General features: G+C 43.3%; 59 protein-coding genes, 1 tRNA gene and 2 riboswitches (2 of these 62 only partly in view). Of the genes, 8 read left to right on the top strand and 52 right to left on the bottom strand.

The annotated features are described in order from the left end of the window. The 4 genes from CRO17_RS04640 to CRO17_RS04625 form a co-directional block, all read right to left on the bottom strand. Positions 1-824, bottom strand: the 5' portion of a protein-coding gene (locus CRO17_RS04640; RefSeq protein ID WP_097039720.1) for a phosphoglycerate kinase. It extends 358 nt beyond the left edge of the window; the window shows 824 of its 1,182 coding nt (coding positions 1-824); it begins with the start codon at positions 822-824; its stop codon lies beyond the left edge, outside the window. Positions 825-1,220: 396 nt separating this feature from the next. Then, complete coding sequence (gap, locus tag CRO17_RS04635; protein WP_097039719.1) at positions 1,221-2,228, bottom strand: type I glyceraldehyde-3-phosphate dehydrogenase; 1,008 nt, start codon at positions 2,226-2,228, stop codon at positions 1,221-1,223. A 35-nt stretch (positions 2,229-2,263) separates the two neighbouring features. Then, the gene (locus tag CRO17_RS04630; protein ID WP_097039717.1) at positions 2,264-3,286 is read right to left on the bottom strand and encodes a sugar-binding transcriptional regulator; all 1,023 of its coding nucleotides are present in this window, start codon (positions 3,284-3,286) and stop codon (positions 2,264-2,266) included. A 223-nt stretch (positions 3,287-3,509) separates the two neighbouring features. Further along, complete coding sequence (locus CRO17_RS04625) at positions 3,510-4,880, bottom strand: MATE family efflux transporter (protein ID WP_245864599.1); 1,371 nt, start codon at positions 4,878-4,880, stop codon at positions 3,510-3,512. 184 nt (positions 4,881-5,064) lie between these two features. Between CRO17_RS04625 and CRO17_RS04620 the strand changes: the two genes are divergently transcribed. Continuing rightward, positions 5,065-5,589, top strand: a complete 525-nt coding sequence (locus CRO17_RS04620; protein WP_097039715.1) for a hypothetical protein — start codon at positions 5,065-5,067, stop codon at positions 5,587-5,589. On the opposite strand, the gene CRO17_RS04615 is transcribed toward CRO17_RS04620, so the two are convergent. From CRO17_RS04615 to metX, 8 genes are all read right to left on the bottom strand, one after another. Continuing rightward, positions 5,583-6,248: a DUF421 domain-containing protein gene (locus tag CRO17_RS04615; RefSeq protein ID WP_097039713.1), complete on the bottom strand. Its 666-nt coding sequence runs from the start codon at positions 6,246-6,248 to the stop codon at positions 5,583-5,585. The two genes, CRO17_RS04620 and CRO17_RS04615, sit on opposite strands and share 7 nt — an antisense overlap. A gap of 6 nt (positions 6,249-6,254) precedes the next feature. Beyond that, complete coding sequence (locus CRO17_RS04610) at positions 6,255-7,124, bottom strand: manganese catalase (protein ID WP_097039711.1); 870 nt, start codon at positions 7,122-7,124, stop codon at positions 6,255-6,257. 273 nt (positions 7,125-7,397) lie between these two features. After that, positions 7,398-9,083, bottom strand: coding sequence for an acetate--CoA ligase (gene acsA / locus CRO17_RS04605; RefSeq protein WP_097039710.1), 1,686 nt, complete (start codon positions 9,081-9,083; stop codon positions 7,398-7,400). Beyond that, the gene (locus CRO17_RS04600; protein WP_097039708.1) at positions 9,043-9,795 is read right to left on the bottom strand and encodes an ABC transporter ATP-binding protein; all 753 of its coding nucleotides are present in this window, start codon (positions 9,793-9,795) and stop codon (positions 9,043-9,045) included. The genes acsA and CRO17_RS04600 overlap by 41 nt, the downstream gene beginning before the upstream one ends. Before the next feature lie 15 nt (positions 9,796-9,810). Beyond that, positions 9,811-10,590 (bottom strand): ABC transporter permease, encoded by a 780-nt coding sequence (locus CRO17_RS04595; RefSeq protein WP_097039705.1) that lies wholly within the window; start codon positions 10,588-10,590, stop codon positions 9,811-9,813. Positions 10,591-10,596: 6 nt separating this feature from the next. Further along, the gene (locus CRO17_RS04590) at positions 10,597-11,598 is read right to left on the bottom strand and encodes an aliphatic sulfonate ABC transporter substrate-binding protein (RefSeq protein WP_097039703.1); all 1,002 of its coding nucleotides are present in this window, start codon (positions 11,596-11,598) and stop codon (positions 10,597-10,599) included. Beyond that, entirely contained in the window at positions 11,591-13,387 is a 1,797-nt protein-coding gene (locus CRO17_RS04585; RefSeq protein ID WP_097039701.1) for a PLP-dependent aspartate aminotransferase family protein, read from the bottom strand. Before CRO17_RS04585 ends, CRO17_RS04590 begins: the two co-directional genes overlap by 8 nt. A gap of 74 nt (positions 13,388-13,461) precedes the next feature. Then, positions 13,462-13,569: riboswitch (SAM riboswitch) on the bottom strand. Position 13,570: 1 nt separating this feature from the next. Then, the gene (metX, locus tag CRO17_RS04580) at positions 13,571-14,638 is read right to left on the bottom strand and encodes a homoserine O-acetyltransferase MetX (RefSeq protein ID WP_097040084.1); all 1,068 of its coding nucleotides are present in this window, start codon (positions 14,636-14,638) and stop codon (positions 13,571-13,573) included. Positions 14,639-14,713: 75 nt separating this feature from the next. Continuing rightward, a riboswitch (SAM riboswitch) is annotated at positions 14,714-14,825 on the bottom strand. Positions 14,826-15,465: 640 nt separating this feature from the next. Between metX and CRO17_RS04575 the strand changes: the two genes are divergently transcribed. After that, positions 15,466-16,677, top strand: coding sequence for an ammonium transporter (locus tag CRO17_RS04575; protein ID WP_097039698.1), 1,212 nt, complete (start codon positions 15,466-15,468; stop codon positions 16,675-16,677). A 20-nt stretch (positions 16,678-16,697) separates the two neighbouring features. Then, the gene (locus CRO17_RS04570; RefSeq protein ID WP_097039696.1) at positions 16,698-17,048 is read left to right on the top strand and encodes a P-II family nitrogen regulator; all 351 of its coding nucleotides are present in this window, start codon (positions 16,698-16,700) and stop codon (positions 17,046-17,048) included. A gap of 186 nt (positions 17,049-17,234) precedes the next feature. On the opposite strand, the gene CRO17_RS04565 is transcribed toward CRO17_RS04570, so the two are convergent. The 14 genes from CRO17_RS04565 to CRO17_RS04500 all read right to left on the bottom strand — a co-directional run bounded on the left by CRO17_RS04565 (position 17,235) and on the right by CRO17_RS04500 (position 30,305). Beyond that, the gene (locus CRO17_RS04565; protein ID WP_097039694.1) at positions 17,235-17,513 is read right to left on the bottom strand and encodes a hypothetical protein; all 279 of its coding nucleotides are present in this window, start codon (positions 17,511-17,513) and stop codon (positions 17,235-17,237) included. 20 nt (positions 17,514-17,533) lie between these two features. Beyond that, on the bottom strand, positions 17,534-17,857 hold the full coding sequence (locus tag CRO17_RS04560; RefSeq protein ID WP_097039692.1) for a hypothetical protein: 324 nt from the start codon (positions 17,855-17,857) through the stop codon (positions 17,534-17,536). A gap of 171 nt (positions 17,858-18,028) precedes the next feature. Next, positions 18,029-18,418, bottom strand: a complete 390-nt coding sequence (locus tag CRO17_RS04555; protein ID WP_218839519.1) for a hypothetical protein — start codon at positions 18,416-18,418, stop codon at positions 18,029-18,031. 27 nt (positions 18,419-18,445) lie between these two features. Further along, complete coding sequence (locus CRO17_RS04550) at positions 18,446-19,282, bottom strand: manganese catalase (RefSeq protein ID WP_097039687.1); 837 nt, start codon at positions 19,280-19,282, stop codon at positions 18,446-18,448. 165 nt (positions 19,283-19,447) lie between these two features. Next, the gene (locus CRO17_RS04545; protein WP_097039685.1) at positions 19,448-20,641 is read right to left on the bottom strand and encodes a CaiB/BaiF CoA transferase family protein; all 1,194 of its coding nucleotides are present in this window, start codon (positions 20,639-20,641) and stop codon (positions 19,448-19,450) included. Positions 20,642-20,657: 16 nt separating this feature from the next. Then, on the bottom strand, positions 20,658-22,421 hold the full coding sequence (locus CRO17_RS04540) for a thiamine pyrophosphate-binding protein (RefSeq protein ID WP_097039682.1): 1,764 nt from the start codon (positions 22,419-22,421) through the stop codon (positions 20,658-20,660). Positions 22,422-22,454: 33 nt separating this feature from the next. Further along, positions 22,455-23,882 (bottom strand): aldehyde dehydrogenase family protein, encoded by a 1,428-nt coding sequence (locus tag CRO17_RS04535; RefSeq protein WP_097039680.1) that lies wholly within the window; start codon positions 23,880-23,882, stop codon positions 22,455-22,457. A 5-nt stretch (positions 23,883-23,887) separates the two neighbouring features. Beyond that, the gene (locus CRO17_RS04530; RefSeq protein WP_097039678.1) at positions 23,888-24,715 is read right to left on the bottom strand and encodes a citryl-CoA lyase; all 828 of its coding nucleotides are present in this window, start codon (positions 24,713-24,715) and stop codon (positions 23,888-23,890) included. Between the two features lie 33 nt (positions 24,716-24,748). After that, positions 24,749-25,579 (bottom strand): sugar phosphate isomerase/epimerase family protein, encoded by an 831-nt coding sequence (locus tag CRO17_RS04525; protein ID WP_097039676.1) that lies wholly within the window; start codon positions 25,577-25,579, stop codon positions 24,749-24,751. 40 nt (positions 25,580-25,619) lie between these two features. Beyond that, positions 25,620-26,897, bottom strand: a complete 1,278-nt coding sequence (locus tag CRO17_RS04520) for a TRAP transporter large permease (protein WP_097039674.1) — start codon at positions 26,895-26,897, stop codon at positions 25,620-25,622. A 37-nt stretch (positions 26,898-26,934) separates the two neighbouring features. After that, positions 26,935-27,444: a TRAP transporter small permease gene (locus CRO17_RS04515; RefSeq protein WP_097039672.1), complete on the bottom strand. Its 510-nt coding sequence runs from the start codon at positions 27,442-27,444 to the stop codon at positions 26,935-26,937. 16 nt (positions 27,445-27,460) lie between these two features. Then, positions 27,461-28,465 carry a TRAP transporter substrate-binding protein gene (locus CRO17_RS04510; RefSeq protein ID WP_097039670.1) on the bottom strand — a complete coding sequence of 335 codons (1,005 nt, stop codon included), beginning with the start codon at positions 28,463-28,465 and terminating at the stop codon, positions 27,461-27,463. A gap of 40 nt (positions 28,466-28,505) precedes the next feature. Continuing rightward, complete coding sequence (locus CRO17_RS04505; RefSeq protein ID WP_097039668.1) at positions 28,506-29,543, bottom strand: Gfo/Idh/MocA family protein; 1,038 nt, start codon at positions 29,541-29,543, stop codon at positions 28,506-28,508. Between the two features lie 57 nt (positions 29,544-29,600). Next, complete coding sequence (locus CRO17_RS04500) at positions 29,601-30,305, bottom strand: GntR family transcriptional regulator (RefSeq protein ID WP_179636832.1); 705 nt, start codon at positions 30,303-30,305, stop codon at positions 29,601-29,603. 623 nt (positions 30,306-30,928) lie between these two features. Here CRO17_RS04500 and CRO17_RS04495 point away from each other — a divergent pair. Beyond that, positions 30,929-31,693 (top strand): PAS domain S-box protein, encoded by a 765-nt coding sequence (locus tag CRO17_RS04495; RefSeq protein WP_097039664.1) that lies wholly within the window; start codon positions 30,929-30,931, stop codon positions 31,691-31,693. Between the two features lie 567 nt (positions 31,694-32,260). Here the strand turns inward: CRO17_RS04495 and trhA are convergent. Further along, positions 32,261-32,908: a PAQR family membrane homeostasis protein TrhA gene (gene trhA / locus CRO17_RS04490; protein WP_097039662.1), complete on the bottom strand. Its 648-nt coding sequence runs from the start codon at positions 32,906-32,908 to the stop codon at positions 32,261-32,263. A 908-nt stretch (positions 32,909-33,816) separates the two neighbouring features. On the opposite strand from trhA, the gene CRO17_RS18100 reads away from it, so the two are divergent. The 3 genes from CRO17_RS18100 to paiA all read left to right on the top strand — a co-directional run bounded on the left by CRO17_RS18100 (position 33,817) and on the right by paiA (position 35,479). Next, complete coding sequence (locus tag CRO17_RS18100) at positions 33,817-33,969, top strand: four-helix bundle copper-binding protein (RefSeq protein ID WP_483887658.1); 153 nt, start codon at positions 33,817-33,819, stop codon at positions 33,967-33,969. Between the two features lie 521 nt (positions 33,970-34,490). Then, complete coding sequence (locus CRO17_RS04485; RefSeq protein ID WP_097039660.1) at positions 34,491-34,943, top strand: MarR family winged helix-turn-helix transcriptional regulator; 453 nt, start codon at positions 34,491-34,493, stop codon at positions 34,941-34,943. A gap of 20 nt (positions 34,944-34,963) precedes the next feature. Beyond that, complete coding sequence (paiA, locus tag CRO17_RS04480) at positions 34,964-35,479, top strand: spermidine/spermine N(1)-acetyltransferase (RefSeq protein WP_097039658.1); 516 nt, start codon at positions 34,964-34,966, stop codon at positions 35,477-35,479. Positions 35,480-35,580: 101 nt separating this feature from the next. Here the strand turns inward: paiA and CRO17_RS04475 are convergent. Both CRO17_RS04475 and CRO17_RS04470 read right to left on the bottom strand, forming a co-directional pair. Next, positions 35,581-35,656: transfer RNA gene (locus CRO17_RS04475), tRNA-Arg, on the bottom strand. Between the two features lie 97 nt (positions 35,657-35,753). Then, positions 35,754-36,560 carry a manganese catalase gene (locus CRO17_RS04470; protein ID WP_097039656.1) on the bottom strand — a complete coding sequence of 269 codons (807 nt, stop codon included), beginning with the start codon at positions 36,558-36,560 and terminating at the stop codon, positions 35,754-35,756. Between the two features lie 296 nt (positions 36,561-36,856). On the opposite strand from CRO17_RS04470, the gene clpP reads away from it, so the two are divergent. After that, positions 36,857-37,444, top strand: coding sequence for an ATP-dependent Clp endopeptidase proteolytic subunit ClpP (gene clpP / locus CRO17_RS04465; protein ID WP_097039654.1), 588 nt, complete (start codon positions 36,857-36,859; stop codon positions 37,442-37,444). Between the two features lie 47 nt (positions 37,445-37,491). On the opposite strand, the gene CRO17_RS04460 is transcribed toward clpP, so the two are convergent. From CRO17_RS04460 to uvrA, 23 genes are all read right to left on the bottom strand, one after another. Next, positions 37,492-38,064 (bottom strand): RDD family protein, encoded by a 573-nt coding sequence (locus CRO17_RS04460; RefSeq protein WP_097039652.1) that lies wholly within the window; start codon positions 38,062-38,064, stop codon positions 37,492-37,494. A 12-nt stretch (positions 38,065-38,076) separates the two neighbouring features. Then, complete coding sequence (gene sppA, locus CRO17_RS04455; protein WP_097039649.1) at positions 38,077-39,087, bottom strand: signal peptide peptidase SppA; 1,011 nt, start codon at positions 39,085-39,087, stop codon at positions 38,077-38,079. 120 nt (positions 39,088-39,207) lie between these two features. Further along, positions 39,208-39,474 carry an HPr family phosphocarrier protein gene (locus CRO17_RS04450; RefSeq protein ID WP_097039647.1) on the bottom strand — a complete coding sequence of 89 codons (267 nt, stop codon included), beginning with the start codon at positions 39,472-39,474 and terminating at the stop codon, positions 39,208-39,210. A gap of 110 nt (positions 39,475-39,584) precedes the next feature. Beyond that, complete coding sequence (gene whiA / locus CRO17_RS04445) at positions 39,585-40,535, bottom strand: DNA-binding protein WhiA (RefSeq protein ID WP_097039645.1); 951 nt, start codon at positions 40,533-40,535, stop codon at positions 39,585-39,587. Between the two features lie 32 nt (positions 40,536-40,567). Continuing rightward, complete coding sequence (locus CRO17_RS04440; protein ID WP_097039643.1) at positions 40,568-41,509, bottom strand: gluconeogenesis factor YvcK family protein; 942 nt, start codon at positions 41,507-41,509, stop codon at positions 40,568-40,570. After that, positions 41,509-42,390 carry an RNase adapter RapZ gene (gene rapZ / locus CRO17_RS04435; RefSeq protein WP_097039641.1) on the bottom strand — a complete coding sequence of 294 codons (882 nt, stop codon included), beginning with the start codon at positions 42,388-42,390 and terminating at the stop codon, positions 41,509-41,511. Before rapZ ends, CRO17_RS04440 begins: the two co-directional genes overlap by 1 nt. A gap of 15 nt (positions 42,391-42,405) precedes the next feature. After that, positions 42,406-42,873 carry an NUDIX hydrolase gene (locus CRO17_RS04430; protein WP_097039639.1) on the bottom strand — a complete coding sequence of 156 codons (468 nt, stop codon included), beginning with the start codon at positions 42,871-42,873 and terminating at the stop codon, positions 42,406-42,408. Positions 42,874-43,165: 292 nt separating this feature from the next. Then, positions 43,166-44,116 carry a thioredoxin-disulfide reductase gene (gene trxB / locus CRO17_RS04425; protein WP_097039637.1) on the bottom strand — a complete coding sequence of 317 codons (951 nt, stop codon included), beginning with the start codon at positions 44,114-44,116 and terminating at the stop codon, positions 43,166-43,168. 91 nt (positions 44,117-44,207) lie between these two features. Next, positions 44,208-45,215 carry a tetratricopeptide repeat protein gene (locus tag CRO17_RS04420; protein WP_097039635.1) on the bottom strand — a complete coding sequence of 336 codons (1,008 nt, stop codon included), beginning with the start codon at positions 45,213-45,215 and terminating at the stop codon, positions 44,208-44,210. A 124-nt stretch (positions 45,216-45,339) separates the two neighbouring features. Beyond that, positions 45,340-47,022 carry a glycerol-3-phosphate dehydrogenase/oxidase gene (locus CRO17_RS04415; RefSeq protein WP_097039633.1) on the bottom strand — a complete coding sequence of 561 codons (1,683 nt, stop codon included), beginning with the start codon at positions 47,020-47,022 and terminating at the stop codon, positions 45,340-45,342. 199 nt (positions 47,023-47,221) lie between these two features. Beyond that, on the bottom strand, positions 47,222-48,712 hold the full coding sequence (gene glpK / locus CRO17_RS04410) for a glycerol kinase GlpK (RefSeq protein ID WP_245864597.1): 1,491 nt from the start codon (positions 48,710-48,712) through the stop codon (positions 47,222-47,224). Beyond that, on the bottom strand, positions 48,712-49,557 hold the full coding sequence (locus CRO17_RS04405; RefSeq protein ID WP_097039628.1) for an MIP/aquaporin family protein: 846 nt from the start codon (positions 49,555-49,557) through the stop codon (positions 48,712-48,714). Before CRO17_RS04405 ends, glpK begins: the two co-directional genes overlap by 1 nt. Before the next feature lie 271 nt (positions 49,558-49,828). Beyond that, positions 49,829-50,371: a glycerol-3-phosphate responsive antiterminator gene (locus CRO17_RS04400; protein ID WP_097039626.1), complete on the bottom strand. Its 543-nt coding sequence runs from the start codon at positions 50,369-50,371 to the stop codon at positions 49,829-49,831. Between the two features lie 31 nt (positions 50,372-50,402). Beyond that, complete coding sequence (locus tag CRO17_RS04395; RefSeq protein WP_097039624.1) at positions 50,403-50,912, bottom strand: acyltransferase; 510 nt, start codon at positions 50,910-50,912, stop codon at positions 50,403-50,405. Then, positions 50,884-51,555, bottom strand: a complete 672-nt coding sequence (ppaX, locus tag CRO17_RS04390; RefSeq protein ID WP_097039622.1) for a pyrophosphatase PpaX — start codon at positions 51,553-51,555, stop codon at positions 50,884-50,886. Before ppaX ends, CRO17_RS04395 begins: the two co-directional genes overlap by 29 nt. A gap of 15 nt (positions 51,556-51,570) precedes the next feature. Further along, positions 51,571-52,395: a prolipoprotein diacylglyceryl transferase gene (gene lgt / locus CRO17_RS04385; protein ID WP_097039620.1), complete on the bottom strand. Its 825-nt coding sequence runs from the start codon at positions 52,393-52,395 to the stop codon at positions 51,571-51,573. Further along, positions 52,382-53,338 carry an HPr(Ser) kinase/phosphatase gene (gene hprK / locus CRO17_RS04380; RefSeq protein WP_097039618.1) on the bottom strand — a complete coding sequence of 319 codons (957 nt, stop codon included), beginning with the start codon at positions 53,336-53,338 and terminating at the stop codon, positions 52,382-52,384. The genes lgt and hprK overlap by 14 nt, the downstream gene beginning before the upstream one ends. A gap of 104 nt (positions 53,339-53,442) precedes the next feature. Beyond that, a complete protein-coding gene (locus CRO17_RS04375) occupies positions 53,443-53,799 on the bottom strand; it encodes a phage holin family protein (RefSeq protein WP_097039616.1) in 357 nt (118 codons plus the stop codon). A gap of 13 nt (positions 53,800-53,812) precedes the next feature. Continuing rightward, positions 53,813-54,922 (bottom strand): DUF4097 family beta strand repeat-containing protein, encoded by a 1,110-nt coding sequence (locus CRO17_RS04370; RefSeq protein ID WP_097039614.1) that lies wholly within the window; start codon positions 54,920-54,922, stop codon positions 53,813-53,815. Between the two features lie 27 nt (positions 54,923-54,949). Beyond that, positions 54,950-55,624: a bacillithiol biosynthesis deacetylase BshB2 gene (bshB2, locus tag CRO17_RS04365; RefSeq protein WP_097039613.1), complete on the bottom strand. Its 675-nt coding sequence runs from the start codon at positions 55,622-55,624 to the stop codon at positions 54,950-54,952. A gap of 15 nt (positions 55,625-55,639) precedes the next feature. Next, positions 55,640-55,987: a YojF family protein gene (locus CRO17_RS04360; protein WP_097039611.1), complete on the bottom strand. Its 348-nt coding sequence runs from the start codon at positions 55,985-55,987 to the stop codon at positions 55,640-55,642. A 162-nt stretch (positions 55,988-56,149) separates the two neighbouring features. Beyond that, positions 56,150-56,641, bottom strand: coding sequence for a MepB family protein (locus tag CRO17_RS04355; RefSeq protein ID WP_097039609.1), 492 nt, complete (start codon positions 56,639-56,641; stop codon positions 56,150-56,152). Positions 56,642-56,717: 76 nt separating this feature from the next. Next, positions 56,718-57,671, bottom strand: partial view of an excinuclease ABC subunit UvrA gene (uvrA, locus tag CRO17_RS04350; RefSeq protein WP_097039607.1) — the 3' portion only. 1,926 nt of this gene lie beyond the right edge of the window; 954 of the gene's 2,880 nt are visible here — the last part of the coding sequence; its start codon lies off the right edge, out of view; it ends in the stop codon at positions 56,718-56,720.

Here is a 57,671-nt window from a genome sequence, read left to right as displayed (position 1 = left end):
TCTTCGGAAAAATCATCTGCTACAATGACATCCACAGGCATCACCATGTTGACACCTTTATCTTTCGCCTTTTGCATGAATTCCTTTGCCAAGTCAATTTTATCTTCTTCTAACAAGGATTTGCCAATTTCATAGCCTTGCGCTTTTACGAATGTATAAGCAAGACCGCCGCCGATAATTAAGTTATCAACTTTATCAAGCAAGTTGTCGATGACACCAATCTTATCTTTTACTTTCGCTCCGCCAATAATAGCTGTGAACGGACGTTCCGGATCAGATAGTGACTTACCAAGAACCTCCAGCTCACGCTCAAGCAGTAAACCTGCTACAGCTGGCAAATGCTTTGCTACGCCTTCAGTAGATGCATGGGCACGGTGTGCAGCACCGAATGCGTCATTCACATATACATCCGCCATGGATGCAAATGCTTTAGCAAGTTCTGGGTCATTCTTCTCTTCGCCAGGCTCAAAGCGGACGTTTTCAATAAGAAGAACTTCCCCATCAGCTAAATCAGCAATTGCTTCCTCTACTTCTTTGCCATGCACGTGGTCTGTTTTGCTAACTTCTTTGTCTAGAAGGTCGCTAAGACGCTGTGCTACTGGATCCAGACGCAATTCATCCTTCGCTTCGCCTTTCGGACGGCCAAGGTGGCTGGCAAGAATTACTTTCGCACCTTTTTCGACAAGATGCTTAATTGTCGGAAGGGCAGCCTTAATCCGTGTATCATCAGTTACTGCGCCATTTTCCATTGGTACATTGAAATCCACGCGGCAGAAAACCCTTTTGCCGGCTACGTCGATATCGCGGATAGATTTCTTGTTCATACTACGCCTCCTCGAATAACTAGTACCTATGTATCTGTTCTTTGTATGTATTCCCCATTGGCAGGCTTGTTCCTTGCATTGGCATACTAATGATCAGCATGATTCAGAAACCAGAAATGATATAATAAGCAATTGCCCCTCAAGGCTAACACAACCCTTTACGACCTCTTCCTTATCTCCATTTTTCAAATGGTTTCTTCTGCCTTTCATTAGGTCTAGCTCCGGAAATTGCAGATAAGCAATCGCCCGTCAAGGCTAACACTCCTTTACGGCCTCTCCCTTATCCTTCCGTTTCTAAACGGTTTCCTTCAGCCTCTCATTTGAAAAAAACACAAAAGAACAGGCATAGGCCAAAAGGGAGGGAGGTGCGCCTCCCTCCCTTTTACCATTCCTTAATTAGATGCCTTTGCTTTTCAAGAATACAGCCAAGTCTACACAACGAGTGGAGTAACCCATTTCGTTATCGTACCAAGATACAACTTTCACCATGTTGTCTTCTAATACCATTGTAGAAAGTGCGTCTACTGTAGAAGAGTTTCTGTTTCCGATGTAGTCGGAAGATACAAGCGGCTCTTCAGAGTAGCCAAGTACGTGGCTAAGTTCGCCTTCCGCAGCTTCTTTAAGTGCAGCATTTACTTGTTCTGCAGTTACGTTTTGGTCGAATTCAGCAACCAAATCGATAAGAGAAGCATCTTTAACTGGTACACGCATTGCCATACCATTCAATTTACCTTTAAGTTCAGGCAATACTAGAGAAACTGCTTTTGCAGCACCTGTAGTTGTCGGAATGATGTTTTCTGCTGCTGCACGCGCACGACGGTAGTCTTTGTGCGGCAAGTCAAGAATTTGCTGATCGTTTGTGAACGCGTGAACTGTTGTAACAAGACCGCGTTTAAGTCCGAATGCATCATGAAGTACTTTTGCAACCGGCGCCAAGCAGTTAGTTGTACAAGAAGCGTTAGAAAGTACTGTGTGTTCAGCTGGATCGTAGCTGTCTTCGTTAACACCCATTACGACAGTAAGGTCTTCACCTTTAGCTGGTGCAGAGATGATAACTTTTTTCGCTCCTGCTTCAACGTGTTTCTTCGCATCTACACCATTTGTGAAAATACCAGTAGATTCTACTACTACTTCTACACCAAGATCTCCCCAGCCAAGGTTAGCAGGATCGCGCTCAGAAAGAACTTTGATCTCTTTGCCGTTAACAACTAAGTTAGAGCCGTTAACAGATACTTCTGCATCAAGGATACCGTGTACAGAATCATACTTTAACAAATGGGCAAGCATATTCGCATCTGTAAGGTCGTTGATTGCAACTACCTCTGCTTCGTCGTTCGCTAGTGATTGACGGAATACGTTACGTCCGATACGTCCAAAACCGTTAATACCAATTTTTACTGTCATGAAAATTTCCTCCTTGTTATACCTAAATTAAAGGGTTATTCTCCCTTTATTAACTGGTTCGCTGCCGCCTCATCCGTTACTAGAATGTTATTTCGTCCTAGTTTGAAATAGGAAGCAATTGCACGAGCTTTCGAGGCACCGCCTGCAATAGCTATTACACTTTCTGCTTTATCTAAATCCTCCAGCTGCAATCCAACCGTGCGTACACGATGAACAACATTCCCCTCAGCATCAAAGTAATAACCAAATGCCTCACTCACTGCGACACCGCTCTTAAATTGCTCAACAAGCGGCTCAGGCGTTCGTCTCCGTTTCGCCATCGTCATGGCGTCACCGATACCGTGAATGACTATGTCTGAACGGTTGATGATGGACAGGACTTCCTTAACGGAAGGTTCCTCGATAATTGTCTGATAAGATTCTTCCCCGATTGGATCAGGAACATACAGCAGACGGTACTGACTTTTAGCACGTTTCGCCATTGCAGCACAAATCGTGTTCGCTTCGTTTTCCACCTGCTCGCCAATACCTCCGCGTGCAGGTACGAACATCACATTCTCCGCTGTATGAATAGGCGGCATGGCCGCTGCCAGTGCTGCCATCGTTGTGCCTCCTGTTACTGCAACCGTACAATTCGGATGCAGCATCTTTTCCAGAAGCTGCGCACAGCGTTTTCCCATCTCTTGTTTTACCCAATCCTGGGTATCACTATTACCGGGGACAACTATACAATTATCTATTCCTAGTGTTTCCCGGACACGCTGTTCCAAAACACTTATTTCAGAGGCTTCGAGCATAAAAGCTTTCAATTGCTCGTGAACGTCAAGTCCTTCCTCGGTAATCTGCACTCCTTTTGTGGTAGTGAAAATCAATCCTTGGCTTTGTAAGAACTCTATTTCACCTCTTACTACCCGTTCTGCAAGATTCATGTTTTCAGCAAGTGTACGACGTCCCAGCGGTCCCATTGTTTTGACAAACTGCAGGATAGCGTATCTTCGCTGCATAATCGTCAGAACATCTGGGAAAAGCTTTTTTTGTAGATCAATTATCGATCGCATAACATACCCCTTTTACCAAAAGTTAAATGGGTCAAAAATGTCCCGGTATGCCATATATTGTCCCACTTGCTATAAAAAAAATTCCTCTTGCAAATTCATCATAACAGTAAGGCCTCTTACAATCAACTTAAAACATCTAAAAAAATAATTAATTCATATATTTTTTTAACTTAACAATTTCAAAACAAAAAGGCATCGGCGCGCAGCCGATGCCTTTCTTCTATCATTGTGTAAGCGCCGTTTCCGGAACAGCTGCTTTTTCTTTTTTCTCCCATGGACGGGAGCGCCATCTTCGATATGCAAAGATTCCGCGGAACCATTCATCGATACCCATTGCAATCCAGACACCTAATAATCCAAGACCAAAGGATACGCCTAATCCATAGCTGAGAAGAACCGCAATCCCCCACATGCTAATCACACCGATAATAGCTGGGAACTTCGCATCTCCGGCTGATTTTAGCGAGCTCATTAACACGATATTCATCGCACGCCCAGGTTCTGTAAAAGCAACTGCCCAAAGAATAGGAATTCCTACAGCCAAAATAGCTGGGTCATCCGTAAACATCTGTAAAATAGGTGCACCTGTCAGTGCAAAGCCCATTGATACGATAAAAGAAGCGACCATTGCGATTTTTAATGTTCGCAATCCGCGTTTCAGCGCTCTGTCATATTGTTTTCCTCCAATATAACGGGATACAAGCAGCTGTGTACCTTCTGCGATAGATAATGTAAACAAGTAACAAAGCATGGAAATATTATTAATGTAGACACGCGCTGCCAAAGAAGCGTCACCAAAGTTTGCAACTATTGCAGTAATGACAATTTGCGAATATTGATAAGATAAATTCTCAGCTGCAGACGGAACACCGATGACAAGAATGTCCTTGATATCTTGGATGTTCAGCTTGATCAGATGCGTACCTGTAAAACGAATTGCCAAGTAGCGATACACAAAATAAAACAGTACAGCAACGGCAAAGATACGGGCAATTACAATTGTCCAAGATACACCGACAACACCTGTAATTGGCATGCCGAACAAACCGAATATGGCAACCAAATAACCAAGTACACTTAAAACATTCATTAGAACAGCAACAACCATGGATACCTTTGTCCGGCCATTCGCACGAAGAATCGCACTAAGCGTTAAAGACAGAGATTCCAAGAACAGCGACGCACCGCATATCTTCACAAAGGTAGTCGCATAAGCAAGCGTGTCACCTTTCAAATCAAAGAAACTTAGAAAAGCCGAACCAAAAAGGACGACGACAGCAGAAACAATCAAACCGAACCAGAAGTTCATGCCGAAAGCTGTCCGGGCAGTCTGCCGGGCTTTTGCCAAATCTTCTGCACCGAGCTTCTGGCCGATAATAATCATAGAAGCAATTGACGTGACGTTAAAAACCAAAATAAAAATGCTAATCAGCTGATTGGCTACGCCTACTCCGGCAGCAGCTAAATCTGAGTAATGACTCAGCATCAGTGTAGCAACGATACCCATTCCCATATGAAGTGCTAATTCAATAAACAGCGGCCAGGAGATACGAAACAATGTTTGCTCAGAAGCAGTAGAAGTTGGATGACCCAACAGACATTCTCCTTTTCAATTAAAATCAAACTCACTCTATAATAGTCCTTTTTTCTGGAATGTAAAGGGCTTTGCGCTAATTAATTGAAACAATTTTCTCTGTTTATAGCAACGCTTGTCACGGTAGCGTTTTCATTCGAATAAACATAATTTATTGAGAAATTAACAAGATAGGATGGATACCATGCGAATCCCTGCTGCCGATTTAGGCTTAATGACCGAGCATCTCCAATCACATATAGGCGAGATCAATAAACTGACACGTTATAGAGAGCTGATTGCCAATCCTGCCTTACAAGCAATCTTACAATCCCACCTGCAAATGCTGCAGACACACACAGCTGTCATGCTGGAGCTAATCAATCCGTCAAGATATTCTCACGTAGCGCTTCCTGTCCTTTCCTTAAACGAACAGGTGACTTACGGAAGTCTTACACCCCAGGAGCAAGAGCTGTTACTAGAGCTGCGCAGTACCGCCAAAATGATGGGAAACGTCAACTTCCAATCAGCACAAATGATGAAGGACAGCAATGTCAGACATGTGCATTTACAAATGGCTTATCAAAACAGCATGCTGCAAGATGCATACACGAGACTGCTGCAGCAAACCGAAGGAGAACTTATCCCGCTGGCTGACATGACTTCTCAACAGGCCGTTTATAATAAGTTCCATGTTAATATGCGTGCAAAAAAAGACAGCCCTTATTGAGGCTGTCTGTCTTGTCTGTAATCGATATATAAGTTGTCATTTTGGTCCAGTTGGGCGACGAAAACATCTTTCAGCTTCGTCTGGTGAGAAGCTAATAGATTATCCAGCCACTTTTTATCCTTATTCAATGCCTGTAAAGAATCCTCTAATACCCGCCCATCTATAATGAAGGTTTGCGGCAGCCCTCTTCCGCTGCTTTGCTCACTTTGCGTTTTTTTTTGATTAGGGGATATTGTCCCATCTGTTTCGAAAAAAGCAAAATCCACATCATCCAAATAAAAGATATTTTTCTTCCTTAGCTGATGCAGCAGACTATCAACAGAAAGTCTGGCATGCATCATGCCTTGCTCGTATATTTTGCCGTTTTTGATAATTAAAAGCGGCTCGCCACTCAGTACTTTTCGTGCCGAAAAAACTTTGATGGTTAACAACCCTAAAGCTAATGTCAGAAAACCAAAGATTAATAACGCATACACACCCGTTGTCAACCGAATTTGCTTGTTTAAAATAAGGTTAGCGGTAACGGAGCCAATTGTAATGCCGGTAACAAAATCAAAGAATGTCATTTGTGCAATCAGCTTTTTCCCTAAGACCCTTGCAACGATAAACAAGACTGCAAACCCGATTAGACTGCGCAGTGTAACTTCTGCAATCCCCATTGTTTCTTACCCTTGCCCTGGTGGTTCCATCTTGCCTGTGCCGCGCTGGATACGCAGCTCTTCCGGCGGGGTACCATGGATATAAGCAGGTCCCGGCTGCAAAATAGGAATCTGTCCCATTGGCTTTGGCGCTGCGTCATATTCGAAAGTAGCTTGTCCATCTAGGGTTGGTCCATTTGCCCAGCGTCCGCTCTTACTTTCTTCTCCCTCTGAGAAGTTCATGAACGAATAAGATACTTCTTGCTTTTCCGCCTCTTGGTTGAAAGTACTTGGAACAATTGCTCCTTGTGGAGCTTCCAACTCTTCAATGGCAGCCATCCATTGGTTTTGGTGCATCGTGTCTCTGGCAATCAGGAAAGAAAGCATATCCCGGACACCAGGATCTGTCGTCATTTCATAAAGTCGGCATACTTGCAGACGTCCTTGTGATTCGGCATTCAAATTCGCCCGGAAGTCTGCCAGCAAGTTACCGCTGGAAACAATGTAACGCGCTGTCCAAGGATACCCAGTACTATCATCTGGTTTGGCTCCTAAACCACCAACAATTGCATGCTGAGGGTTCATACCACCTAATACTGCTTCTACTACAGGATCTTTTGCTGCTTCATCCTGGGCGTGCGCTGGCGCACCATCAAGCAGTTGTGCAATCATCGTTGCAAGCATTTCCACATGTGCGATTTCTTCTGTCGCAATATCTAAAAGCATATCTTTGTATTTTCCTTCTGCACGACAGTTCCAGCCTTGAAACATATACTGCATCATGACAGAAATTTCACCGAACTGTCCGCCTAAGACTTCTTGTAACTTTTTCGCATATACCGGATCTGGACGAGTAGGTTTGGCGTTATATTGCAATTGTTTAACATGATAAAACATGAATTGACCCCCTAAATATGTTTCCTTTAGGTTGTCCGGTTGCCATGTAACTATTCTGCATCAAAAAAGCCGGCGCACAGCCGATTCCTTGTTACCCTATCTTTTCCATATGCTCCATTATTTCTTCTGAGACTAAGGACGGGTGTCAATCATGCAGAAATGCCCGCAATCCGGGAGTACTTTGAAGGTCGAATCAGGTACTGTCTGGTGTAGTTAACTCCAGGAAAAAATTACACTTCTTTCGTGCATTATTTCCATAAGAAACGCCTCCCATTACTTGGAAGGCGCTTTGAATGCTAGTTGCTTATCTAATTCACGCTGTTTCAATTCCCGGCGTAATATCTTTCCGCTAATCTGCGTTTTCGGCAGTTCTGTCATTACCTCAATTTCCCTTGGTGCCGCATGCGCAGCTAGATTTTTGCGAACAAATAAGCGTAGAGAGTCAAGCAGCTCCTGCGTTTCTTCAAAGCCATCTCGCAGTGTGATAAAGGCTTTCACAATTTCTCCGCGAACAGGATCTGGTTTACCGATGACTCCTGCTTCGGCAACAGCTGGATGCTCAATCAGCTTACTTTCTACTTCAAAGGGACCGATTCGCTCGCCGGAGGAATTGATCATGTCATCATTTCGTCCTTGAAAGAAAACATACCCATCCTCATCTTTTAAAGCAAGGTCGCCGGATATATACCAGCCGGAATAGACAAAATAACTAGCGTACTTGCCTCTGTCTCCCCAAATATCCTGCATTAATCCTGGCCACGGTGTTTTGACCGCCAGCTGACCAATCGTATTGGCGGGTAATTCATTTCCCTCTTCATCCAGGATTCCAACCTGAATCCCCGGAAATGCACGACCCATCGAACCAGGTTTAATCGGCTCAGCAGGCAGGTTTACAATAATGTGTCCGCCTGTCTCCGTCATCCACCATGTATCATGGATGCGCAGCTGCAGATTTTCCCAAGCCCATGTAATGACTTCTGGGTTAAGCGGTTCTCCTACACTTAAGATGTGCCGCAAGCTGGATAGATCATAATCTTTATACAGTTCTCCTTTTGCCTTCAGCAGACGAAAAGCGGTTGGCGCACTGTACAGCGTTGTCACTTTCAGTTCCTCGATAATTTTATACCAAGCTTCTGCTTGAAAACGGCCTCCTTGAATGACAATCGTTGCACGATTAAGCCACGGAGCAAACAGCCCATAAACACTTCCTGTTACCCAGCCAGGATGCGAGGTGCACCAGTAGACATCCTCATCGTTAATGTCTAATACCCATTTACCAGACACAGCATGATGAACAAGGGAACGATGGGCATGCAGAACACCTTTGGGTTTGCCTGTTGAGCCGCTCGTGTAATGAATCAGCAGTCCATCTTCTTTATCCACCCATTCTACTTCACCTGAATGAGTCGCATCCGGATTGGCTGCGTTAATTTCTTCTATTAAAAGAATTTCCTGCAAGGAAGGGATATCGTCTGCCGGCACCCGTTTGATCAAATCTTGATCTGTTATAAGCAATGTTCCTTTGCAATCATTTATTCGGTCGCGCACGGCGTCTTCCATAAATGCTTCAAATAATGGCCCCGCGATGGCACCAACCCGTATCGCTGCCAAGATAGCGACATAGCACTCCGGATTTTTCGGAAGAAAGATAAAGACACGATCACCTTTTTTAACGCCATGCGCACGAAGAACCTTTGCATAGTGTTCTACCTTTTGCTGCAGCTGTTCAAAAGACAGACTTTCCTGTAATACACCATCTCTTACATAATGCAGCGCTGTTTTGCTGCCATATCCTTCTTCCACGTGCCGGTCAACAGCTTCATAAGCTGCATTGCATTTTCCTTTTTTCCTGCTCAATAACTTCTCTTCCAGCGCATTCCAATCATGTGTATTTAATGCTTCTTGATAACTTGCTAGATTATGCTTTCTGCCCAACTTCGGCGACAAGGCTGTAGTCATATGCCGTATCCTTCCCTTCTAATAGATCTAGTAAATCTTGTTTCCACTTTCCTAAACTAGCACTTCCCCGGGAACGAGGTCTTGATAATGCAATTTTCAAATCTCTGGCTAATGTCGATGGCCTTCCTTGCAATAGCAGCACACGATCGCTCAAATACAAGGCTTCATCAATATCATGCGTCACGAGAACAATCGTCGTGCGTATTTCTTCCCAAATCTTCAGCAGCAGCTCTTGCAGCTGCATCTTCGTGAAGGCGTCAAGCGCACTGAATGGTTCATCCAGCAAAAGAATGTCCGGTTCGGTGACAAGCGCGCGAGCAATAGCTGCCCGCTGTGCCATTCCGCCGGATAATTCACGCGGATAGAGCTTCTCCGCTTCTCTTAACCCGACCAGCTCCAAATACCGGCGTGCTTTTTCCTCGTTTGCTTGTTTGTCGCCTTTCAGTCCGAAAGTTGTATTCGCTAACACCGTCTTCCAAGGCAGCAGTCTGGGTTCTTGAAAGATGAAACCAATACGCTGTCCCGGTTCAATCGTAATACTTCCTTCATAATCCTTATCCAGTCCAGCTAGCGCCCGCAGAACGGTACTCTTGCCGCACCCGCTTGTACCGAGCAGACTTACGATTTCTCCCTGTCCGACAGAAAAATCGACACCTTGCAATACTTGCTTTTCACCAAAACGCCTTCCAAACGATTGTACGCGCACTGTCATGCTGCTTCCTCTCCCTTATCTTTTTGCTAGCGCTGTATCCTGCCAATGAAGCGATCGTTTCTGAATAAGTTTGAGCACCCAGTCGGTCAGCTTACCTAGCAGCGCAAATAAGAAAATACTGGCGATAATGACATCAGGAGCATATGTATTTTGACCAAGAATGAGCAAATACCCAAGACCTTGGCTTGCTCCCATGATTTCTGCTGCGACGACAAACATCCAGCCCAGACCAAGACCGCTGCGCAGCCCGGTAAGGAAGGAAGGCAAAGATGCCGGCAAGATGATTCTTCTAACGAGTGCCACTCCATCCAACCCATACATTCTGCCAACCTCGATCAGTTTTCGATCAACTCCCCGGATACCATCCACAATGTTTAAGTAAACTGGGAAAAATACGCCGACTGCGATTAATGTCACTTTTGAAGTCTCACCAATTCCCATCCACAGAATAAAAAGCGGTACCCAAGCAAGAGATGGGATGGAACGAAATGCCTGCATCAACGGGTCGAAAATCTTTTCCGCCAGTTCGGAATAGCCGACAAGTGTTCCAAGTAAAATTGCTGCCACAGTACCAATCACAAAACCGACAAGCAGCCGATAAATAGTTAGCAAAATATGATTTTGCAATGATCCATCTTGCACGTAAGCCAGAACGGTAGAAAGAATAGCACTAGGAGCTGGCAGCTGATAGGCAGGAATGATTCCTGCACGGCTCATGATCTCCCAAGCTGCTACTAATAGAATAGGCAGCAGGGAACCGAGCAGTACAGGATGTGTTCGCAGTTTCTTCCACATAAAATATCATTCCTCCTCTAGTTCTTTTGCGAATTTTGGTTCTACATACGTGTCGACTGTTTCCGCTATCGCTTTGTTGCCCTTCCAAAGATTCGCTTTTTCAAGTACAGCACCTGACTGGCTCAGAATTTCTTGCTGCACTTCTCCCGGAACTGATTCAGAGAAATCATTCCGTTCCAGCTGTAGTACGGCAACTTCTTGGCTAATCCCCGCTTCTTTGGCAAGTATCTCAGCCGTCTCTTCCGGATTTTCATTAATCCATGCTCTTGCCTTATCATAAAGCTTTAATACTTCTTTTACTTCTTCCGGGTGATTCTCAGCGAATTCTTCTCGAACATTTAAGAAATTGTACGTATTGAATTCTGCATTACGATAAAACAGCTGTGCTTCATTTTCCAACTCAAGCTTTGCCATGTGCGGATCAAGCCCTGCCCAGGCATCTACGTCACCAGAAAGCAAAGCACTTGCTCCGTCTGCGTGCTGCAGATTGACAATTTGGACATCCTGTTCATCGAGACCGGCATCCTGCAATGTGCGCTGAAGGAAAATATATGGATCTGTTCCTACCGTAGCGGCAACTTTCTTTCCTTTCAGTTCAGCTGGATCCGTAATCTTACTATCTTTTGTCGTTACTAATGCTGTCCATTCTGGTTTAGATGCTAAGTAGATACCTTGAATTGGATTGCCATTTGCTTTAGCTAATAAAGCCGCACTGCCTGCAGTAGAGCCGAAATCCACACTATTGCTATTGAGGAATTCCAGTGCCTTATTACTGCCTTGACTGAGCGTCCATGTCACTTCAATGTCTTGATCCTTGAACGCTTCCTCCGCCCAGCCTTTGTTCTTAATGACAAGGCTAGCTGGTGAATAATAGGCATAATCTAAACGTATCTGCTTCAGGTCTCCCGAAGCGCTGCTGGCATTTCCGCATGCTGCCAGGAAAATGATTAAAAACAGACTGATTATCGCTAACAGACTTCTTTTATCAATAACTGGGATTTTACTCATCAACTCCAACTCCATTTTCATTTTCATTCGCTTCACCTGTATATGTGCTGATTGTTCCGCGAAGACGTTGTGCTTCTTTGTATGTGCAGCGGTTGTGAACGACTTCCAGTCCAGCTTCTCGAGCAATTGCTGCAGCTTCTTGTGAAACGACGCCTTCCTGCAGCCAAAAAATAGCTGGTCGAACTTCTGCCGCTTCTTTTGCCAGCTCTACTGCTGCCTCGGGGCTGCGGAAAATCTGTGCTATATCTATTTTCTCTGGTACGCTTGTAAGATCCGGATAAGCCGTTTCGCCTAACACCGTTGTTTCTGCAGGATTAACTGGAATAATTCTATAACCTAGTCGCTGCATTTTTCTTGCCAGGCGGTTACTCGGCCGCTGCTCTTTACTGCTCAGACCAACAACTGCAATCGTTTTTTGACGGCCATCAGCATCTTTATCACTGCCGAGTGCTTCACGTATAACCGCTTCGTCATTAATGACGATCTCACGTGATTCAGAGCGGATACCCGTCGCCTTCTCCAAGGCACGGTCCAAGTCATGAATAAGATCATCCACTGATTCAATCCCAACTGACAAACGAACTAATTCTTCTTTTACCCCTGTTGCTGCTAATCCTTCGGCATCCAGCTGCTGATGTGTAGTGGAGGCTGGATGAATAATTAAGGATTTTGCGTCTCCTACGTTGGCTACGTGTGACCAAAGCGCAACATTATTAATTAGCGCAGCACCCGCTTCTTTTCCGCCTTTGATACCAAAGTTGACGATGGACCCGGCACCTGTCGGAAGCACTCTTTTCGCTATTTCGTATGCAGGGTGGCTGCTAAGTCCTGGATAAGCAACCCAATCAACAGCCGGATGCTGCTCCAAGTAGTACGCCAGTTTTTCTGCGTTTTGCACATGACGCTCTATACGCAAATGCAACGTTTCCAGTCCTTGAATGAGCTGCCATGCATTAAACGGACTGAGGGCAGCACCTAGATCACGCAGCAATTGCACGCGTAACTTCGTGCTGAAAGCAAGAGTGCCAAAATCAAATGCATAACGTATGCCGTTATAGCTTGGATCCGGTTCAGTAAAAGTCGGAAATTTCGGTGAATTCCAGTCGAACCGGCCCCCGTCTACAATCAATCCTCCAATAGAAGTACCATGCCCGCCAATCCACTTTGTTGCACTATGGACAACAATATCTGCGCCAAGAGTAATCGGTTTGCTGAGAATCGGTGTAGCAAAGGTACTGTCCACAATAAGCGGAATACCTGCGGCGTGCGCCACTTCTGCAACTGCTTCTACATCAAGTACATGCAAACTCGGATTGCCGATGATTTCAGCAAAAACAGCTTTCGTTTTATCGGTAATCGCTGCGCGGAATGCCTCCGGATCGGTTGGATCGACAAATTTCACCTGAATTCCATAGCGAGGAAGCGTTGTCTGGAACAAGTTATATGTTCCGCCATATAAGTTCGCAGCAGCTACGATTTCATCGCCGGCACTTGCCACATTCAATATGCTGTAGCTGATTGCTGCCATTCCGGAAGCTACACCAACAGCAGCGACACCGTCTTCCAATAATGCAATTCGTTTTTCCAGTACATCTACGGTAGGATTTCCAATACGAGAGTAAATATTGCCGGGCTCATCCAAAGCGAATAGGCGCTCTGCGTGGTCTGTGTCATGAAACAAGTATGAAGTCGTTTGATAAAGCGGCACCGCTCTGGAACCTGTTGTCGGATCTGGCGCTTGCCCGCCATGCAGTGCTAGTGTCTCTGCTTTGTATACTGAATTCGTCATTTTGTCATTCCTCCAGTTTTATAGTAATGAAAAGAGCAGCTTCGGATAAGAAGCTGCTCTTTTACGCATTGAACTTCTTATCTTTCAAACTTTCGCTTGCTGGATGTAGCACCTTCTAAGCATTACTGCTTGCAGGTTGCCGGGCTTCATCGGACCAGTCCCTCCGCCTCTCTTGATAAGCTATTATGAAATTTTCATTGGCTGCTGAAGCACTTCGCGAATATGGTGTCCCCATTTCTCAAACTCGAGCAGAAAACCATCATGTCCGTAAATTGTTTCAACGCATACATGTCGTCCTTCGGGAACTTCTGATGTAAATGTTGCAATTTCCTCTGATGGGAATAAAAGGTCCCTTGAGAATCCGAAGGTCAATACAGCTGCCTTCACTTTGCTGGCAGCAGACTGCCATCCGCCTCTTCCTCTGCCAATATCATGACTGTTCATTGCTTGCAATAACGTTAGGTAGCAGTTAGCATCAAATCGGCTGACAAGCTTTTCTCCTTGATGATTGAGATACGATTCAACTTCAAATTCGCTATTAGGTCCAGAGGATGCAGCACGGCGGAAGCGTTCATTGTATTGGTGATCAGAACGGTACGTAATCATACCAACCATCCGTGCAATTGCCAAACCGGCTGCCGGCTTCCTGTCTGCTGTATATCTGCCATTATTCCAATCAGGATCAGAGATAATGGCAGACTTGGCAATGTGATTATAAGCCATCGCATAGTCACTCACATAAGGTGTTGCTGCTAGAGGGATGAGCACATCCATGAAATCAGGATACATAATTCCCCATTCCATCACCTGCATGCCGCCTAGGGATCCGCCAATTACTGCTCGTAAATGCGTGATCTCCAGTTTGTCTAAGGATAGCCGCTGAACCTTCACCATATCCCGAATCGTAATCTGCGGAAAATCTGCCGCATACACTTGATCCGTTGCGGTGTTTCTTGATAAAGCACTTGTCGTGCCATTACATCCGCCTAATACATTGCATGCAATCACTTGATATTTATTCGTGTCAACATATCCGCCGGATTGAAGCAATCCACTCCACCAGCCAGGCTCAGATGCTGTACCTTTTGCATACTGGTCTCCAGTAAGTGCATGACAGATTAACACTGTTTCTGCGTCTGACGGGCCGCTTCTTTCATAGGCCACTTCTACATCCGAGAGGCGTACACCTGATTCGAGCTTCACATCTCCAATGTTGATTTTGCCTGCATAATATGACTGTGCAGTCTTCATTTCAGTACGTTTGCCTCCCATCAAATAAAAAAACCACCCTGAGAGGACAGGGTGGCAATATGTACCGTCATGTCTCTCTCATCTCTAAAGTGTGTGTACACTTTCAGGAATTAGCACCTTAAAAGCATTGCTGCTTATAGGTTGCCGGGCATCGTCGGGCCAGTCCCTCCGCCTCTCTTGATAAGAGTTCTATTTATTTGTTAACAGGATTGTAGCATGAGTTTTTTCTATCGTCAACTATGTATTCTGAATTTTTCATCAAGAAAAAATTCTCTAGAATTTGGACGCCCCGCATCGGCAGCTGCCAATGCGGGGCTAAAATGTAACTTTTCTATTGTTAGTGGAGAATGCTTCCTGCAAACTCCTGCCGCGGTACTTTTTTCTACATGGTAGTTTTACTTATACGATGCAATCCCTACCTCTATTGCATCCTCACGGCTCCAAGGCCGCTCCAGTCAGAATAAGCACTTCTAATTAAACTATAGCAGAACGCCAGAGATCTTCGCGTAAGTTACTTAAAAACGAAGACATAAACTATACTATCATGCTTTACAATAAATGTAAAGCCTATCATCCAGCATCTCTCCGCAGCTACTATGCTATTCCCTTTCCTTCCGACATCAAACCAATTTCGTTTCGTTTTTTTTAAAAATGCAGACCTTTTTCGTAACTTTATATAACAAAAACACTGAAAACACTTACATAACTTGGTCAGAAATATTCACGTAAGATAACCTAACAAGTTTGTTACATTTTTTTACCTGTCACTTATAATGAGAAAAGATTTAAATTTTCAAACTATAAAGAAAACACAGGGGGTAGAGAAAATGGATATGGCTAACACGGTATTCATGTTTGTCGCAACGGTACTCGTATGGTTGATGACACCAGCACTTGCACTCTTTTATGGCGGTTTAGTAAGAAGTAAAAATGTACTGAGCACAGCGATGCACAGTTTCACGACACTGGCAATCGTCTCCATCATTTGGATAGTCATCGGTTTTTCCCTGGCATTCTCATCAGGTAACGGAATTATTGGCGGATTAGACTATTTCGGATTAAACAATGTTGGCTTTGATCCTGCTGAAGGTCATACAATTCCCTTTAACTTATTTATGATGTTCCAGATGACGTTCGCCATTTTAACAACGGCTATCGTGTCCGGCGCCTATGCAGAACGTATTCGTTTTCCAGCATTCATTCTATTCACAGTACTTTGGGTCCTCATTGTTTATTCACCGCTTGCACACTGGGTTTGGGGCGGCGGCTGGATTGCAGAAATGGGCGCACTTGATTTTGCAGGCGGTAACGTTGTCCACATTTCATCTGGTCTTGCCGGCTTAGTTGTCGCGCTCGTTATCGGGAAACGAAAAAATGCCGGTGCTACTGCACCACATAACCTAATTTTCACGTTAATTGGCGGCGTCTTGCTTTGGTTCGGCTGGTTTGGATTTAATGTCGGCAGTGAACTTGCTTTTGATGATGTCGCAATGTATGCCTTCATTAATACAAATACAGCAGCTGCAGCGGGTGTACTCGGCTGGATGATTATCGAATGGGCAGTTAACAAAAAGCCGACTCTGCTTGGTGCTGTTTCCGGAGCGATTGCCGGTCTAGTTGCTATCACTCCAGCAGCTGGGTTTGTATCACCGATTGCCAGCATTCCAATCGGCTTTATTGGCGGCATTGTCTGCTTCTGGGGAGTTGGCTGGCTGAAAAAGAAACTAGGCTATGACGACGCTTTGGACGCTTTCGGATTGCACGCAGTCGGCGGCACGTGGGGCGGCATTGCAACTGGTTTGTTCGCGAGTGACTCCATCAACGCAATCGTTACAAATAATGGTCTTTTCTACGGCGGCGGCATTGATTTATTATGGAGACAGGTAGTTGCTATCGTTGCAACCTACATCTTTGTTGGTGTGGTAACATTCATCTTAATCTCCATCGTTAATCTTATTTTCAAAGCACGCGCTACAGATGAAGAAGAAGCAAAAGGTTTGGATCTAACCATGCATGGTGAACGCGCTTATCAGGATTAACCTAAAAGGAGGAACTGTATATGAGTGATATGTTTAAGGTGGAGATTATTACAAGAAATTCGACGGATCTCGAGGCTTTTAAGATGAAAATGGCTGAAATCGGTGTCTCTGGCATGACTTTTTCTCACGTACAAGGCTGCGGGCTTGAAGAAGGCTACACAGAATTGTACCGAGGCGTAAAGAAAGTACAAAACGTATTTGATCGTCTCAAAATAGAAATTGTCGTCAGCTCCGTCCCTGTAGACGATATAATTAAAGCTGCCTCCAGCGTACTCCATACTGGAAAAGCTGGTGATGGGAAAATATTCGTCTATCCTGTTCAGCAAACAATTGATATTAATACCGGAAAACAAGGTCCGGCCGCCTTGTAAGATAAACGCTCCTCTTGGGGCGTTTTTTCTATATAAAAAGCCAGCCTTTTTCAAGGCTGGCTAAGGAGAAGATCATGCGCAGGCTAGTAACATTAGGGCTATTGTTCGCATAAGATACAGCAGAAAGGCTGTAGAAGCATTCCCGCTTTCGGCCGGCTACGCCTGGCGGGAAAGCTCTACGTTATATTACTGTTCTAAATGATAAATCTTAGCTGTTTTTGGATCATTGCGATCATAGTGGCGATCTTCATCGACTAGACTTTTTAGTTTCTTTACGGCCTTATCAAATTCGTCTTTGGATAACTGGTTCGTCGCAAGCAGAGAGCATAGCATGGCGTATGCAATAGGCATTGTATTTACTTCTACAATTACATCTACATCAGAGTTACCGCTATGCGCAACTTGGGATTTATTATCGTTTCTTCCTGCTGTGAACGGATTTTCGTATTTTCTTAAATTGCTCATTTCTCTTCTCCTTTTTCCATTTAGTTGCGGCCGTGGCCGTGGTTACCTTTACACTTATCATGCTTTTTGCATTTATCTTTCTTTTTTTTATGACCGTTTTCGCCTTCGCCGTTTTCCTCGCCGTTCTCAAATTCGATATCTTCTTCAACGTCAGCATGTGCTCTTACTCGAACATCAACATAAGAATTACCGCTGTCTTCTACTCGTGCATAGTTGAAGTTTTTAGATTTGCTTTCTGAATCGCTCTCTGCTTCCACACGGTACGTCTCTTCATTCTCACGGTTGTAGCTCATTGTCTGGTTTCCTCCTTCATATTTATCCTTTCTTTCCCAATCTTTACCCATCGGTCATTCCTCCTTGGTTTTTTGTTTTCGTCTTACAGTTATAAGGTATGCAGCCACTTCTAAGCGTGTATGGTGTAAGTGACCGAGGGCATACATGGAATTTGATGTACAGCAGAGTAAAAAGAGGGACAGTACAGCATTCTGGAATGGATAATTCCTTCTATATTTATTTCAAACAATAAAAAAGACGGTATTCTGCTGAAACCCGCCTATCTGTTTATCTGTTTGCTCTTCGTATTCATTTGTCAGGTTAGCCACTTCTGCTGGCATTCCTGCATGCCGTGTATAATCGCCGCCATCCATTTCTTCGTATACAATCTGCTGTTCTTCTCCATTGGCATGATTATAAAGCAACTCTACATCACTGCCGCCAGCATACACGTAAAAATCCGATTCATCTCTTGTCAGATCCAGGTCTTGCCCTTCGTCCGAGCGATTTTCATTCTCTAATGCTATTACATCTTCAATTTCCGTATTATACGTTGAGCCGCAAGTGTACAGCATATTGCGCGGACAAGAAGTAACGTGCTGTTGGTTGTAACCCAAATAAAAAAGACGCACAAGCCCCTGTGCCTGTGCATCTTCAAATTACATCATTGATTTTGGCGGCATTGTATCATGATAGAGAAAAGGAGCTGGCTTCAGTTTTGGCGCTGGACCAAACGGCTCTGGCTCTGCTACATAATTAAACTGTCCTCTGCCATCCATACTCGGACCGTGTGCCCAGCGGCCTTTGGAACTAGCATCACCGCGAGAGAAGTTAAACAATGTATACGCCACTTCATTTTTCTCCAAGCTTCTTGGGAATGTAGTTGGCACAACGATATCCCCTTCTCGCTCTTCTAGTTCTTTAATAGCGGCAACCCACTGGTTTTGATGCATTGTATCACGAGCAATCAGAAAAGACAGCATATCACGCACGCCAGGATCATCCGTCATGCCATAAAGGCGTGTAACTTGCAAACGGCCTTGCGATTCCGCGTTCAAGTTGGCACGGAAGTCAGCGAGAAGGTTTCCGCTGGAGATAATATACTTCGCATTCCAAGGGTAACCAGCTGCATCCGCCGCCATCGCTCCAAGACCAGCAACGATACCATGCTGCGGATTCGTTCCGCCTAGGATAGCATTTAATGCAGGATCTGTTTCATAGGCATTCTTTTGATCCTCAAACGGCGCATCATCAAGCAAACGTGCAATCATTGTTGCCAGCATTTCTACATGCGCCATTTCTTCTGTTCCTGTATCAAATAGCAGATCTCTATATTTATCCTCACAACGCGTGTTCATCCCTTGCATCAAATACTGCATCATAACAGAGATTTCACCGTACTGTCCGCCCAATACTTCTTGCAGCTGTCTTGCGAAAACCGGATCCGGCTTGGATGGCTTAGCTTGATATTGCAGCTCTTTGATGTGATAAAACATGCTTTGCCCACCTCTTTCGTATTTTTCCCAACGCAGAATTTTATGCGCCCAAATCAGTGATTATGCACCACGAAGCAGCAGTACAAGCAGTTTTTGTAATTAGTGAACCCTTGACCGATAAAACTGCAAAAGAAGCCGGCATCCTGCTCAGCTTCTTTTGTTTGCTTATATAACGCCGTTTTGCTTGAATGCTTTAATCTGGTCAGAAGAATAACCTAAACTTTGTAAAATAGTTTCATTATTCTCCCCTAAATCCGGAGCAATGGAGCGAATGCTGCCCGGTGTCTTTTCGAACTTCGGAACAATCCCCGGGACTTTAATGCTGCCTAGTCGTGGATGCTTTACTTCTACTATATTCTCACGCGCTTGGTACTGCTCATTTTGAAAGATGTCGGCAACGCTTAATACCGGGCTGATCGGTACACCTGCTGCATCCAGCTTTTCCAATAGTTCCTCTCGTTCATGCTCGCTGATCCAATCAGCAACAATTTGATTCATTGCTTCATTGTTTTCCAAACGACTGGCATTTGTATAGTAGCGCGTATCTGTCAGCAAATCATTCCGATTCATGACTGCTGCCAGTCGATTAAAGGTCGTATCGGTGCTCGTCACAAGAACAACCCAGTGATCATCTTTTGTTTTGAATGTCCCAGATGGAGAGGAATGCCCCGCTAGCCCAGGGGAGCGTTCACGTATTTTGCCCAGCTGATCATATTCCGCCACGAGAAACTCCATCATACGGAACACCGATTCATAAAGAGCTACATCAATCATCTGGCCTGTTCCCGATTCTGCTGTTTCTCGATGGTATAACGCGGTAACAGCCGCAAAAGCAACATAGATGCCGCAAATATAATCTGTCAGCGAAAACGGCGGGCTTACCGGATGCCGATCGGTGAAACCTTGCAAATACGTATAACCGCTGAACGCTGTAGCTGGCGTTCCGAAGCCAGCTTTTTCCCGGTAAGGCCCGGTCTGACCATAACCTGACACACGAATCATAATCAGATCAGGATTAATTTCTTTTAAGACATCATAGCCTACGCCCCATTTTTCCAATGTTCCTGGACGAAAATTCTCTACCAAAATATCATGTGTGGCGGCCAGCTTCTTCATGATTTCAACACCCGCTGCTTTATGCAGATCAAGTGTGAGAGACTTTTTATTACGGGATAACCCTGGCCAGCGCAAAGGCTCATCCCCTTTAAATGGACCGACACTTCTCGACGTATCTCCTCTGCCAGGAATTTCGACTTTCGTCACATCCGCTCCAAAATCACCTAACAATGCTGTGCCGAATGGTGCAGCTATCATAGTGGAGACATCCAGCACTTTGACACCTTCTAAAGGTGTGGGCATATTGCTGCCTCCTTTTTTATGGAATGCTAACATGAGACTTATCATCATCGGGCGAATAAATGTCATTGATATTCCATTTTCCATCAGTCGGAACCGGCTCATTTTTCATAGCTACATCAATAACAATTGGTTCGTTAGCGGCGATTGCTTCTTTTAACGCAACTTGGAATTGCTCTGCACTGTCAATTTTGATTCCTTTTATACCGTATCCTTGTGCAATTGCTGCGAAGTCAGGCGAATAGCTTTTACCATCACTTTGGAATCTCGTACCAAATGTCGTATCATAATGCGCCATTTCCAAGCCTGCGATCGTTCCGAAAGCACTATTATTCATCACAACCCAAACGACTGGAATATTTTCTTCCTTTGCTGTTGCAAGTACCGATGGATTTTGGCCGAATCCTCCATCACCTATCAGTGAAACGACAACCTTTTCCGAATCGGCTAGCTTCGCTCCGAGTGCGGCGGAACTGCCGAATCCCATTGTTGCAAAACCGCCTGGCGTTAAGATAGAACCTGGTGTATAGATAGGAAATTGCTGGCCCACACCATTCTTATTCCAGCCAACGTCCGTCGTAATGTAAGCGTCACGCGGCAGCACTCTCCGTACGTCTGCCAAAATACGTTCTGGCTTCATTGGAAAATCTGCGCTGTTCACATTTTCTGAAATACGCTCGCGCAGCGTTTGGCGATAGTGGATAATCTCCTTTTTCAACTGCTCGTTGCGCTGGATCCTGTTTGGATACAAACGCTTAGCTACGCGGTTTAAAGCGGTAAAGGCTTTCTTCAGATCAGCAACTGCTCCGATTTCAACTGGATAGTTGCGGCCAATCTCACTTGCATCTATATCAATATGAATCAGCTTGGTTTTTGGAAAATCAAAAGTAACATCGTTGTACCAAGAGCTGGAATCAGCTTCTGAAAAGCGTGTTCCTGCGCCAAATAGATAATCAGCATGTTTTGTTTGTTCATTAATGAAGCTCGTTCCCCAGAAACCTGTCATCCCTAATGTTAATTCATGATCGTCCGGCAGCACGCCTTTTCCCATTAAGCTATGTGCAACTGGAATATTCATATGTTCCACAAACTGACGCAGCTCCTCAGCAGCATCAGCGAGAATGATGCCTCCACCGGCATACAACACAGGACGTTGGGCTTTTGCTAATTTTTCCACGATGCGCGCAGCAGTTTCTTCATCTAATGCTGGTTTTTCTACAACTTGCGTATGATGCTGCAGCAGACGGAAATTTTCTTCTTCTATCTTGGTCGAAAAAATATCCATCGGTACAGATACCAAGACCGGACCTGGGCGGCCGCTTTCTGCCAGCTGAAAGGCCTTTTGCAGAATTTCCGGGAACAGTTCTGCTTGATCTACGCGCCAAGCACGTTTGACAAATGGACGATAAATTTCATATTGTGCACCGTCGGCGTGCAAATTCACTTCTTGATGCGGGTGTTTTCCGTAATAATAGCTCGGCACATCTCCGGCGATGACTACCATTGGTATCGAGTCCAATGCAGCATTCGCAACACCAGTCGCCGCGTTCGTTAAACCAGGTCCTAAATGACTCAGGACGACAGCTGCTTTTTTCGTCACCCTGGCATATCCGTCAGCAGCATGCGAGGCAATTTGCTCATGGCGCACATTAATAAACTTGATGTTGCTTTTTTCCAATTCCGCTAAAACCGCGATATTCGTATGTCCGCACAACCCGAAAATATGCTTTATACCACGAGATTCCAAGTAAGTGACTAACTGTTCTGAGATTAGCTTTTTCACAATACGTATCTCCTCTCGTTCTTCCTCTTTCGCTTATAACAAATCTTGCAGCACGACCATCTTCATTTCTGTCATCTCTTCAGCAGCAAATCTTGGACCTTCTCTGCCAATTCCGCTATTCTTAATACCGCCATAAGGCCAGTGATCTAGTCGGAAATTCGATGATCCATTCACGACAACACCGCCAACCTCCAGTTCAATCGCTGCCTTTCTAATTACCTCAAGCGAGTTTGAAAAGATACCGGCTTGCAAGCCAAATTCTGAATCATTCACTTCTTGGATCGCTTCGTCTATGTCGCGATAAGGCAGCACACTGACAACTGGCCCAAACACTTCCTGACAAACGACCTTGCTTTGTTTTTTCGGTTTAAACAAAATCGCAGGCTGAACGGAAGCACCGGTTACCTTTCCCCCATACAGAAGTTCAGCTCCTTCCGCTACCGCTTCATCCAGCCAGTCACGCACACGCTCCGCAGTTTGTCTGTTAACGACGCACCCGACATCCGTCTGTTCATCTTCGGGGTTGCCTACAATAAGTGCTGCTGTATGCTGTTTCAGCAATGCTGTAAATTCATCCAATACCTTTTCATGCACATAAATCCGCTGGACGGATATACAGCTTTGCCCAGCATTGCTGAATCCGGTTTTCGCACAAATAGCGGCTGCCCGCTCGATATTGGCATCTTTATGCACAATCGTTCCGGCATTTCCGCCAAGTTCTAATAACACCTTTTTCATACCGGCAGTCTTGCTGATCTGCCTGCCGCCAGGAACACCTCCGGTAAAAGAAACAAGATTCACACGATCATCTTGAACGAGTTGTTCGCCGATTTCCTTTCCGCCTAACACCATATGAATCGCTTGTGCTGGCATGCCGGCTTCTAGCAGTAATTCTATTAATGCCGTCGCAATTAAAGGAGTTTGCGGAGCCGGCTTGACAATAGTGACATTGCCAGCAGCAAAACTTGGTCCGATTTTGTGGCAAATCAAGTTAAGCGGGGCATTAAACGGCGTAATCGCAGCCACCACGCCAACAGGTATACGAAATGTTAATGCCATCGATGAGAAGCCTCGCTCGGAAGCGCCTCCTGGCAAAGTTTCTCCGAATAGTCGTTTCGCTTCTTCAGCAGAAAGCTGCAATGTTTCGATGGACCGAGCCACTTCATCTCGCGTATTTTTCAGCGCCTTTCCAACTTCTTTGGCAATTAACGTTGCAAACTCCTCTTTGCGTGCTTCCAGCAGTTCGGCAGCCCGGTACAGCACCTTCGCTCGGAATGCCGGAGACAGAGCAGCCATTTGTTTTTTATACGTATGTGCTGCTTGTAATGCTCCCTCCACTTCTGCCTCATTTGCCGCCAATTGGACTCCGACGCATGCATTCTGATAAGGACCAAGTACAGGTGTGGCTTTTCGATCATCATCAATCCATACGCCATTCACATAAGGTCTTGCCTTTCGCATCTTTATCACTCCTTTGGCTCGTTTTCCGGAACTTCTCCTGTATAACGCACAAGATGCGCATCATTCGGACATGGCCCCTTAATCAACGACCCTTGCTTTAATTCTTCATATGCATGTGCCACAATTCCCATCCCCCGTGAAAGGGCGAAGACGCCTTTCGCTGCTTCTGCCGGTATTCCCAGCTCACATTGAATAGCTGCCGAAATGCCATCCACATTGATGGTAAAGGTGCGTTTCTTTTGTTCGGAAATAGCTTGGCGGTATTTCTCCAATATAGTAAGATAACTGCCGCTGATTTCTCCGTTGTGTATTACTTGCTGCGATACTTCGTACAATCGGTTCACTCGCGGATCATGATCATGCAGCTGGTGACCGAATCCGGGTAGCTTCTCACCTGCTGCAAGGAATAGCTGCAAGTTATCCGCCACTGCATTTGGATTGGTCGCAATCTCTGCTTTCGTCTTATACAATAATGCCATCGCGCCTTCTACAGCTCCTCCATGGATATCACCGAGCATATTGATGCCTGTGGCAACAGCTGAATTAAACGACACACCGCATGTTGCCGCCATTCTTGCTGCTGCTATCGAAGGAGCACGCGGGCCATGATCAGCTCCAGCGACAAGCACACTTTCAAACAAAGCAGCTTGTGCTTCGGTCAAATCTTTTCCTACTAACAGGAAATACAGCATTTGACTGTACGACACATTGCCAATTAGATCTTCCACTCGCTTTCCGCGCAGTACAATCTCATTTTTCTTAATATCGCTAATCTCTGTTTCCCACCAAGCGCCTCCGTTTTTGTAATGCTCTAACGCACTTCGACCGTTCATCCTTTCACTCCTTCAATCTAAAATACTTGTATACTAGGATATGTTTACATCGTCCTGAAACAGACTGATATATTTTTTAGCTGACACTAAACACCTTCTGGCATACTCCTCAAACCCTAATTCCTTCACTCGCTGCAGATGCGGGATTTCAAGCGAATAGGGGATTTTGGGGATTTGCTGCAAGATCTCTTTTATTGGGATGCCGCCTTCGCCAATGTAGAGACGTTCTTCCCTCATAATCTTTAGCATCTGCTCTTTCGCAGATGGAATCTCTTTCACAGCGTCGCATAAGTGAAACATATGAAACCAAGATGCTGGTATCCTTTTGATATCGCCTACATTTTCCTTTGAACGATGAAAGTGATGGGCATCAATCATCAGACCTGCATTATCTTGTGCAGCTGCTTGCAGCATGCGGACCGCTTGCTTTAACGTCGCCACGGAAGCCACCGGTACAAATTCCAATTCAATCGTCAATTGGTAGTGTTTAGCCAGTTCACATAGCTCAATAAAACGCTCGTTCGCAAATACTTCATCATCCGTCCACACACTGCACAGCACATGCCGTGCGCCCAGCTCTGCTCCGACTTCAAAAGCAGGTTCATATTGTTTCGGTTCCATGCCGTCCTCTATTTTAGCCAGTTCAATATCTAGCACTTGTAAACCAGTTTGACGGAGCGCAGTCTTGGTATCGCGCAGCATCGACTTATTTTTTGCGAGATTGTAATCTGGTTCATTCTTTAACTTCATCGCAATAGGTCTGATACTCACAAAATCATAGCCTGCCCGAGCGGCAATATAAGTCAGCCTAGGAGGAGGACAAGCCAAAGCTGTCAGATGTGCTAAAGAAAATTGATTTCTCACTAACAACCAACCTTTCTATATTTACGGTCATTCGTACTGCTTATTTGCCGCCTAGAAACAGCAATGTGAGGTCTGGAATCAAGATGACGAGAAGCAGTGCTACGAGCATGACTACAATATAAGGAACGATCGCTTTTGAGATTTTCATAATAGATAAACCAGATATTTCACTAGCAACAAATAAGTTCACGCCAATCGGAGGCGTAATAAAGCCAATTACTAGTGCTAAAATAATCATCATCCCAAACTGGACAGGATCAAAACCAAGCTCCATGCCAACTGGAACTAACAGCGGAGTGAAGATGATAATTGCTGCTGTTGTGTCCATCACCATTCCAATCAAAAGCAGCATGATAACCACGAGGGAAATGAGTATCACTGGATTATCCGAAACAGACAGCATGGCATTCGCAATGCGCGCTGGCATTTGCTCCAAAATCATTACTTTCCCGAATGCAGTTGCAGCACCAATAATCAGCATAATCGTTGCAGTCGTCAAAGCAGCATTTCGAAACACTTCATATAAATCATTCAACTTCAGCTCTCTATATAGCAATACACCCGCAACTAAACCATACGCAACTGCCACAACTGCAGCTTCTGTTGGCGTAAAGTACCCGCCATAAATACCGCCCAAGATTACCACCGGCACTAGCAGCGCCCATTTGGCATCCCAAACTGCACGCAGCACACGCTTGATTTGGAACCGCTCTCCTGTTCCGCTGTAGCCTTTTTTCTTTGCGTAGAAATAAACGTAAATCATGAGCAAGATAGCAATCAAAATACTTGGAAAGATGCCGGAGATAAATAAATCCCCAACAGATGTGCCGCTCGTTACGCCATATACAATCATGGGAATACTTGGAGGCAGAATAACGCCTAATGTACCTGCTGCAGCAACGATACCAGCCGCAAATCGTCTGCTGTAACCCATCTCTGCCATCATCGGAATCATTATCCCTCCGACAGCTGCAACTGTCGCCGGACCAGAACCGGATATTGCTGCAAAGAACAAGCAGGTGATAATTGCCGTCATTGCCACACCCCCAGTAACATTGCCAACAATCGACTCTGCAACATTGATTAGTCGCTTGGAAAGGCCTCCCTTGCCCATTATTTCGCCGGCTAGGATAAAAAACGGCACAGCCATAATGGGGAATGAATCTACCGACGTGATGAGACTTTGTGCCAAAAATGCGAAGGATATGTCCTGAGCTGCTACAATTGTCGCAATACAAGCCAAGACTAATGCGATCCCAATTGGGACACTTAACAGCAATAAGAGACCAAAGCTTACAAACATAACGATTGCCGTCATTTTTCACTCTCCTTGTCAGCTTGTTTTCAGCACTCGTTTACACTTGTTTCTGATTCTTTTGTTGCAGTGCTGCAGTTCGAAGTGACTTGCATTGCAGAAGCAGCTGCTGCGTTAAACGTAAAGAAGTTAAAAGCATCGCAACAGGTGCTGCCATATAAACCAGCCCCATATTTACTTGCAGTGCTGGAGAACGCTGGCCCCACATTAAAATTTGTGTGCTGATCTTCCCGCCGTAAATAAGCAGAAAGATGGCGAACAGAAGAAACAAAACATTCACTACCATTTCAAGTTTTAGCTGCTGTTTGGCATGTAATAATCGTAAGAATGCATCTATCCTTATATGCCGCTGCATTTTCACGCCATAGCTGATTCCGATAAAGACAAGCCAGATAAAACAATACCTTGCCAATTCTTCTGACCAGCCAATCGATGAACCAAGAATAAACCGCATCCCAACTTGTGCCGTAATAATAACTACCATGACACTCAGCAAAAACACCATCATGCTTTCTTCTGCATATCGGTTCAACCATCGTATAGGCTTCATAGTTACCTCCTTCACCTTATTTGGTGGCTTCCGCTTCTATCTGTTTCAGCCATTCATCTCCATACTCCGCTTTGTAGCTTTCGCGTACTTGTTGTGTTTCTTCTCTGAAACGATCCATTTCTTCCTCACTTAACTCGGTTATCTTCATTCCTTTGTCTTTCAAAAACGCGAAGCTTTCCTCTTGCTCTTGCTGATTCATTTGGCGCTGCTCCTGCTGTACTTCATCCGCTATTTCTTTAACAGCACTTTTCTCCTTTTCGGTAAGCGACTCCCAGAATGGCTTACTCACCATAAATGGGCTTGCATTGTAGATATGATTTGTCACCGTAAGGTAATCCTGTACTTCATAAAAATGACTGTTCACTACATTTCCTGCAGGATTTTCTTGGGCATCAACTGTCCCTTGTTCCAATCCTATATACAATTCGCCGTAGTTCATTGGCGTTGGATTTGCACCAAGCTCACTCCAAAGGTTCATATGCCACTCATTTTCCAATGTACGGATATCGATGCCTTTTACATCTTCTACCGTTTGCACTTCTCGTACATTATTGCTAAGCAGCCGAAATCCATTTTCCCAATAATTCAGACCAACCACGTTTTGCTCATCTAATTCATCCAAAAGACGTTCTCCTACTTCTCCATCTAACACGCGGTAGGCCTCTTCTTCATTGGCGAACAAGAAAGGAAGATCCATCACATTGAAATCATCTGCAAACTGTGCAATCGGCCCTGTTGACATGGAAGCACCTTGAATCGTGTTCAGCTGCAACCCCTCAAAAATCTCTCTGTCTCCGCCAATCACACTATTCGTAAATACTTCTACATCAATCGAACCATTTGTCTTTTCTTCCAGCCTTTCTTCAAATAAATACATCGCTTTACTGAGCGAGCGATCATCTGGCGTTGCGTTTGCCAGTCGCATTACCTTGACTTCTTTGTCTGCAGCAGAATCCCCGTTGCAAGCGCTTACAAATAGTACAATACTTAACAATGACAAAAACACCATCAATCGTTTCATGCAACCCCCACTTTCTTCTGCATAAATTGGATTTGGTTATTCACTCATGAAGGCTGACCTTTCGCTTCTCTTGAACAGAGAGGTTGACTGCCTCTAGTATTTCTAACGTTTTTAGACCTTCTTCACCTGTTACGCGCGGCGCAATACCACCTTTTAATACTGCTTCAAAGTGCTCCAATTCAGCAGTAATCGGATCAGCTGCGGCTTCCAGGGGAAAACGTTCTTCTGTTAGCGCATGCTTCCACCCATATTGATCTTCTTCACTGTATCGGAAGCAGCGAAAGCTAGGAAATGCCAAGCTTCCTTTTGTGCCGAAAAAATGATAGCAGTCTTCTTCATAAAAATGATAAATCGGGTTTTCCATCACATTAAATTCATAAGACCACGGCGAAGGAACACCATCCGTGAGGAAGTAGTTAATAACTGTTCCATCTGACGCTTCTAGAATTGCTGTTACAGCATCTTCTACTTCAAACCCACGTATTTTATTGCGCGCAACTGCGTAAGCGCTTTCAATTTCAAGGTTTGTTACATGAAGTAAATTATCCAAATCATGAATCCCATTAATTAATAATGGGCCGCCACTTGCTTTAATACGCCAAGCTTCTTTATAGTAGTTCCGATCCTTAGCAAGCGCCCACACCATATTCACCCCGACTAACTCACCAATTATGCCGCTAGCCAGCAACTGCTTCAGGTGATTGATTTTGTCAGAAAACCGTCGATGATGCCCAACCATAAGCTTTACTTGCTTTTGCTTGCAATAATCAATCATCTCACGCGCAGCATCCGTTGTGTCAGCAATCGGTTTTTCTACTAAACAATGCAAACCATGATCAGCACAGTACTTAACGGCTTCCTTGTGTAAATGATTCGGCAAGGTAATAATAACACCATCCAGCTGACATTGATCGATTAGCTTTTTGTAATCTTGGTACAAAGGGACTTCCAGTTCATTTGCCCGCTCAATCGCAGCAGCATTATTGCCAGCTACAGCCGCTAATGTCATACCCTTCATTTCTTTTATTTGCTTTGCAAACGTGTAGCCATGATTCAAACCTAACACCGCAATCTGCATCGTACTAGTCTCCTTTTAGCATACTAGTATACAAGTCTTACATCGCGTATCATTGCTTTATTCAGCTTGTGCTACAAAGTAATCCTTATACTTTTCCATAATCTCGTCATAGTGATGAAAAGCTTTCCCAAGATGCTGCTTCAGTCGCTTAACAACTCCGTTTGCATCATTTTGCTCAATCAAGGCAATTAATTCTTCATGATCGTGTATGATCCGCTTCATATCCCGGCTTTCAAAGAATTCCAAGTACCGAATTCGGTTTACATGCCCTCTCACCTGCCGCACAATCGCACTTAACGTCTCATTACCGCACATCTCTAAAATCTTATCGTGGAACATTTCATCATGCTGATAAAAACTATCTACATCCTTCTTTTCCGACGCAGCTCTTTGTTGATCTAATATATATGCTACATCTGTCTGAAGCCGTTTTGTCTGTAAAAGCGATGCATCCCACCGGCGAGCAGCTTCCTGAAACGCAATCACCTCCAAACTCTCCCGAACCTGAAACGCTTCTTGCACTTTTCTTTTCGAAATAAAACTAACACGGATACCTTTCTGCGGAATAACTTGCACAAAACCCTCGGCAGCTAATAAATGAATCGCTTCTCTGACAGGCGTTCTGCTTAAACCGAGCTCATCTGCAATCGCCGTCTCATAAATCATGTCACCCGGCTTGTGTTTCAACGTAATAATCATCGTATAAAGATGCTTATACACATCATGCGCCAACGTCTTCCGCTGAACAGGAAACTTATTCAATTTTATCAACTCTTTATCTGCCAATTTGTTTAGACAAAATAATACTAGTATACAAGCGGGAACATTTCTGTAGATGTTCTGCTCCATGCTTCACTGTATGCAACTGCCTATGAGATATTCCTGGATGGCAAGCCTATTTATACAAATCTTGAATTAAACAGGGGCTCCATTTAAAAGTGTGTTAATTAGCAAGATGACCCTTTCTCTATATGAGTTAAATTTTTCCTTTTAGAAAAAGAGCGCCCTAAATATATCCGATTGAGGTTGATTATTAATCAATAAAATGTTTTTCTTTTTCTGCAAATGTCATGTCTTCACTAGCGATTATTTGTTGAACATTTTCAGAAAGTAATTCAGAATGATTTGTTAAAGGGATAGCAATTTTTATTTTAGATATAGCATTTACCGACAATAGACTTGCAATAGGCGTCAATATTGAGGAGCTACGAACTATGGTGAACATTCATGGAATCTATATGCATTAACAGATTCCATATAGATATTCCTTGTCTTTATAAAAAGTGTACTTTTACACCTGCATCTACTTATTGCAATAAGTGTTATAATTTAGTGCTTGATTGGGAAAATCAATTGTATTAACTTATATTTTGGGAGTGAGAATGATGAATGAGAATATTGAGGATATTAATTACAAAGAAGTAATTGAATATTCCCTAGAACCGCTAATAGTACATTCACAACTGAAAATAATTTATATAAACAAAGCAGCTGAAGTCTTTTTCAGAGCATCTAGGGAAGAAGTAATTGGACAGAGTCCTTTAGTTATATTTAAAGATACATCTAAACCTGCAATTACAAAAAGAATATCCGGAGCTTACAATAAACCAGCAGAAATTATTGAAGAGACAGTATATAGAATGGATGGCACATCTGTTGACGTTGAGTTATATTGTCATCCAATTAAAATAGGTAATATAAAAGCTATCCAAACTTATGTGAGAGATCTTACAGAGAAAAAACAGCTAGAAAAAATACAAGGAGAAATTAATAATAAGATAAATGAACTCACTGCTACAATTGTGCCTCTACTAGGCGGTATAGCAGTTCTTCCCTTGTCAGGAGCGATAGATCAAGACAGGGCAACCAAACTCTTACAGCTTGTACCTGAGAATGTGAAAAAGCATAAAGTCAGCAAATTAATTATTGACTGCTCCGGTATTCACAAGATTGATGCCTTAGTTACTGATTACCTTTTTAGAATTAACAATGTACTAAATTTACTTGGAGTGCAGACCATTATAACAGGCTTAAGACCTCAATTAGCTATTAATGTTGTAGAACTTGGAATAAATTTAGAAGGCATAATTACTTTTTCAAGTGTTATGGATGCATTACGCTTTTCAGGTGTAGAATATACAATTAAATGACTAGCAGGTAGAATTCTTTTTGAGTGAGTTCATCGAGCTATCACAACGTTAAGAAGGAACAAAATGTTATTGTAAAGGGAGAAAAATTGAAACACAATTCACCGAGTTTCCTATCATTCAAGGGGAAATCAAAAATTTGGGAAAGTTAATAAGTTAGAGGGGAATGCTAAGTGCACAAAGCTGAAAAGAAACTAATATATAGGGAACTAGTCCGGTTAAGGTATGACTTAGAACGATGCCAGATGAATACCATCTGAATATTAAACAAGATATCCTATTATTAATAAGAGCAATTCGATATAAAGGTAAAAAATAACTCTCCATTTTTAAAAGAGAGTTATTTCAACGCAAAATATAATGATTCATGGCAATTTGTGATGAATGAGTAGTTTTAACATGAAAGTTAATACCAAATAGGCTTGCAGTCTGAGCTACTTCTCGTCTTCATTTTTATTACACAATCTTGCTATCTTTGCGAAATAGACTATTGTAAACGTAATAAAAGTAAATTTAACCTTAGTTTATACAAAAAAGCAATCCTCACGAAATAGCCTTCTTAAAAGATGGCTATTTAATTGGTAGTACGTAAAAAAGAACACAGAAAAAGTGTAGGATTGTACCCACAAGCACAAACAAGTGCCACACGGCGTGATGGTGCTTAAACATCTTCCACAAGTAAAATATACAACCTATTGTATAGGCTAATCCTCCTAATGCGAGGAGGGTAATTCCTTCATTGCTCATAGAAGCGTTTAAAGGTTTCCAAGCAAAAACGATCATCCACCCCATCACTAAATATAAAATGGTCGAGGTAAACAAATATCTCTTAACAAAATATGCTTTGAAAACAGTGCCAAATATAGCAATTCCCCATACTATTCCGAACAAAGTCCACCCTAGTCGTCCATTCACTGCAACTAACATAAATGGTGTATATGTACCAGCAATGAAATGATAGATAGAAGAGTGGTCCAGTATCTCAAATATATCCTTAGCCTTTCCATCAGGGAAGCTATGCACGAGGGTAGACGATGTATAAAGCAATAGCATCGTTGCGCCGAAGATAGAAAAACTAACTATATGCCAAACAGTACCGTACATAGAAGCGCAAACTATAAGAATAACTAGAGCTGCTACGCTTAAAAGAGCTCCGATACCGTGTGTAATAGAATTAGATATCTCTTCCCCTTTGGAAAACTTGTGTGTACTAGCCAAATAAATTACTCCCTTCCTTACTGAGGATGATCTCCTGCAGCAACTGATAACTCACTAATATATTAGGAGGAGTCTCAGCTAACACTTAAAAAAAGTATTCAACTCTATCTTATCACTAAACAAGCAGTTTTACACTTAATTATTTACCTGGGGACCCTTGATCTCTTGCTGCCCGCACCATTTTTTCCGGGAAATATTTCTTGAAGAATCCTTGTTCTAGTGGGCAGATCATTAGTACCAATTCTCTAAATTACTTCCATTAAATTAGTCCTGGTGTCCCTAAGTTTTGGAACGCTGTCCAAGGTCCGTCTCCAATGCATTCTAATCAATGGATTTGTAAGTGCCCGAGTTAAAAATATTGCTGTAACCATCAACAAAATAAATTTTATAACTGCAGCTATGATGAAGTGTTGATTCAATCTGCTAATCAAATCTTTTACTTGGGCAGTACTTCTGAACATATATACGTATACTGAATCATTATCTTTTGTTATAAAAGGTGTTACTGTTGATAAATATTTTTCACTTCTGTCTGAAGCAACGTATTTTACGCACTCTCCAGATGGCTGCGAAAGATTTCCGAAATATCCTCCTTTTTCACTAGAGCTTTGATCATATCTGAAGTAAAATGGCACATTTGGATTGATTGTGTTGACTTCTACTAGAAAAGGTCTTCCTTTTTCTATTTGTTTAGAAATGTATTAACACAAAATATTTTACGCACTCAATCATAACTTACATAAAAGGTATGAAGAAAGTTGCGTAAGTATTTCTTTTTTTGTTCTCCCCCCGCATTATGCTCTATTGAATTAAATTTGGAGAATCTGTGCAGTTGTAAAGGAGTTTTATTATTTCTCCTTACCTCGGAATGCTAACAATGAATATTTCAGTCCCGATGAGGAAGAAAAATGCCTGTAAGTTATGAAGAGTGTTTAGCTGCTTGTATAGATTGCATGGAAGCATGTAATACTTGTTATGGTGCATGCTTACAGGAAGAACAAATCAAAATGACGGTAACGTGCATTAGAATGAATAGAGAGTGCACAGATCTTTGTGCTTAAAAATGAAACCTACAGGGAGCCGCAAGTACCTTCCATATGGTCTGCATGAACGATAACCTCATCTACGGGCACATAATTCCGATTTTCATATCCTTCTATTACCTCTTTTATAATCCATTTATGACTTAAATTCTTCCCCGTTATCTATCCTTGTATATGATATGCTGAGGTCTCATATGCACCTACAATAGATGCATCCGCACCAGCAGCCATTCCTTACATGGTTTGTTAATATAGCCGCTTTGGTATGTCGCCGGAAGTGGAATGATTCATATCATGATCCACGTGTGTATGATTATGGTCCGTATTTTTTTCATAACTGTTTTCAATTTCATTTAATTCATCATTGCCACAACCAGTCATTAGAAAAACGACGGTAGTAAATCAACCATTATTACTTTTTTATTTAACTATCTAATAATTTTGTTCATCATGATCATACTCCATTATACTTTGTTGCAAATACAACATAATTTCTTTACTATTGTATTTAGCAATTACTTTAGTAAGGGGGATTTAATATGAAAGAGGTTCTAAGAGAAATTGGTATGATTGCCAGGGCCTTAGATTCTATTAGTAATATAGAATTTAAAGAATATGAACTTTCTAAAGGGCAATACATTTACCTTGTTCGGATATGTGAAACGCCAGGAATAATCCAAGAGAAGTTAGCAGAAATGATAAAAGTAGACAGAACTACTGCAGCTCGTGCGATAAAGAAGCTTGCACTGAATGGCTTTATTGAAAGAAGAGACGATGAGAACAATAAAAAAATCAAAAGACTCTTCCCGACAGATAAGGGTTACAATGCTTACCAATTTATTAGAAGAGAAAATGACTTTTCCAATAAAGTTGCATTAAGTGGACTTACGGAATCAGAGGTAGATATTCTATTTAAACTTCTACAAAGAGTTCGAAAAAATACCGAAAAAGACTGGGAGTATGTAAAGAAAGGTAATAAAAGAATTTATTAATACAAAAGGAGATATAGTCCATGTCTATAAATATGATAAGATGCAACCATAAAGATTTAGATTTGCTACAGGTAATCAGTATTGAAACATTCAATGATACTTTTAAAGAGCAAAATTCTACTGAAAATATGAAAGCTTACTTAGAGAAAGCTTTTAATACGAAGCAATTGGAAAACGAGCTATCTAATGTCTCCTCAGCGTTTTATTTCATTTATTCAGATGATAAACTTGCTGGATATCTTAAGATAAATATAAATGAAGCTCAATCTGAGAAAATGACCGACGAGTCCCTAGAGATAGAAAGGATTTATATAAGGAATGATTTCCAAAAACAAGGATTAGGAAAATATCTTATAAACGAGGCCATAAAGATTGCATCATTACAAAATAAAAAAATAATCTGGCTAGGTGTTTGGGAAAAAAATCTGAAAGCAATAGAATTCTATAAAAAAAGCGGGTTCGTTCAAACTGGTTTTCATTCTTTTCATATGGGTGATGAAGAACAGATAGACTTGATTTTTAAGAGAACAATATAGTTTCAGTGCTAATGCTCATGTTTGCAAATTGCTTTCTTTTTAGACAAAAAAATAGCAAGGGCGGCAACTGCCAGAACCCTTGCTATCTCTGTATTTATTAGCGCGCTCGGAGGGATTCGAACCCCCGGCAGACGTGGTACCGGAAACCACCGCTCTATCCGACTGAGCTACGAGCGCATACGTATTTAATGTGACAACGATTATTATATCGTTAATCGCTTTTTCACGCAAGTCTTTTCATAGAAAAAGACCCGCCTGAGCGGGTCCTGTTTTATTACTTCGGATACACATACTGCGGTGCTGGCTGCAGTTCCTGCGGGCCGCCGTGTGCTTTTGGTTTAGATTCGTATTTGAATTCGCCGCCATCAGGAGCTTGTCCTGCTGCCCAGCTTCCCTCTTTGGAATCTTCGCCTTCTGAGAAGTTCAGCAGGCTGTGAGAGAAACCATCTGCTTCGAGCTCTTTCGGGAAGGAACCCGGTACGATAATGCCGTTTTTCTCTTCCAATTCACGTGCAGCAGCAATCCATTGGTTTTGGTGCATTGTGTCGCGTGCTAGCAAAAAGGATAGCATATCGCGGACACCTTTATCTTCTGTCATTTCGTATAGGCGCGCTACTTGCAGGCGTCCTTGCGATTCCGCATTAATATTGGAACGCATATCTGCGAGCAAGTTGCCGCTTGCTGTAATGTAACCTGCATTCCACAGTACACCGTTACTGTCTGCTGGACGAGGTCCCAAACCGGAAACGATGGCATGCTGCGGGTTCATACCGCCTAAAATTGCATTGATTACAGGATCCTTTGCTGCTTCTTCTTGTTCATTCACTGGTGCTCCATCCAGAAGACGGGCAATCATCGTTGCAATCATTTCGACGTGGCCGATTTCTTCAGCCGCTGTATCCATAATTAAATCTTTATATTTTTCTTCGCCGCGCGTACTCCAGCCTTGGAATAAGTATTGCATGGCTACCGTTATCTCACCATACTGTCCGCCAAGGATTTCTTGAATTTTTTTTGCAAATAGTGCATCTGGTTTATCTGGTTTTGCTGGATATTGCAGTACTTTCTGATGGCTAAACATATTATTCCTCCTATTGTAATGGTTGGTATGGTACTTGCTTTCCACTTAGCAAAATATTCTAAACCAACATTTTTACATGTAACCATAATGAAATATATACACTCGGCAGGAGAATTCCGGTTAAAAGTCAAACTTACAAAAGACAGTGCACCAACCGTTTACACGCTCTGAAACTGGGGAAGGATGGAATAGTCGAAAGAAAGTAGCTTTATCGTTTGACCTTTATTGACCTTTTAGGTAAGATAAGGTTAGTCATTACTTAGAATAATGAGCTCATATCCAAAGGAGGATCTATCATGAATCTAATCCCTACAGTTATTGAACAAACAAACCGAGGCGAGCGTGCTTACGACATCTACTCTCGTTTACTGAAAGACCGAATCATCATGCTAGGCAGCGCGATTGACGATAATGTTGCCAACAGCATCGTTTCCCAGCTGTTATTCTTAGCAGCAGAAGATCCGGAAAAAGATATTTCCCTATACATCAACTCACCAGGCGGATCCATCACTGCTGGTATGGCTATCTATGATACAATGCAGTTCATCCAGCCAAAAGTATCCACTATCTGCATTGGCATGGCTGCATCTATGGGTGCATTCCTATTAACTGCTGGTGAAAAAGGCATGCGTTATGCACTTCCTAACAGTGAAGTAATGATTCACCAGCCATTAGGTGGTACACAAGGTCAAGCTAGTGATATCGAAATCCATGCTCGCCGTATCATCGAAATGAGAAAGAAATTGAACGAAATCATGGCAGAGCGCAGCGGCCAGCCGCTTGAAGTAATTGAGCGCGATACAGACCGCGACAACTTCCTTACTGCTGAACAAGCTGTAAACTATGGCTTGATTGATAAAGTAATGGAAAAGAAACCTTCATAAAAACATAAAAATAGCCCTCCAGCTGTATAAGCTGGAGGGCTATTTATTTATCTCTCATGAATCACGAGTGTATCCGCGAATAAATCGTGTACGCCTTGTTTCTTTGGTGTAAAAGCTACTACGATATAAACGATAAACATCCAGAAAATGAAACGATGTATGAAGCGCCCGACACCTTCCCGGATAAATGTATCCAGCCAAGACAGCGGTTTACCGTCTTTACGGATGACACGCAGACCTAAGATCATCTTGCCCAATGTCTGTCCTCGCCATTTTGTCATCAATATGAAATAGGCGTAAAATACAATCCCGCTTAGAAATGCACTCAAACTCCAGAACCAAAGCGTTGCTTCCTGGAAGGATTCAATCATCGTGAAAGGCTTAACGAGAAAGCCTGTCAAACCAAATACGACAAGAAGATCTGCCAAGTATGCCCAGAAACGCATCCAGAAGCCTGCATAGCGTCGATGTTCTGCTGGTGCATCTTGCACTGTCGCACCGTGAACGCGATGCTCCTCTTCTTCTCTGTCCTCATATGTCCATTCCTGTTCCTCGATTTGGCTGACGGTTGAATCAAGAGGCGTTTGTTCATCTGGATGCACGTTTTTATCTTTATCCATACATAACGCCTCCTATTCTGCGTAAAGATACATAGCTTCAGGTGAATTCGATTTGCCCATCAGTTCCTTGATGCCGAGCAAATCTGTATCAGATACAAACAGCCCTTCAGCAGCTGTAGCCCAGAAAGATCCCATACCGAAGCCATCCCCTGTATATTCGAATACTTCCGCATCCTTAAGTCCTTGTTCTTCTTTCATCATCGCAATCGTGTCTTCTAAATCTCCTAAATCATCTACTAAGCCATTATCCAAAGCCTGCTTACCAGAATAAATTCGTCCATCGCCCAATTCGCGTACTTTGTCTTTCGCTATTCCGCGTCCATCGACAATGACCTGTACGAAATCAGCATACATATCATCGATGATTGATTGAAGTATAGCTCTTTCCTCATCAGTCATATCTCTTGTTGCAGACATAATATCTTTATGCTCTGCACTTTTGATTACTTCTTGTTTAATACCAATTTTATCTGCAAGCTCTGCATAGTTTACCGTCGACATAATAACCCCAATAGAACCAGTTATGGTTGCCGGGTGCGCTACAATCTTATTAGCGCTTGCCGATAAATAATAGCCGCCAGACGCAGCTGTGTTGGCCATGCTGATATATACTGGCTTGCCGTATTCTTCTTGAATTTCAACGACTTTGTCATGAATCTCAGCACTTTCAACGACGCCGCCGCCTGGGCTGTTCACTTCAATGATGACACCGCCAACTGTATCATCCTGCCCTGCCGCTTCCAATCTTTCCAGAAACGTATTGTGATTGTATGTAGCACTGCCTAATATAGATGACGATTCTTCTCCTGTATCTTGGATGGTACCTTCGACATGCAGTACCGCAATCCGGTTCATCGGATTTCCATCTTCCATTATTTCTTCACTCATTAAGGAGGTTCCGGCTGCAGAATTAAATGCTTCTGTAAAATTGCTATTGATTATTGAGAACAAAGTTTGGAATCCTATAGAAACAATAACCAGCAGTCCTGCAATCAGAATTGCCCACCAACGTTTTGCGTTCAAATTATAATCTCCCTTCTATCCTGTTAAAAATGTTACACTACAAGCCTACACTAGGATAGCACCTATTACCACAATTTAGCAAAAAAAGCCCTGAATTATTCAGGACTTTTTCTGCTAAAATCAGCTGGCTGCTGAAGGAGCTGTGATGAAGGCGGTAAGTTCTTTCATAGCTTGCGCTTCATCTGCTCCGTCGATTTTCAAGGTAATCAATTCATCCTGGGCAATTGCCAGGCTCATTAATCCCATGATGCTCTTCGCATTGACCGACTTGTTCTCTTTTTCTAAATAAACTGAAGCGTGAAAACGATTGGCTTGCTGCACAAAGCTCGCTGCAGGTCTGGCCTGCAAGCCAGTATCCAGGGTGACGCGTAACGTTTTTTGAATCACATGTGGATCCTCCCATCTTTCAAGTAAGCGCTACCAAATACAATGAAAAAGAAAACACCCATTAGAGTGTCTTCTAAGTATACCACAAGCTATATATGCTTCATACCTGCTTATGCTTTTTTAACAGATGTCCCATTTCGCAGTCTGTCAGCGAACTCATCAATCTTACGCAAGCGGTGGTTGATACCTGATTTACTAATCTTTCCTGTCGAAACAAGCTCTCCAAGCTCTTTTAACGATACATCTTGATGCTGTACCCGAAGTTCAGCTATTTCCTGCAGTTTGTCAGGCAGCGCTTCAATCCCTACCGTATTTTTGATTAAGTTTATATTCTCCACCTGACGGAAAGCAGCGCCAATCGTCTTATTTAAGTTGGCTGTTTCACAGTTTACAAGCCGATTAACCGAGTTGCGCATGTCACGGACAATTCGCACGTCCTCAAACTTAAACAATGCGCTATGGGCACCAACAATATTAAGAAATTCCGTAATCTTCTCTGCTTCCTTTAAGTACGTAATATAACCTTTACGGCGCTCGGTACAGCGTGCATGCAGGTCGAAACTGTTCATCAGCTCACAGAGTGCATCACTATGATCGCTATGTGTATGGAATATCTCTAAATGATACGAAGATGTTTCCGGATTATTAACCGAGCCACCAGCTAGGAAGGCTCCGCGTAAATAGGCTCTGCGCTTCTCCGCTGTTTCGGTAAACGTGGAACTGATGGTGCGGATAAAGGTAAAATGATTTTCCAGAATCTCCAAGCTGCGCAGCAAACTCTCTACTTCTTTCGTCAATCTGACAATATACACATTGTTTTTCTTCAGTTTCATTTTCTTCCGCACGAGCAGCTCAATCGGATGCTGATAAATTGATTTTAACAGCGTATAAATACGCCTGGCAATTGCCGCATTCTCAGTCTGGATATCCAGTGTGTATTCCTGTCTCGAAAAGGATACAGATCCATTCATCCGAATCAGAGCAGCGAGCTCACTTCGCACATCCGTCATCTCGATCGGTATGTTCGTCAATTCTTTTTTTATTTCTGATGCAAAGCTCATGATGTTCCCCCCTTCTCAGCGCCTAATCGCTATTACAGTATGTCGTAAAGCAGTTTTGCTATTTTATGTGTATCATGGCGCAGTTTGCGCTGATGGTGATCAATGATGTCGGCTTCGATTACTTCAAGGCCTAAAGCTTTCAACCGCTCAATATCATAAACCACAGGAGCTGCGTGCTCCTCTGCGTAATTCTTTCGGATGTCTTGTTCGATTCGGCTATTATTCACAACAATTGCCGAAACGATGTCCGCGCCAATGTGATTATGAATTGCTTCGATATGATCTCCTGCTGTATAATTTGTCGTCTCGCCGAATTGTGTCATCACATTGCATACATAGACAACTTTGCCACGTGCTTCTCGCAGCGCATGCTCAATCTCCGGTACAATCAAATTGGGCATCACACTCGTATAGAGACTTCCTGGACTAATGACGATTAAATCAGCCTGTCTGATTGCTTCAATTGCACCTGGTAAAGGTGTCACAGGCAGCGGACTGACAAACACACGTTTAATTTGTTTATTTGCAAGCGGAATATTCGACTCACCTGTCACAATCTCCCCATCTTCCATTTCTGCATGGAGCACAACATTCTGATTGGCGATAGGATAGATATTTCCTTTCACTTTCAGCACCCGTGAAATCTCTTTAATACCGTTATAAAAGTCGCCAGAAATGGATGTCATCGCAGCAAGCAGTAAATTTCCCATGGAGTGCCCCGATAAGCCAGTTTGGCCAGTGAAGCGATGCTGAAATAAATCAATCAGCATTGGCTCCGCTTCCGCCAATGCTGCAATCACATTTCGGATATCTCCTGGTGCCGGCATGGCCAGTTCGTTTCGCAGTTTTCCGGAACTGCCGCCATCATCCGCTACTGTTACAATCGCTGAAAGTTCCACTGGCAGCTCTTTTAACCCTCGCAGCAAAACAGGCATTCCTGTTCCGCCGCCGATTGCGACCATTTTTTTCACCATCAGTGGCTCTTCCTTTCTACATCGCGATGTGTCACATGTGTCGCGTACGAATTACTGTATCGTTTTGCCAGATATTCTGCAATCGCGACGGAACGATGCTGACCGCCCGTGCATCCAATCGCAATGATAAGCTGGCTTTTTCCTTCCTTGCGGTATTGCGGCAGCATGAAGGTTAGCATATCCTCCAGCTTCTGCAGGAATGTATGGGTATCTGACCATTTGAATACGTAAGAAGAAACCGGCTCATCCAAGCCTGTTTGCGGTCTTAGATTCTCAACATAGAAAGGGTTTGGGAGAAAACGAACATCAAACACAAGGTCTGCATCAATTGGTATGCCGTATTTGAAACCAAAGCTCAGCATTTGAACAGTGAAGTCTTCATAATCAGCATCTTTGAAACGCTTCATGATTTTTTCCCGAAGCTTTTTAGGTTTCAATTCAGATGTGTCTACAATGTACTGCGCACGGCCTCGCATTTGATCAAGCAGCGCACGTTCCTGCTGAATCCCTTCAAGCGGAAGCCCTTCTGGTGCAAGCGGATGGGTTCTGCGTGTTTCTTTATATCTAGTCACGAGTACTTCATCTTTTGCATCTAAGAACAATACTTGCGGTTCCAGCCAATGCTCTTGCGATAGCTTGTCCAGTGCCTCGAACAACGAATCAAAAAATTCTCTGCCTCGCAAGTCCATTACGAGGGCCACTTTTTTAATATCATTTGAAGCGTCCCGCATCAGATCAAGAAAAGTCGGCAGCAGTGCCGGCGGGAGATTATCAACACAATAATAGCCCAAGTCCTCGAAGCTTTGGACTGCAACAGTCTTTCCTGCTCCGGACATACCAGTGATGATAACGAGCTTGGTTTCGTTCACTTGTTTCTCCATACGTATCCCCCTACTTTATTCTGAAGTCTTCGGATCCAGCTTTGCTTGCAGCAGCTCGCGATCCTCTGTGTAGACAAATGTACCGTACAAGGGCTCATCTGTTTTGAACACATGCGCAAAGATGTCCCGATCTCCCTCGGCCATTGGCAGGTCTTTTATCTTATCTATATCAATCCATTCCAGCTTGCCTTCCTGGCTCTCTTCAAGGAGTTCACCAGTATATTGATCAGCGAAGAAAGTGAACATCATCCACTCATGGACAACCTTCTCGCCATCTTTTATTAGAAAAGTAAATGTACCCCGAAGTTCCGGTTCATGGACAGATAATCCTGTTTCTTCGCGGAACTCACGAACTGCGGTTTCCTTAACAGATTCTCCTAATTCCATCTTTCCGCCTGGAGCTGAGTACCAGCCCTTACTTGGCTTTTTCAATAAGAGAACTTTGTCATCAACTGCTAAAATACAGTTTGCAACACGTTGCATGCTTCCACCTCTTTCTCTGTGTAAGTGGAGATGTCGATTCATTTTACACATCACTATATAGTATACTATTTCTGTTTGGGTTCAAACAGTATAATGTTTCCTCAAACTCTGCCAAAATTAGCCGATTATCTCCAATAAGCAAAAAAAAATGCATAGGTGCAAGGCACCTATGCCAATAACTAATTTATCTATTAAAAGGGGGTCAATTAGTTAAAGCCATTATAGCAAATGAATGTGTCGCCCGTGTTACAGCAGCATTAAGAATCATTTACAACATAGCCTGGCCTGCCTCTTAACCGATAGCGTTTAATTCTTCTTTCAGACTTTCCACATATGCTTGTGCAGCTTGAGCAGCAATACTGCCATCTCCTGTTGCTGTCACGATTTGTCGAAGTTCTTTGTCTCGGATATCACCTGCAGCGAAAATACCTGGTACATTTGTTTCCATGCGGTCATTTGTGTGAATATAACCAAGGTCATTCGTAATACCAAGCGATGCGAATGGCTCACTCAATGGCACCATACCGATATAAATGAACACACCATCAGCAGATTTTTCGTATTTCTCTCCTGTTACGTGGTTCAGCAATGTCACACTGCCTACTTTGTTGTTTTCACCATTGATTTCCTCAACCGTTGTATCCCAAATAAAATCAACTTTTTCGTTTGCAATTGCACGCTGCTGCAAAATAGGCTGTGCACGCAATTTATCGCGACGGTGTACAATTGTCACTTTGTCAGCAAAGCGAGTTAAATAAACCCCTTCTTCAACAGCGGAATCGCCGCCTCCGACAACAATCAGTTCGCGGTTTTTAAAGAAAGCACCATCACAAACAGCGCAATAAGAAACGCCGCGTCCGCTCAATTCATCTTCGCCAGGCACGCCGAGTTTCTTCCATTTCGCCCCTGTTGTAATAATAATTGCGCGTGTTTTGTACTCTTTGTTTCCAGCAATAATTGTTTTATATTCTTTGCCGTCTTTTACTTCCTTGATGTCGCCATAAGCATATTCCGCACCGAATTTTTTTGCATGCTCGAACATTTTATTGGAAAGATCAGGACCAAGAATAGAGTCATAGCCAGGATAGTTCTCTACATCTTCTGTATTTGCCATCTGACCTCCTGGAATTCCTCTTTCTATCATCAACGTATCAAGATTCGCACGAGATGCGTAAACAGCTGCTGTCATACCAGCTGGACCTGCTCCTGCAATGATTACGTCATAAATTCTTTCTTCAGTCATGAAAATGAACCCCTTTCGTCGTACTCAATCGTAGTATCTACGCATAAGCATATAAGATTCTATACGCTGCGTCCATCTATCTGCTTATACCTTAAGAAAGCCAATAAAAATCATCTTTTGACAGGTGTTTGAACCGGCGGCTTCCTTCTTTCCACAGCTTTTCCGCATAAGATCCGTTACCTGCTTTTTGGGCAGCCAAACTGAACCACTTATAATAGGAAGCATGTCCCTTCACGCGTCTTTTATCCAAATGAAGAAAGCGTTCAACTGCTTCTTCATAAAAGCCAGTTATAGAAAACGCACACGCAATGCGCAAGTGCTGTTCTTCATGAATCGGAAAAATATTTCGAAGCAAACGGAGATGTTCATCCCGTTGGTCCAAGTTACCTATTTCATGATAGAAAACAGCCAGATTCACATGTGTGTATACAGAAACATGCTCTGTCAGCAGAAGTTCTTCTTCCATTCGCACAGCTTGCTTTTTGTCGCCAGAAAAAAATAGCGCTTTGGCATATTCGTGTTTTGCCAGCATATGTTCTGGAAACAAGCTCATCATTTCCTCCAGAATCGGCAGGGCGAGCTGCCACTCTTCCCGCTCCAGATGATAAAATGCCGACTCTTGGAACATGATTAGCTCATCTTCTTCTTCTGTCGTCCACAGCTCGTCATCTTCCTCTTCTTCTTCTACATAGGAAAGCAGCTCTTGGGCCTGCTCATGAAAGTCTCCTTTTGGTTCCATCTTTAAATAAAGATTAGCGAACTTCTCAGCATCGTTCATATAACCAAGCTTAGAATAATTGTATGCAAGCATATAAAAGCATTCCGGGTAATTATCGTCATGTTCTTTAATAATGTCATCTAAAATATAAATTGCTTTATGGAAAGAACCGAGTTCCGTAAAAATAACCGACTTCTGCAAGTGATAAATCACTTCCGCCGGCTCCATTTCAATCGCTTTATTAAGCCATTTCATAGCTTTTTCCAGCTTACCGTTCTGATAGGCTTCGATGCCTTTTGTATAATAGAAATCTCCTTCTGGAATGAAGGGGATAATATTTGTCGATCGTGCCTGCTGCTCTGCTGGTTCCAGCGTTTGCATGTGTTTCCTCCTACTGCGTTAGATATCCCAAGAAGTATACCATATTTCCGTACTTGGTCCTACACTTGAGGATAAAAAAGACTGCCTTCCCTTATTGGGAAAGCAGTCTTCGAGCTGATGTGCCTTACACGGTTTGCAAGTCGTCTTCTTTCACTGGTACAACTGCTTCTTTGATTAATACATCCAATTCACGAGTGTATTCTTCTTTTTGTTCAGCAGAGTAGCCCAATGTGTTAGCCAAGTAATCGATAACAGCATCTTTGTGCGTACGAACATAGTTGATATCGAAGTATAGCGCGCCAGTACGGCGTATAAAGAAGTCTACAGGTTTGAATGTGAGCTCTTCTTCAATTGCATAACGTAATTGCGCGAATACAAGCGGATCAATGTTAGCTGCTTTTGCTTCATCTTTCAATGTTTCAAAGCGTACGAAGATTTTATCAACGTTCGCACCATAACGGCTTACTACTTTCAATGCATCTTCAGCAGATAGACCGATTGCTTTTCCTTCATCCACTTTGCGCTCTCTGAAGCGTTCAAATCCTTTGGAACCACCGACTTCACCGCCGGAAATCGGAAGGTTTTTCGTATCTGCTTTAGAATACAGAATCCCTTCTTCTTTCTTGAACTGATCCGCTACAAGATTTACTGCTTCGATAGCCATTTTACGGTAACCTGTCAATTTACCGCCTGCCATGGAAATCAAACCGCTGTCAGAAACGAAGATCTCGTCTTTACGAGAGATTTCACCAGGTTTTTTGCCTTCTTCCTGTACAAGCGGACGAAGACCTGCCCAGCTGGATTCAACATCGTCTTTAGTAATCTCTACAGTTGGGAACATGTAGTTAATAGAATCGATGATATAATCACGATCTTCCACTGTCATAACAGGATGCTTGATATCACCTTTGTACGTTGTATCTGTTGTACCTACATACGTTTTGCCTTCACGCGGAATTGCGAACACCATGCGGCCATCTGGTGTATCGAAGTAAATAGCCTGACGCAATGGGAAGCGCTCGTTATCAAATACCAAGTGCACACCCTTAGTCAGATGCAATGTTTTACCTTTTTTAGAGCCGTCTTTTTCACGAATTGTATCTACCCAAGGACCGCCTGCATTGATTACTTTTTTCGCAAAGATGCGGTGCTTATCGCCTGTAATTAAGTCTTCTGCTACAACGCCAGTCACTTTGCCGCCAGCATCATAGATGAACTCTGTAACTTTCGTATAGTTAATCGCGTTAACGCCTTTTTCAACTGCTTTTTTTAATACTTCCAATGTCAGACGCGCATCATCCGTTTTGTATTCTACATAACGGCCGCCCCCAAGAAGGTCTTCAGATTTAACCAAAGGTTCTCTTGAAAGTACTTCATCACGAGACAGCATCGTACGACGCTCTGCTTTTTTAACACCTGCAAGATAGTCATAGACACGCAAGCCAATGTTTGTTGTGAACGGACCGAAGTTACCGCCTTTGTGGAATGGAAGCAGCATCCATTCTGGTGTTGTTACGTGAGGACCGTTTTCATATACAATTTCACGTTCTTTCCCAACTTCTGCTACCATTTTCACTTCGAACTGCTTTAAGTAACGCAATCCGCCGTGTACTAATTTTGTAGAACGGGAAGATGTACCTGCCGCAAAATCTTGCATCTCAACAAGACCGACATTCATTCCGCGCATTTTTGCATCTAAGGAAATACCAGAACCAGTGATTCCGCCACCAATAACAAGTACATCCAAAGGTTTATCTGTTAAGTTTGCATAGATTTCGTTACGTTTTTTACTAGAAAATACAGTCATGCATGAACACTCCTTTTTAGATTCAGCGCTCCCTTATATTTCTATACCCCAATAATGTAGAAGTCATGTATAGAAAGCAGAAAGAGACCGCAAATAATCCATACAATGTATAGATATTCACGGTCTCTCCAATGTCTCGGGCCGAATCATTAACTTGTAAAATCAGTATACCACGTTCGGCCGGACTTGAAAAGTTATATTACTTGAAACTACGTGTCGCTTCCACAGCTTTTTTCCAGCCTGCGTAGAGCTGATCTTTTTCTTCTTTGGAGCGGTTGGGTTTGAACGTGCGATCTATCTGCCATTTGTTGGCGATATCTTCGCGGCTCTCCCAGTAGCCGACAGCTAAACCAGCCAGGTAGGCAGCACCTAATGCTGTTGTTTCCTGAATGACTGGACGCTCTACATCGACATCAAGCATATCACTTTGGAATTGCATGAGGAAGTCGTTTTTCACGACGCCGCCATCAACGCGAAGCTGCTTCACGTCAATACCGGAATCCTCAATCATAGCATCCACAACATCTTTCGATTGGAATGCCAAGGATTCTAGCGTTGCACGCGTGATATGTGCATCCGTAGTACCACGTGTGATACCAAACATTGCACCACGTGCATCACTATCCCAATACGGTGTACCAAGACCTACGAACGCCGGTACCACATAAACACCGCCATTATCGGTAACACTAGTTGCAAGGCGCTCACTTTCAGGAGAAGATTCAATAATCTTCAGGCCGTCACGAAGCCATTGAATAGCAGATCCTGCAACAAAGATACTTCCTTCAAGCGCATATTCTACTTTTCCATCAAGTCCCCAAGCAATTGTCGTTAACAAACCGTGATCCGATTTAACAGCTTCCTCACCTGTATGCATAAGAACGAAACAGCCTGTTCCGTACGTATTTTTCACCATACCTGGCTCATAGCAAGCTTGACCGAACAACGCTGCATGCTGGTCACCAGCAATACCTGCGATTGGCACTTCTTCACCAAAGAAATGATAATCGATTGTGTTTGCGTACACTTCAGAAGAAGCTTTTACTTCTGGAAGCATTGATTTCGGAACACCAAGGATATCAAGAAGCTCATCATCCCACTTCAATTCATGAATGTTGTACATTAATGTACGAGCTGCATTGGAGTAGTCCGTAACATGTGTTTTACCGCCGGAAAGCTTGTGCACGAGCCATGTATCGATTGTACCGAATAACAAATCGCCATTTTCTGCTTTTTCACGAGCACCTTCGACATTATCTAAAATCCATTTTACTTTAGTACCGGAGAAGTAAGCGTCCAGCAGAAGACCTGTTTTCTCACGGAATAAGTCATTGTGGCCTTGTTCTCTCAGTTCATTAACGATATCAGCTGTTTGACGGGACTGCCATACAATCGCTTTATAGATTGGACGTCCAGTATGTTTATCCCAAACAACAGTTGTTTCACGCTGGTTCGTAATCCCAATAGCGGATACTTGTTTAGCGTCAATGTCTGCTTTGCGAAGTACTTCTGCCATACAAGCAGAAATGGATGTCCAGATTTCGTTTGCATCGTGCTCTACCCAGCCAGAATGCGGGAAGAACTGTTCGAATTCTTTCTGCGCTGTTTCGACAATATCACCATTGTGATTGAAGAGAATTGCGCGCGAGCTTGTTGTACCTTGGTCAAGCGCCATAATAAATTTTTCCATTATTTAATCCCCCTTGTTTTTGCTCCACTATTATTTGCAGCTGCTTCCGCATTTGCTTTCACAAGTTCCCCTCGGACAGCAACAATAACGATAACTACCATGACAGCAGACATGATCCAGAAACCTATTTGCATATCGTTCTTGAAGAATGCGAGATAGAAGAATGCACCGTATGCACCGCCTAGCAACGGACCTACTACTGGAACCCATGCATACTTCCAGTTCGATGAGCCTTTGCCTGGAATCGGCAGCAAAGCATGTGCAATACGCGGGCCTAAGTCACGAGCTGGGTTGATGGCATATCCAGTCGGACCGCCAAGCGCCATCCCGATAACAACAACGAGTAAACCAACCAGCATTGGATTGAATCCTTCTGCTAAAGAGTTGCCTCCAATGAATAGGATACCAAGCATTAGGGCAAAAGTGCCAATGATTTCTGTCAGCATATTTGAAACCGGACTGTCGATTGCCGGATCTGTAGAAAAGACGGAAAGCTTTGCCATCGGGTCAGACGTTTTCGCCCAATGCGGCAAGTACACTAAGAATACGAGTATTGCTCCTAGGAATGCTCCAAGCATCTCACCAGCGAGGTAAGTCGGAACTTGCCCCCATGTAATATCTCCATTGATTGCCAAACCGAGTGTCACAGCCGGATTTAAATGAGCTCCGGAAAAACCGCCAACTGCATATGCACCCATTGCTACTGCAAGACCCCACGCAATTGTGATGGTAATCCAGCCTGTTCCTTCTCCCTTTGACTTGCTCAGATTACTTACCGCTACTACCCCTCCGCCGAAGAGTATTAGTACCATTGTACCGATTGTTTCGGCTGCGAAGATACTCATTGTATTGTCCCCTTTGTTGATATTTTTTGGAGAGCGCTTTCATAAAGCTTCCAAATTAACGGCATCCCTGTGTATTCTTAGAAAATAACTGCATGCAATCTAAATATATTGTTAGGAAGCGCTGTCTTTTTGGATATGAAAAATCCATTACCAATATAACATAGACAGCCTATGGCTTTCTAATAAAAAGGTAATGGATTCTCCGCATCTCCGATCATTGATATTAACTTATAGGTAGACTTTACACCTAATTGAAAGCGTTGTCAACAACTTACCACAAACTTTTTTTCGAGGTGGAGACTGCCGTTGCACCCGCTTCCAATGCTGCTTCGATGTGTTCTGAGCTGCGAATCAGACCTCCAGCTATAACTGGAATGCGTGTATTCTCGGCTACTTCTTTTATCATATGAGGAATTAACCCCGGCAGCACTTCGATATAATCAGGCTGTGTCTTCTTAATGAGTGAAAGATTATGATTAAGTGCATGCCCATCAATCAAAAATAAACGCTGCACTGCGGTTATCTTATATTTTTTAGCTGCATTGATTACATTCGTACGCGTTGAAATCACGCCATCCGGTTTTAAACGCTGACAGACAAAATCCATTCCGGCATCATCTGTTTTCAGCCCTTGAATTAAATCCACATGCAAAAATACTTTCTTTCCCGCTTTCTTTGCATATTTGATCTGGGAAGGAAGCTGTGCAATTCTTGTTTCGAGCAAGACCATCATCTTCATATCTTCTCGCTGCAGCAATTCATCAAAATCTCGTTCATTCCGTGCAGCAGGCAAAATCCGCTGTCCTAAATCCATGTTATTCCTCCTTATAAAACAAGCAGACACACTAAGTTGTCTGCTTGTTCTTGCGTTGTTCTGCTGTATAAATAATTTGCATCGGATTGCCGCCGACCATCGCACCAGGCGGCACATCCCGGTTTACAAGTGTTGCAGCCGATACGACTGCTCCATCTCCAATCGTAACTCCCGGAAGAATCGTCGAATTTGCACCGATCATAACATTGTCTCCAATAACGACATCGCCGAGCCGGTATTCTGCCGTCAAGTATTCATGTGCAAGAATCGTTGTATTATAACCGATAATGGTATTTCTGCCGATTGTGATGCGCTCCGGATAAAGAAAATCCGGAACGACCATGACAGCCAAAGCTGAATTCTTCCCAATCTTCATCTTGAGCATGGACCGGTACAGCCGATTCTTTACACCGAGAAAAGGGGTGTAACGCCCAATCTGGATTACGACGAAGTTTTTGACTACTTTCCAAAAAGAAATCGTCTTGTATAGCTGCCAAAGGGAATTTGGTCCTTTAACGGGATAACTTTCCGTTTTCCGCATCTGCTTCTTCCTTTACAATCTCCAGTAGGTCACGCATATCCTCCAGCATATAATCTGGTTTGTATGCTGCCAGCGTTTGTTTGCCTTTAATTGACCAAGCTACTCCCGCGGCCTTCGCACCAGCATTTTTACCAGATTCGATATCATGGTAATTGTCACCAACCATAATTGCTTCCTCCGGTGTGCTGCCAAGTGCCTCCAGCGCCTTTAAAACCGGTTCAGGATGTGGTTTGGGCTGACTGATATCATCATACCCGATAACGACATCAAATAGTCCACCCAGTCCGCACACACTGATACCGCGTTCCGCCGTCTCCCGGATTTTTGTTGTGACAATCCCCAGCTTAAAGCCTGCCTGTTTTAACTGCTGTAATGTTTCCGTTACATAAGGATAAGCTTTCACATAATTGTCGTGATGTTCCAAATTATGTTTCCGGTAAGCTGCAATCATCTCATCCGCGCGTGCCGGATCGATATTCTGAAAAACATCCTTGAGCGGCGGTCCGATAAACGGAAGCAATTCCTCCTGCTCATATTTCCGCCCTGTAAAATGCTCCAAGGTTGCTGTATAAGAAGCTAGAATAAGTGTATTGGACTCAATTAACGTTCCATCCAAATCAAATAATAATGTCGTAATGGGCATGAAGAGACCGCCTTTCTACTTTTTGTCTTTGTAACGAGGCGTATTCGCCCCCGGGCGACGCCGGATAATACAAATAATTACGGCTAGTACAATACCGATAATCGAAATAACCTGTGCCGCACGTAATCCCTCTGCTACTAGACTATCTGTACGCATTCCTTCTATGAAGAAGCGTCCGAAGCTGTACCAAGCGAGGTAGAACAAGAACATTTCCCCGCGCTTCAGATTTACTCTGCGTAAGAGCAGCAAGATGACGAACCCAAGAATATTCCATAATGATTCATAAAGGAAAGTTGGATGATACAGAACCCCATCAATACACATTTGATTGTTAATAAAATCTGGCAGATATTGAATGAAGTTTTGGTAAGCTTCTTGTGAAACAGGACCACCGTGCGCTTCTTGGTTCATAAAGTTACCCCAGCGTCCAATTCCTTGTGCAAGAATCAAACTTGGCGCCGCGATATCTGCAAGCTTCCAGAAAGAAATTTTCTTCACACGGCAGAAAATAAGGGCTGTAATAACAGAACCAATTAAAGCACCATGGATGGCGATACCGCCCTCCCATATTGCAAACACTTTCCAAAATGGACCATTGGCGTAATTTTCCCATTCAAAGGCAACATAGTATATTCGTGCACTAATAATGGCAATTGGAATAGCGAAAACTAGAAAATCAACAAATGTATCTTTATGTAATCCTAATCTTTTGGATTCGCGGATTGCCAGCCACAGTCCTAAGGCAGCTCCTAAAGCTATAATGACGCCGTACCAATAGATTGTAATGGAACCGAGCTGCAAAAACACCCGGTCCAATGCTTGTCCTTCACATATTTCCATTTGTAGAGTCGCCTCCAACATCTTGTCCGTTCTCAATCATTTTCGTGAGCCGCTGTGAAAATTCCTCTGCTGCGTTTACACCCATCCGTTTCAAACGGTAGTTCATGGCAGCAACTTCAATGATGACGGCTAAGTTACGTCCAGGCCGAACAGGAACGGTCATCTTCGGCACATCCACATCCATGATTTTCATCGTTTCTTCATCCAGACCAACTCTGTCATATTGTTTAGATTGATCCCATGTCTCCAAGTTCATGACAATGGAAATTTTCTTATGGCTGCGCACCGCTCCAGCACCAAACAAAGTCATCACGTTAATAATACCTAAACCGCGAATCTCCAGTAAGTGCTCAATCAAAGTAGGTGAATTACCAATCAGCGTATCATAATCTTCCTGACGAATTTCCACGCTATCATCAGCTACCAGACGGTGCCCACGCTTCACGAGCTCCAATGCTGTTTCACTCTTTCCAACGCCGCTTTGCCCAGTTATGAGAATACCAATCCCATAGATATCAACCAATACCCCATGCACTGCTGTAAATGGTGCAAACTTCGCTTCGAGGAAATTGGTAATTCGGCTGATTACTCTTGTCGTCTTATGTGGAGAGCGCAAAATCGGAACACCTGCAGCTTGTGCTGCTTCCATCATTTCTGTTGGCACCTCTTGTCCCCTCGTAATGATTAGAGCTGGTGTTTCCTCTGCACATAGTTTCAGAAAACGGTCTTTCTTTTGTTCTGTTGTCAGTTCCTCCAGAAATGAGAGCTCTGTTTTCCCGAACAGCTGCAGTCGATCTTTTGGATAATATTTGAAATAACCTGTTAATTCTATACCAGGACGGGAAATATCACTCATGAAGATTTCTCGCTGAACGCCTGCTTCTCCCGTCAACAATTCCAGATTGAAACGATCTAATAAATCCTGAATGACTACTTTTGTCATACGAACCCTCCATCCTAACAATTCTTGTTTATTCTAGCATATTTCCTCAAACGATAGATACCGAGGCATAAAAAAAGCCTTGCAGCTTCATGCTGCAAGGCCTCTCAATCTGTGATGCGGTCACGAATGAGCCAGTTGAGTATAAGATTCAGCAGCGCAAGGATAATGGCTGCAATGATTGCCGTCCCGAAGCCATCTATGACAAAATCTTCTCCAATCAGCCCCTGTGTAATCATTAATGTAATGGCATTAATGACAAACAGAAACAAACCGAAAGTGACAGCTGTTAGCGGGAGCGTCAGGACAACAAGTACAGGACGGACAATAAGATTTAATAGTGATAAAATAAAACTTGCCAGAATAGCAGTCCAGTAGCCATCCAAATAGAATGCATCAAACAGATGGGCTACAATAATAAGTGATACGCCATTCAGCAGAAGTGTCAAAATCCATTTAAGCATAAACTTCCTCCTCTTACGGCAGCACCCAGACAGACCCCGTTTTCGTGTTCGCTTCCAAATGCAATTTTTCATGCGCAGCAGGATACGTCTCAAATTTTAGTGCCTTCTTGACGACTTCCTTTGCTTCTTCAATCACAATATATTCATCCAAATCACAATGCAGCGAGCCGATATTCGTAGTTATCCGCCCATTCAGCGGAATAGCCGCTAATGATTTTAAGCGAATACTGCCGTTGGTCGCCTTAAAGAACGCACTGTCCGGATCTTGGTTATGCCATTCGCAATGTATGCTTCCATTGAAAGTCTGTGCATCCAGCTTGCGGAAGCTGCCTTCTAGACGAAGCGAGCCATTAACAGATTCACAAAGCAAATCCTTTGCGAACACTTGCTTCAGCTTAATACTGCCATTAGATGTCTCGGCACTCACAATCGAGCCGCCTCCCCCTTGCAAATCAATGTTTCCATTCGTCGTTTTGCAATACATCGTCACGCTGCTGACAGAATCCGTACGAATCGTGCCATTGAATGTTTTCATAATACATTCATCATACACAGCTTCTGGCACGTATAAGGTGATGTCCGGCTTGATTCGTTTATCCTGAAGGGAAAACTGCAGCTTACCGTCTGATACAGCAAAATAAGCCTTGTCGATGAACCGCTTCCGAGCAGCTTGTTCATCTTCCTCTGAAAAGACCTTTGCCTTTGTTTCCAGTCTAGCCAACGGTTCATTCCAACTTTTAATCGTTAAAGAACCGTTATAAATTTTAAGTTCCACTTTCCTGAATAGCTCATCTGTCTGAAAAATATGATCTACTGTATAATGATCACCAAAGTTCAAATCCAAATCAGCATTCTTTATTTTAGTGAATGCTTGCTGCACGTATTGCAGCACCTTAGGCCCGACTGGCTTTCGCTTAGCAGTCTTGGCGGTACGCTGCGACTCAGATTCTTTCCCAGCTGATATTAACTCCTGCACGACTGGCTCTTGCTTCTGTTCTTTCTTTTCCTCCAGAACAGCACCAAAGGCACGTTCATCCAGTGCGGCAAGCTGCAATTCTGCTTCCTCTGCAGTCAGATTTCCTTCTTCCAGCTGCTTCAGGATACGCTTTCTCTCTGTTCTCATACACAGCCTCCTTTTCACATATACGGATTATATGCTTTTGAAGTTCCAAGTATAGAAAGTCTCTTCTTTAAAATGCTCCATCGCGATTGCTTCCATGTTTTCTTCGGTTAGCTGTTCACCAGTAACGTTTCCAAGCACACCTTGTGCCTGGGATGCATGGCAAAGAATCGCCTTCACTTTTGTTTTGACAAACGGGCGAATGTCTTGCACTATGTCAGGTTTCCCAAGGATCTCTTGGTAGCCGCGCATGAATGCTTGCGCCCAAACAGTCGGCCGAATGCTTTCATCCATCTTAGAAACTGCATCAATCGCTGCTGCGCCAAGTGCATTATGATCTGGGTGTACAGCATATTCTGGATAATGCGTAATGACTAATGACGGTTGAATCTCATCAAGAAAACCTTTTAAATTTTCACTTACTTTTGAAAGGTCCTCAAATTCTAGTACCTTATCGCGGTAACCAAGCATTTTCAATTCCACATCCATAACTTTGCAAGCATCCTGCAATTCCTTTTTGCGGATTTCCGGCAGAGATTCGCGTGTTGCAAATGTCGGGTTCCCCATATTACGGCCCATTTCGCCTAGTGTACCGCACAGATATGTAACCGGCACACCTTCTTCTCTGAACTTGGCAATCGTACCAGCTGCTCCGAAAGCTTCGTCGTCCGGATGCGGAAAGATGACTACTACGTGTTTTTCCATGATTATTGCTCCTCCTTAGAACGCTGTCTCGCTTATTTCCAATGCAACCATCAAACGACCTTCTCGATCATGACCCGCCATCAGCAAACGATTTTTATCGTCCATTTCCCAGGCATTGAGTCCTTCTGCATATACCCAGCCGTTTTCTGTTTTCAGACCAACACGGTATGCAGTGCCTGCACCTTTAATCTTGCCGTGTTCATACGTCACTTGTGCATTGCGGATAAATGCTCCTACATTGTACGCTTTTTCATTTACATGATTAGCATATGCACCATTTGTCGTTTCAAGATGTATAAACACTTTTTTACCAGCAAATTCATCTATATGTTGTTGCACTTCATTTATATCAATTGGCTTCAACTTAAGTCGCTCCTTCCAAGCTATATCTAAACAAATATTTTACTACAAATTCAAATGGAATGCTCCTAATGTTGTTTAAGGGTGAAATTATAACCAAAAGAGAGCTGACTTGACTTGTCCAGGTTAGGAAACTCATACAGTTCTCGTCACGACTTATAAACATTAACTAAAATATAAGTCTTCAATTTTCTTCTTGTTTATTTCTTTTGTTAGATCCACAAAATACGCGCTTTGCCACTGCTGTGTTTTAGATGCATTTTTATTTAGGTCTGCTTCCCACTCGGGATACACTCTTATCGCCATCTTTCCTTTATTGTGTTCATCTCTTAAAACACCCTTTTTATATAGAATTGCTTTTGGGAAGATAAATTGACCTTTAAGATGACAATCCATAATAGTGACGACGACCTTTTCTGGACTTTCTTTATAGCAAAATGGCTGATTCTGGTTATTAGCGTTTTTCTCCCAAAAAACCACAAAATATCCTTTCTTGTCTGGCGTTAATTTAGCCCGCCGACTTCGAAATGCCAAGTGTCCGATAGAGAAGGTTGCCCCTTCATATTCCTCGTTCTGCGTTTCATAATGTATGTTATGTAACTGAACCTCTCCATAATCAGCTAATAATTTATCTATCAGTCTTATCGAGTGAAACACAAATTCCCCTCCCCCTACATTGCAGCTTCGTTATAAAATAAGACCCACCCGTGAAGGTGGGTCTTGCTGTATCAAATTACTTTTCTGCTACTTGTGTTGCATACTCTATTTCGCTGTTTGTTCGTTCTCGATCGCGTTCGAGTATTGGCTTCAAGTATTTTCCGGTGTAAGAAGCAGGCACTTCGGCTACAAATTCCGGGGTGCCAGTAGCTACGATTTCTCCGCCGCGGTCGCCGCCTTCTGGCCCGAGGTCAATGAGATAATCGGCTGTTTTAATAACATCCAGATTATGTTCAATAACAAGAACGGTATCACCGTTCTCCACAATCCGTTCCAGCACTTTTAGTAACCGGGCGATGTCATCCACGTGCAAGCCAGTTGTCGGCTCATCTAAAATATAGAATGTTTTTCCGTTGCTGCGCTTATGCAGTTCACTAGCTAGTTTTACACGCTGCGCTTCTCCGCCGGAAAGTGTTGTCGCAGGCTGGCCGAGTTTTACATATCCAAGCCCGACATCTGCAATTGTTTGCAGTTTGCGCTTAATTTTTGGAATGTTCTCGAAGAAATCCACAGCTTCTTCAATCGTCATATCCAATACATCCGCAATGCTTTTGCCTTTATACTTCACTTCGAGTGTCTCACGGTTATATCGCTTCCCGTGACATACCTCACACGGTACATATACATCAGGAAGGAAGTGCATTTCAATCTTGATGATGCCATCGCCGCGGCATGCTTCACAGCGTCCGCCTTTGACGTTGAAACTGAAACGGCCTTTTTTATAGCCGCGTACTTTCGCTGCATTCGTGCTGGCATATACATCCCGAATATCATCAAATGCACCTGTATACGTAGCCGGGTTAGAGCGCGGTGTCCGGCCAATTGGAGACTGGTCAATGTCGATAACTTTATCCAGATGCTCCAAGCCTTTGACTTGTTTATGCTTACCTGGCTTCTGCTTGCTTCTGTTGAGTTTCTGCGCCAGTGTTTTGTGCAGAATTTCATTTACGAACGTACTTTTACCAGAGCC

This window comes from Terribacillus aidingensis (assembly GCF_900215625.1).
Classification (GTDB): domain Bacteria; phylum Bacillota; class Bacilli; order Bacillales; family Amphibacillaceae; genus Terribacillus; species Terribacillus aidingensis.
Note: the sequence above shows the minus strand (reverse complement) of the source record. Positions and strands in the feature narration are given on the sequence as shown.

What these genes read in the sequence shown, in the direction of transcription:
- CRO17_RS04485 (WP_097039660.1), top strand. Translation starts at nt 34,491, where the DNA reads ATGAAAGAGGTTCTAAGAGAAATTGGTATGATTGCCAGGGCCTTAGAT.
- CRO17_RS04560 (WP_097039692.1), bottom strand. Translation starts at nt 17,857, where the DNA reads ATGGGTAAAGATTGGGAAAGAAAGGATAAATATGAAGGAGGAAACCAG.
- CRO17_RS04430 (WP_097039639.1), bottom strand. Translation starts at nt 42,873, where the DNA reads ATGCAACGTGTTGCAAACTGTATTTTAGCAGTTGATGACAAAGTTCTC.
- CRO17_RS04590 (WP_097039703.1), bottom strand. Translation starts at nt 11,598, where the DNA reads ATGAGTAAAATCCCAGTTATTGATAAAAGAAGTCTGTTAGCGATAATC.
- paiA (WP_097039658.1), top strand. Translation starts at nt 34,964, where the DNA reads ATGTCTATAAATATGATAAGATGCAACCATAAAGATTTAGATTTGCTA.
- clpP (WP_097039654.1), top strand. Translation starts at nt 36,857, where the DNA reads ATGAATCTAATCCCTACAGTTATTGAACAAACAAACCGAGGCGAGCGT.
- CRO17_RS04400 (WP_097039626.1), bottom strand. Translation starts at nt 50,371, where the DNA reads ATGGATTTAGGACAGCGGATTTTGCCTGCTGCACGGAATGAACGAGAT.
- lgt (WP_097039620.1), bottom strand. Translation starts at nt 52,395, where the DNA reads ATGGAAATATGTGAAGGACAAGCATTGGACCGGGTGTTTTTGCAGCTC.
- CRO17_RS04535 (WP_097039680.1), bottom strand. Translation starts at nt 23,882, where the DNA reads ATGCGAAAGGCAAGACCTTATGTGAATGGCGTATGGATTGATGATGAT.
- CRO17_RS04550 (WP_097039687.1), bottom strand. Translation starts at nt 19,282, where the DNA reads ATGTTTTATCACATCAAAGAGCTGCAATATCAAGCTAAGCCATCCAAG.
- CRO17_RS04630 (WP_097039717.1), bottom strand. Translation starts at nt 3,286, where the DNA reads ATGCGATCGATAATTGATCTACAAAAAAAGCTTTTCCCAGATGTTCTG.
- CRO17_RS04505 (WP_097039668.1), bottom strand. Translation starts at nt 29,543, where the DNA reads ATGCAGATTGCGGTGTTAGGTTTGAATCATGGCTACACGTTTGCAAAG.
- CRO17_RS04610 (WP_097039711.1), bottom strand. Translation starts at nt 7,124, where the DNA reads ATGTTTTATCATGTTAAACAATTGCAATATAACGCCAAACCTACTCGT.
- CRO17_RS04515 (WP_097039672.1), bottom strand. Translation starts at nt 27,444, where the DNA reads ATGAAGCCTATACGATGGTTGAACCGATATGCAGAAGAAAGCATGATG.
- bshB2 (WP_097039613.1), bottom strand. Translation starts at nt 55,624, where the DNA reads ATGGAAAAACACGTAGTAGTCATCTTTCCGCATCCGGACGACGAAGCT.
- CRO17_RS04600 (WP_097039708.1), bottom strand. Translation starts at nt 9,795, where the DNA reads ATGACAGTGCGCGTACAATCGTTTGGAAGGCGTTTTGGTGAAAAGCAA.
- gap (WP_097039719.1), bottom strand. Translation starts at nt 2,228, where the DNA reads ATGACAGTAAAAATTGGTATTAACGGTTTTGGACGTATCGGACGTAAC.
- whiA (WP_097039645.1), bottom strand. Translation starts at nt 40,535, where the DNA reads ATGAGCTTTGCATCAGAAATAAAAAAAGAATTGACGAACATACCGATC.
- ppaX (WP_097039622.1), bottom strand. Translation starts at nt 51,555, where the DNA reads ATGCCCATTACGACATTATTATTTGATTTGGATGGAACGTTAATTGAG.
- CRO17_RS04520 (WP_097039674.1), bottom strand. Translation starts at nt 26,897, where the DNA reads ATGACGGCAATCGTTATGTTTGTAAGCTTTGGTCTCTTATTGCTGTTA.
- CRO17_RS04370 (WP_097039614.1), bottom strand. Translation starts at nt 54,922, where the DNA reads ATGAGAACAGAGAGAAAGCGTATCCTGAAGCAGCTGGAAGAAGGAAAT.
- CRO17_RS04615 (WP_097039713.1), bottom strand. Translation starts at nt 6,248, where the DNA reads ATGGGGATTGCAGAAGTTACACTGCGCAGTCTAATCGGGTTTGCAGTC.
- CRO17_RS04510 (WP_097039670.1), bottom strand. Translation starts at nt 28,465, where the DNA reads ATGAAACGATTGATGGTGTTTTTGTCATTGTTAAGTATTGTACTATTT.
- rapZ (WP_097039641.1), bottom strand. Translation starts at nt 42,390, where the DNA reads ATGGAGAAACAAGTGAACGAAACCAAGCTCGTTATCATCACTGGTATG.
- CRO17_RS04585 (WP_097039701.1), bottom strand. Translation starts at nt 13,387, where the DNA reads ATGACGAATTCAGTATACAAAGCAGAGACACTAGCACTGCATGGCGGG.
- CRO17_RS04375 (WP_097039616.1), bottom strand. Translation starts at nt 53,799, where the DNA reads ATGCTTAAATGGATTTTGACACTTCTGCTGAATGGCGTATCACTTATT.
- CRO17_RS04595 (WP_097039705.1), bottom strand. Translation starts at nt 10,590, where the DNA reads ATGTGGAAGAAACTGCGAACACATCCTGTACTGCTCGGTTCCCTGCTG.
- CRO17_RS04545 (WP_097039685.1), bottom strand. Translation starts at nt 20,641, where the DNA reads ATGCCCACACCTTTAGAAGGTGTCAAAGTGCTGGATGTCTCCACTATG.
- CRO17_RS04570 (WP_097039696.1), top strand. Translation starts at nt 16,698, where the DNA reads ATGAGTGATATGTTTAAGGTGGAGATTATTACAAGAAATTCGACGGAT.
- CRO17_RS04405 (WP_097039628.1), bottom strand. Translation starts at nt 49,557, where the DNA reads ATGAGTATCTTCGCAGCCGAAACAATCGGTACAATGGTACTAATACTC.
- CRO17_RS04530 (WP_097039678.1), bottom strand. Translation starts at nt 24,715, where the DNA reads ATGAACGGTCGAAGTGCGTTAGAGCATTACAAAAACGGAGGCGCTTGG.
- CRO17_RS04470 (WP_097039656.1), bottom strand. Translation starts at nt 36,560, where the DNA reads ATGTTTAGCCATCAGAAAGTACTGCAATATCCAGCAAAACCAGATAAA.
- glpK (WP_245864597.1), bottom strand. Translation starts at nt 48,712, where the DNA reads ATGGAAAAATTTATTATGGCGCTTGACCAAGGTACAACAAGCTCGCGC.
- hprK (WP_097039618.1), bottom strand. Translation starts at nt 53,338, where the DNA reads ATGACAAAAGTAGTCATTCAGGATTTATTAGATCGTTTCAATCTGGAA.
- CRO17_RS04440 (WP_097039643.1), bottom strand. Translation starts at nt 41,509, where the DNA reads ATGGTGAAAAAAATGGTCGCAATCGGCGGCGGAACAGGAATGCCTGTT.
- CRO17_RS04460 (WP_097039652.1), bottom strand. Translation starts at nt 38,064, where the DNA reads ATGGATAAAGATAAAAACGTGCATCCAGATGAACAAACGCCTCTTGAT.
- CRO17_RS04575 (WP_097039698.1), top strand. Translation starts at nt 15,466, where the DNA reads ATGGATATGGCTAACACGGTATTCATGTTTGTCGCAACGGTACTCGTA.
- acsA (WP_097039710.1), bottom strand. Translation starts at nt 9,083, where the DNA reads ATGACTACAGCCTTGTCGCCGAAGTTGGGCAGAAAGCATAATCTAGCA.
- CRO17_RS04620 (WP_097039715.1), top strand. Translation starts at nt 5,065, where the DNA reads ATGCGAATCCCTGCTGCCGATTTAGGCTTAATGACCGAGCATCTCCAA.
- trxB (WP_097039637.1), bottom strand. Translation starts at nt 44,116, where the DNA reads ATGACTGAAGAAAGAATTTATGACGTAATCATTGCAGGAGCAGGTCCA.
- CRO17_RS04415 (WP_097039633.1), bottom strand. Translation starts at nt 47,022, where the DNA reads ATGACTGTATTTTCTAGTAAAAAACGTAACGAAATCTATGCAAACTTA.
- CRO17_RS04395 (WP_097039624.1), bottom strand. Translation starts at nt 50,912, where the DNA reads ATGCGGAAAACGGAAAGTTATCCCGTTAAAGGACCAAATTCCCTTTGG.
- CRO17_RS18100 (WP_483887658.1), top strand. Translation starts at nt 33,817, where the DNA reads ATGCCTGTAAGTTATGAAGAGTGTTTAGCTGCTTGTATAGATTGCATG.
- CRO17_RS04495 (WP_097039664.1), top strand. Translation starts at nt 30,929, where the DNA reads ATGAATGAGAATATTGAGGATATTAATTACAAAGAAGTAATTGAATAT.
- CRO17_RS04565 (WP_097039694.1), bottom strand. Translation starts at nt 17,513, where the DNA reads ATGAGCAATTTAAGAAAATACGAAAATCCGTTCACAGCAGGAAGAAAC.
- metX (WP_097040084.1), bottom strand. Translation starts at nt 14,638, where the DNA reads ATGAAGACTGCACAGTCATATTATGCAGGCAAAATCAACATTGGAGAT.
- CRO17_RS04420 (WP_097039635.1), bottom strand. Translation starts at nt 45,215, where the DNA reads ATGCAAACGCTGGAACCAGCAGAGCAGCAGGCACGATCGACAAATATT.